We start from the raw sequence: 56725 nt of genomic DNA on the forward strand, positions 1-56725 counted from the left end.
TAACCAGAGCGCAGTTCGAGGGTTCGGTAAAGATGATCGAAGAGGGCGAATTCCTCCGCCTCCGAGAAGTAGTTTGGTCGACTTGTTAGAAGCCCACGCGCTCCACCGCTCGTCAATTCCGCGAGCGTTCGAAGACATTCGCGTCTTTCCCTCTGGTTGAGGTACTGCGCCATTTCATCATAGCCGTCTAGCAGTAGGATCACTCGCCCACTGCGAATCAGCGACCATAAGAAGTCTACCGGCACATGAGACAGTCCATTGTGATCGAGGAAGTGGTGCAGCAGCCCTTGCGCGTCGAACTGTCGAGTGAAGTTGCCCAATTCGATTCGGAGAGGAATGGGCTGCAGCGGATTCTGCTTATATGCGTTGAGCCAGCGCTCCTGAAGCACGCGTGTCAGCGCAGTTTTTCCCGTGCCATACTCGCCGACGACGATGAGCCACGATTCATCTTTGTTGTCACGCTCTAGCCATGCGTCGAGCCAGGGCAGCGCCTCCTGACTCCCGTGCATGTCACTGAATTTAGGCGGCTGATAAACACGAGTCAATTCTTGCAGATCTTTTGCCAGAATCCCGCTGCCAGTGAATTGCTCGACGTAGGGCTCAAAGCGCTCGAATCGCGCGAAGAGCTCGTCGTAGGTCATGGTCATGATTCGTGTAGCAGCAGCGCGCTCCTTCACATTGATCGTGAAGCCCTTCGCACTCACGATCAGGCACCGCGAACTAGCGTCCATCTCGCGCACCATAGAAAGCTTGGTGAGGTCCTTGCCGTACTTCTCGTTGTCTACGTATTCGAGAGTTACCTCGATGTACATCTTCGCCGCGAACGGATCTCCCAATGGCGTCGCGACGAGGTCGATCTCCGCCCCGTTCACCTTCACAGGTCCCTCAACCTGGAAATGGTTGAGTTTCAGCAACTCTGCGACAGCGATGGGCAGGTCTTCGGCAGTGAAAGTCGGCACGTAGTCATCTTGACACCGATGGAGCGAAAACGGGAGTCTCCCTCGACTCTGGTTCCCTCTGGGACGCGTCGATTGGAGGACACAAGGCGATACTGAGGAGGTCGACGAGCTCTGGCCCTCGCTTCCGCTAGTCGTGGCCGAGGGATGCAAGCGTGCTTCGAGTGGTTGCACCAAGTCGCGGAGTTCGACGAGGACGGGCCGTAGACATCATCGAGGAACGGCTAGCGGCAGACTTGGGGAGAGAAGACGTGTCCGACATCGAGCTGAGGTTCGGGAGCAATGACGGCGACATCGATCCCGTCGAACTAGCGCGGTACAAGGCCGCTCTCGACCGGCTTTGGGCGGAGGACACCCATGACGTGCGCGGCGAGACGGATGCCTTCCGGCAACGTCTCAAGCTGACTCACGACGATGCGTTCACAGGTCTCTTCAGGGTGTACATCTCGGCGATCGAAGCGGCCGACTGGGGATCCGAGGCGATGGACAAGGTCATTGGCCGGATGGAAGCGGACAACGAGGATCGGGCCGACATCGACGCGCTCGCCGACTACCACTGGGTCATACGGGGATTTATGGCTCGTGCCCTCACGACATTCGGCGAGATCACCTGGCTCCTGGAAGGGGGCTTCCCGGGTGGGGCGACGGCTCGCGCTCGGACGTTGCAGGAACTCGCCGTCACAGCCGCCGTACTTGCAATCCACGGACACCCGGACGGAGAGCACCCGGAGTTGATCAAGCGTTATGCCCGGCACCACGAAGTGTTCAATCGGGACTCCGCGGTTCAGATCTCTGCGAGCGGCATCCTCGAAGACGACCCGTTCGACGAATCGACGATGGGGTTGCTGAGTACGGCGCACGACGAACTGCTCGCCGAGTTCGGTCGAAAGTTCGCGGAGCCATACGGATGGGCGCAACCGATCTTCAAGGCTCGAGAACGAGTGAGTTTCACAAAGCTGTCGAAGCTCGTCACCCCTCGGCTCGAAGTCATCTACCGGTTGTCTAGCTCCCACGTCCACGCCGACTCCGAGGGTTGGAGCCACGGACTTGTCACGCGCGGTGATGAACAGATGTTTGCCGCGGGCCCGACGAACCTCGGCCTAGGCCTACCGGCCGAGCTGGCCTGCGACCTGCTCAACGTCATGCTGCAACTCGCCGTCCCGTCGTCAATCGCGGACGAGGGCCAGGTCGACTCTGATGGAACCTTGCTGTTGGCAGGCGTGCGGCACCTCACCCAGCAGGCGCTGACTGCTCTTCACAACAGGCAGTCAGAGGTGGAGGCCGCGGAGCAGGACTTCCAGGCAGGCGAGTCGGCGTAGGCGACGTCTATCGGTCCCGAACTATCCCCGAACATACTTAGGTCTGGAATAGAAGCCATCGATACGTGATGCAGCCGTCCCGGCCGAGGTGCCGCAACCATCGGAAGAGTGCGGCTACTTCTGATAGCGGGCTATTCCTAATCCGAGGGTCGTGGGTTCGAGCCCCACGGGGCCCACCACCTTCCTGAACGCCGGCTTCCCGGTCTCGCTTGCACTCTTGTCTAGACTCAATTCGATGGGCCGAGGATCGCAGCGCGAACGGCCGGGCACCCCCAACGACCCGGCGACGATGCCGCGACGCCGCCGCAGACTCGTCCCCGCACTCGCCCTCGGCGCCATGGCACTCGGGGTCTCCGGACTCCTGCTGATCCTGCCGAGCGTGTCGAGCGCCTGCCAGCCCGTCTCCTCGTCGACCTCGGCCTCGGCCGTCGCGGCCCCCGGGGTCTCGGCCGAGCGGATCGCGGCGGCGATCGAGCCCGGATCGCGTGTCCTGATCGTCGGCGACTCGTACACGTCCGGTCGTGGGTCGACCAGCGGGATCCACGGCTGGGCCCAGGACATCAGCGAGGACCGCGGGTGGAAGGCAAAGATCGACGACTACCCGGGCACCGGCTACGTCGACGTCGGCGCCTCCGGTTCGTCGCACTTCACGTTCGGTCCCCGGATCGAACGAGACGCCTCCTTCGACCCGGAACTGGTGATCGTGCAGGGCAGCCAGAACGACTGGCTCGTCGACGCCGACACCCTGCGCGCCGCCGTCGAGCGCACGCTCCGCACGGCGCAGCAGACCTGGCCGGACGCGGTCGTCGTCGCGTTCGGTCCGTCGGCACCCCTGCCGCACGCGAAGACCACGGTCGGTGTCGCCGCCTCGGTCTCGTCGGCTGCAGCCACAGTCGGGGTCCCCTACATCGATGCCCTCGCCGGCCGGTGGTTCACGACCACGAACAGTCCCGGGTACTCGGCGCCCGACGGCGGGCACCCGAACGACGCCGGCCACCAGTACCTGGCTGACCGCGTCAGCGAGGCGCTGGACGCCCTCGCCACCCCCGCCGACAGTGCCCGGTGCGCCTGACGGGTGCCGTCCGCTCCTGAACGGGGTACAACCCGTCCCCAGCGAGCTCATGGGAGATCCCCTGCACAGCACAGTCGGTCCCCAGCGGACTGTTGGGCTCCCGCCGATAGTGTCGTTCCCGGATCCGATCACCGGATCCTGCAGCACCGCACCACCACGAACGAACGGGGTACACCGTGATCGAGCCCATCGAAGCCACGCAGACCAGCACCACAGGTGACGCGCGCCGCATCGTCGAGCTCGCAGCAGCGACCAACACGACGATGAGCAACGAGCTCCTGCTCGACACGCTCCGCCGCAACGCCCAGGTCACGACCCGCCACATCCGCAAGGACTTCATCGAGGTCGCGACCGCCACCGCCGTGCTCGGCTACGTCTGCCGCCAGCGCAAGGACTTCATCGCGCTCCGCGGCGACGACCCGGCCTGGGCACACGAGGTCGGCCGGTACGCGACCGAGTCCCTCGCGGTCGAGGCACTCCGGATGCGCCGCGGCTGACGCCCGGCTTCCGACACGAACGCACAAGGCCCCGCCGGACACCCGGCGGGGCCTTCGTCGTGTCAGCGGTGCGAGCCGACCGGAGTCCTCAGGACCAGACGCGGCGGATCCCCCACGAACCGGTCCAGGTCTCGTCCGGCTCGAGCCAGCGCAGACCTTCGCCGGAGTTCAGGGCGTTCGCGGGTGCCGTCATCGGTTCGACCGCGACGGCCAGGCCCTTCCCGTCGCCGCGCGGGTACTCGCGCGACGTGAAGACCTGCACGTACGGGAACGAGGCGTCCTGCCAGAGCTCCACCCCGTCGCCCTCGGGCCCGTGCATCGTCGTGCGGCGGATCCCCTCGGCGTCGGGGGTGACGTCCGTGTACGCGGTGTCGAGGTCCGAGTCCCCGGCCCGCCGGCCCTGACGGAGGTCGTACGGCGTGCCCTCGACCAGCACCGACCCGTTCGGCACCTTCTGCTCGTCGACGGTGAACGCGGTCGCGGCGTCGAGCGTGACGACCAGGTCGTCGGCGGGGGTGTCACCGGCACGCAGGTACGGGTGCGCGCCGACGGCGAAGGGTGCGCGGACGCCCGAGCGGTTCGTGACCTCGTGCGTGACACGGATGCCGTCGTCGACGAGCTCGTGCAGCACGCGCGTCTCGAGGGTGAAGGGCCACCCGTGCTGCGGGTGGATCGTCGCTTCTTGCTGGATCGAGGTCCCGGTCTGCGACACCACCCGGTACGGGGCGAAGCGGAGCAGCCCGTGCGAGGCGTTGCCGTACTTCGGCTCCGAGATGTCGAGCTGCTGCCGCTTGCCCTCGAGCTCCCACACACCACCGGCGACGCGGTTCGGCCAGGGCGCCAGGACGATGCCGTTCGCGCCCGGCGGCTGCTCGGTGACGGGGAACGGCTCGGTGATGTCGAAGCCGGCGACACGGAGTTCGCGGATGCCCGCGGCGACCTCGGTGACCACGGCTTCGACGACCCCGTCGGGTCCGGCGTGGTGGAGGCGGTACTGGCCACCAGTGGGTGCTGCGGTCATGGGGTGTTCTTCCTTCCGGCTGGTTCGGTGCGCTGCTCGCCGTCGGCGACGATCACCTGGGCCCCGGCCGCCCGGATCGTGGCGACCGCGTCGGCGTCGGCCTCGGCGGTGACGACGACGTCGATGTCCTCGAGCGCGCGGACGACCCCGATGTGGGCCCGGCCGAACTTCGACCCGTCCGCGACCACGACGGTACGCCGGGCCGTCGTGGCGAGCATCCGCTTGGCCTCGGTCTCGGGCAGGTTCACGTTCGTCAGGCCGTGGTCGACGTCGAGGCCGGTGCCGCCGAGGAACACGAGGTCGGCCGCGATCATCGGCAGGACGGCGCCGTTGAAGGGTGCGACGAGCGAGTGCTGCAGGGGCCGGAGGGTGCCGCCGGTGACGATCACGGTGAAGCGCGGGACCGCTCGCTCGAGCGCGAGCGCGGTGGTGAGGGAGTTCGTCACGACGGTGACGCCCGTGAGCTCGGTCCGGGCCACGAGCGCCTCGGCGACGGCGGCCGGCGTGGTGCCGACGTCGAGGACGACGCACTCCCCCGGACGCACCAGCGCCGCGGCCGCACGGCCGATGGCCGCCTTGGCCACCTGGTGCTCGACGGCGGTCTCCTCGAAGGGGCGCTCGGTGGAGCCGGCCCCGAGGCGGACCGCGCCCCCGTGCACCCGGCGGATCCGGGCCTCCTGGTCGAGGACGGCGAGGTCCTGGCGGACGGTCACCTCGCTGGTGCCGAGGGACGCGGCCAACGCGGCCGTCCGGACCATGCCCGGGGCACCGTCGACGATCGCGACGATGCGGTCCTGCCGCAGGGGCGCGGGCAGCGCGCCGGCGAGGAAGGAGAGGTCGGCGTCCGTCATGTGGACAGTTTCGCTTGCTTCCGATGTCCTTCGCAACGCTTCGGATGGGCGCTAGGCTGTTCCGGTGATCACCAAGCGCGTGACGAAGCTCGCGGACGGCCGCGACCTCTTCTACTTCGACGACGCCGACTCGACGCTGCCCGCGGAACGCAGCATCGACGACCGCGTGCTCGACCCGCGGCCCGAGACGGCGCGGATGCGGCAGGACGTCCTGACGGGTGAGTGGGTGTCGATCGCTGCGTCCCGGCAGAACCGTGTGTTCCTGCCACCGGCCGACCAGGACCCGCTCGCGCCCCAGAGCCCGGCCAACCCGTCCGAGATCCCGAGCCGCTACGACGTCGCGGTGTTCGAGAACCGCTCGCCGTCGTTCGGCCCGCTGCTCGAAGCCGACGACGCCCCCGAGTCGCTCGAGTCCCTGAGCGACGTCGGCCTGAACCGCCAGCTCCGCTCGATCGGCCGGTGCGAGGTCGTGTGCTTCTCCCCCGAGACCTCGGGTTCCTTCGCCTCCATCTCCGAGTCGCGTGCCCGCACCGTCGTCGAAGCCTGGGCCGACCGCACCGCCGCGCTCTCCGCGATGCCGGGCATCCAGCAGGTGTTCCCCTTCGAGAACCGGGGCGAGGCGATCGGCGTCACGCTGCACCACCCGCACGGGCAGATCTACTCGTACCCGTACATCACGCCGCGCACCCAGCGCCTGCTCGCGAGCATCGAGCGGTTCGGGCCGGACCTGTTCGAGCAGCACCTCGCGAACGAGCGGGGTTCCGAGCGGGTCGTCCTCGCCGGCGAGCACTTCACCGCCTTCGTCCCGTTCGCCGCGCGCTGGCCCATCGAGATCCACATGCTGCCGCACCGCCACGTGCCCGACTTCGCCGGCCTGACCGACGCCGAGAAGGACGAGCTGGCGCACATGCACCTCCGGCTCACCCGTGGGCTCGACGCGCTCTACGGCGACCCGACGCCGTACATCGCCGCGTGGCACCAGGCGCCGGTGCACACCGCCCGCGACACCGTGCGGCTGATGCTGCAGATCACCTCGCCGCGACGCGCGGCGGACAAGTTGAAGTTCCTGGCCGGCAGCGAAGCCGCCATGGGCGCCTGGATCGGGGACCTCGTGCCCGAGAAGGCGGCCGAGTTCATCCGACAAGGAGTCGAGCGCGCATGACGTTCCAGCAGGTCTTCGGGTACGAGCCGACGGTGCGGTACTCCGCACCGGGTCGCGTCAACCTGATCGGTGAGCACACCGACTACAACGACGGCTACGTGTTGCCCTTCGCGATCGACCGTCGCACCACCGCGTCCATCGCCCAGCGCGACGACCGGATGATCCGCGTGGCATCGGCCTTCGACGCCGCGAGCGAGCCTGTCGCGCTGTCCCTCGACGACCTGTCGCCCGGGGCCATGGACGGCTGGTCGGCCTACGTCTTCGGGATCGCCTGGGCCCTGCGCGAGCAGGCGGGTGCCGATCTGAGCGACAAGACCGGGTTCGACGTCTTCATCGACTCCGAGGTCCCGGTCGGTGCCGGCCTGTCGTCCAGTGCCGCGATCGAGTGCGGTGTCGCGCTGGCGTTCAACGACCTGTGGGCACTCGGCCTCGACCGGAAGTCCCTGGCGCGCGTCGGGCAGTACTCGGAGAACCACGCTGTGGGCGCCCCCACCGGGATCATGGACCAGTCGGCCTCGCTGCTCGGCGAGCAGGACGCCGTCGTGTTCCTCGACTGCCGCACGCTCGACACCGCCGTCGTCGACCTGGCGCTCGAAGCGAACGGGCTCGAGGTCCTGGTGATCGACACCCGTGTCGAGCACGCCCACGCGACCGGTGGCTACGCCGCTCGTCGGGCCTCGTGCGAGAAGGGTGCCGAGGTGCTCGGCGTCGAGGCACTGCGTGACGTCAGCATCGAGGACCTGCCCCGTGCGCAGGAGCTCCTGGACGACGAGACCTTCCGTCGTGTGCGGCACATCGTGACCGAGGACCAGCGTGTCCTGGACACCGTCCGCACCCTGCGCGAACAGGGCCCCCGGGCGATCGGTCCGCTGCTGGTCGCGTCGCACGAGTCGATGCGCGACGACTTCGAGATCTCCGTTCCGGAGCTCGACCTGGCCGTCGCGACGGCGGTCGAGCACGGCGCCGTCGGCGCCCGCATGACCGGCGGGGGGTTCGGCGGTGCGGCGATCGCGCTCGTCGACCAGGCGTCGCGTGACGCGATCGCCGCAGCGGTCACCGCCGCGTTCGCCGACGCCGGGTACCGCGAGCCGAACGTGTTCACGGTGCGCGCCGCGCAGGGCGCTCGGCGCGACTGACCGCTGCGGCGCAGGCCGTCACCCGCGCGCTCGGCCGCTCGGCGCTCGGCGCTCGACGTTTCGCGCTCAGCGACAGGTCACGCGGCGATCAGCCCGTGAGCTGTCGTTCAGCACGAAAGCACGGCGAGGCCGGACGAGCCGTGCCCGCCGTGCGTTCGACGGCTCGGCCGACTCAGCCGAGGTAGTCCGCGTACCGGACGTGCTCCACGACGTTCCCGAGCACGAACGGGTGCGCCCGACCGTGCTCCACGGCCCACTCCACCCACGCGGACTGCGCCGGCATGAGCAGCCACACCAGCGCGGTGGTCCCGAGCACGGCGGCCAGGGTCAGGCCCATCACGGTGTGCTCGTCGAACCGGGCTGCCCCACGGCGGGCGATCGCGACGACGAACCCGACGACTGCGAACCCCACCGTCGCGAGCGTCCACCCGAACCAGGGACCCGACGTGAACGTGTACTCCTGGCCGGCGTGCACGAAGGTCGTCGCCCAGGTCGACCCCGGAGCCTGGAACAGCACGCAGATCGCCACGATGACGATCAGCCACCGGGCGTCCTTGGTCAGTTGCGACGGCTCGGTCCGGGGTCGCATCACCGGCGCCGTCTGCAGTCGTTCGTCCCCCATGCCGCGACCGTAGCACCGGCGGGGTGCACCTCGTGAGCAGCAATGGTCGGGTGCGATGACGCCACCCGACCATTGCTGCTCACGATCGCGACCGCGCCGAGCCCCGCGCGACCGCGCGTGCTACGACAGCTGGCGCTCGGCGGCCTCGACCACGTTCTTCATCAGCATCGCGCGGGTCATCGGCCCGACGCCGCCGGGAGTCGGCGACAGGAAGCCCGCGACCGATGCGACCGCGGGGTCGACGTCGCCGTGCAGCTTCGCCTTGCCGGTCTCCTCGTTGACCACGCGGGTGATGCCCACGTCGATCACGGCGGCACCGGGCTGCACCCAGTCCGGCTTGACGAGCCCGGCGACCCCGGCAGCGGCGACGATGATGTCGGCGCGACGGCACTCCGCGGCGACGTCGGCGGTCAGCGAGTGCGTCAGGGTCGCGGTGGCCTCGAGTCGCGTGAGCAGCAGGCCGAGCGGCCGTCCGACGGTCAGCCCCTGGCCGATGATCGTCACGTGCGCACCACGGATCGGGATCTCGTACGCGTCGAGCATCGCGACGATGCCCCGCGGGGTGCACGGCAGCGGTGCGTCGATCGTGCCGGCACCACCCGGCACGGCGAGCACCAGCTCGCCGAGGTTCGTCGGGTGCAGGCCGTCGGCGTCCTTCGCCGGGTCCATCAGCTCGAGCATCGGCGTCGGGTCGATGCCCTGCGGCAGCGGGAGCTGCACGATGAAGGCGGTGACGCGGGGGTCGTCGTTCATCTGCAGGATCGCGGCCCGGATGTCCGCGGCGCTCGCGGACGACGGCAGGTCGATGCGGTGCGAGTCGAGGCCGATCGACGCCGAGTCGCGGTGCTTGCCCGCGACGTAGGACATCGAGCCGGGGTTCGCGCCGACCATGATCGTGCCGAGGCCCGGACGGATGCCGTGCTCGTGCAGGCGGTCGATCCGGCCCCGCAGTTCGTCGAGCGTCCGGGCGGCGAGGGCCGTGCCGTCGATGCGGACGGCGCTGCCCTCTCCGGCCCAGAGCGTCCGAGGGATCGTGCCGCTCACGCGTAGAGCGGGAACGCGTCGGTCAGGACCTTCACGCGGGCCGAGAGCGCTGCGACGTCCGGGTTCGGCATGAGGGTCAGCGCGATGATGTCGGCCACCTCGGTGAACTCGGCGTCGCCGAAGCCACGAGTCGCCAGCGCCGAGGTGCCGATGCGGACACCCGAGGTGACCATCGGCGGGCGCGGGTCGAACGGCACGGAGTTGCGGTTCACGGTGATGCCGACCTCGTGCAGCAGGTCTTCGGCCTGCTTGCCGTCGACCTCGGACGCGCGCAGGTCGACGAGCACCAGGTGCACGTCGGTGCCACCGGTGAGCACGTCGATGCCCGCGGCCTTGGCGTCGTCCGCGGTCAGGCGGGCGGCAAGGGCCTGGGCGCCGCGGATCGTGCGCTCCTGACGGTCCTTGAACTCGGGGGTGCCGGCGAGCAGGAACGCGGTGGCCTTGGCGGCGATCACGTGCATGAGCGGGCCGCCCTGCTGGCCCGGGAAGACCGCGGAGTTCAGCTTCTTGAACAGGGTCTCGTCGTTCGACAGGATGATGCCCGAGCGGGGGCCGCCGAGGGTCTTGTGGACCGTCGACGAGACGACGTGGGCGTGCGGGACCGGGGACGGGTGCAGCCCGGCGGCGACGAGACCGGCGAAGTGCGCCATGTCGACCCAGAGCTTCGCGCCGACCTCGTCCGCGATCTCGCGGAACTTCGCGAAGTCGAGCTGGCGCGGGTAGGCGGACCAACCGGCGATCAGGACCTTCGGCTGGTGCTCGATGGCCTTGGCGCGGATGTCGTCGTAGTCGACCTCGAACGTCTCGGGGTCGACGCCGTACGCCACGGCGTTGTAGATGCGGCCGGAGAAGTTGAGCTTCATGCCGTGGGTCAGGTGACCGCCGTGCGCGAGCTCGAGGCCGAGGATGGTGTCGCCGGCCGAGGCGATGGCGTGCAGGACAGCGGCGTTGGCCGTGGCCCCGGAGTGCGGCTGCACGTTCGCGTACTCGGCACCGAAGAGCGCCTTGGCACGGTCGATGGCGAGCTGCTCGGCGACGTCGACGTACTCGCAGCCGCCGTAGTAGCGCTTGCCCGGGTAGCCCTCGGCGTACTTGTTGGTGAGCACGGAGCCCTGCGACTCGAGCACGGCACGCGGCACGAAGTTCTCGGACGCGATCATCTCGAGGGTGTCGCGCTGGCGGCCGAGCTCCTGCTGCAGGACGGCGGCGATCTCGGGGTCGACCTCGGTGAGCGGGGCGTTGAACGCGGCGCGGGCGGCGGCCTGCTCGGCCACCTCGGCAGAGTCGGAGACGAACGGGGGCAGATCGGCAATGGACACGGGACTCCTACGGTGTGCGGACGACCAGCTGGTCGCACTCGGACGGTCGGTCGGTGCAGCCCAGGCGTACGGCCGCGCACCGTGTCTATGTCGCTCCCTGATGGTGACCCATCCAACGCCAGTCGCGACGTGACGATCGTACCGAGCGACCCCGCCCTGTGTCACCCTGGATGCATGACGCTGCTCTCGCCCGACGTGGACGAACGGACCACCACGGACGAACGGACCAGTGCACGGGCGGACACCCCGTGGGTCACCGTGGTCTGGGACGACCCGGTCAACCTGATGTCCTACGTCACCTACGTCTTCCAGCAGCACTTCGGGTTCTCGCGCGCGCAGGCCGAGCGGCTCATGCACCAGGTGAACGACGACGGCCGCGCGATCGTGGCAACGGGCCCGCGCGAGTCGATGGAGGCCCACGTCCAGTCGATGCACGGCTACGGCCTGCAGGCGACCGTCGACAAGGCCCCCGAAGCGTGATCCCGTTCGTCCGCCGCGCCGACGGCGTCCACCTCGGCCTGTCCTCCGGCGAGCGCGACCTGCTCGCCTCGCTCACCGAGCAGCTGCGGCAGGTGCTCGGCGGCGACCTGTCCGCCGACCCGATCAGCGAGCGGATGTTCCCGGACGCCTACCCCGGTGACGACGAGGCGAGCGCAGAGTTCCGGAAGTACACGCAGTCCGACCTGCTCACGCAGAAGACGACGAACGCCTCGATCGTGCACGAGTGGCTGACGGGCACCCGCGACGGTTCGCTCGACGCCGAGGACGAGCAGGCGTGGCTCCGCACCCTCACCGACCTGCGGCTGACGATCGCCGACCGGCTGGGCATCGAGGACGCCGACGACGAGGAGCGCTCGGTCGAGGCCGACGCGGGCGTCGGCCTGCGCGACGTCTACGACTGGCTCGGCTTCGTACAGGAACACCTGGTCGTCACGCTCACGTCGCGCTGACGGCCCACGGCCTGGAGGCCCGGATCACCTCCGGCGCGACGGGTCACCCCAGCAGGTCGTCGCGGTGGGCTCGCGCCCAGTCGGCCAGGCTCCGCGGTGCGGTGCCGGTGATGCGCAGGACGTCGGCGCTCATCACGTCGACGCCGTCGAGGCCGCGGCGGACGACCCGGCCGAACTGCTGCCGGAGCCCCTCGGCCTGCCAGGCGGGCAACCCGCTCAGGCGCAGCACAGCGGCGTAGACCCGGCTCGGCAGGTGCAGGGGGCGCACGGGTCGGCCGAGCCCTTCGGCGAGCGCGGCGGCGACACCCCGCGCATCGAGCAGGTCCGGGCCGGTGAGCACCGGTTCGGTGCCGTCGTGGCTGTCCTCGGTCAGCACCCGCGCCGCCGTCCGGGCGATGTCCTCGGTGTCGATCCAGCCGATCACCCCGCGGCCCGTGGTGTGCGGGAACCACCCCCGTCGGATCGCCGGTGCCGAGGGCTGCACGTTCGTCATGAACGACGAGGGGTGCAGGATCGTCCACGCCAGCCCGCTCTCGCGCACCAGCCGGTCGGTGTGCCAGGCGGCGCTCGCCCACGACATCGGGGAGTGCTCGGCGGCGTCTCCGCCCGACAGCTGCACGATCCGTCCGACCCCGGCCCGCTGTGCCGCTCGGACCCCGCTGGCGCCCTGCTCCCGCTGCCGCTGGCTGACCGGCGTCACGAGGAAGAAGCGGTCGGCCCCGTCGAGCGCCGCGGTGAGCGCGTCCTCATCGTCCAGGTCGGCCAGGCGACCGTCGATGCCGCGTGCCCGGAGCGCGTCGACCTGCTCGGGGCGTCGGACCACTGCGCGGACCGTCACCCCTGCCGCCCGCAGCAGCTCCGCGGTCTTGCCCCCGACGTCCCCGGTCACGCCGGTGACCGCCACGATCTCGCCCATGTCTGCTCCTCGTCCCACTGACCCGTTCTGGTATCAGTTTCCTGATACCAGAACGTACGCCGGTACGATCGCCCCGTGCCCCAGGAACTCCCAGCCCCGCGCGACGACGTCGACGGCATCGTGGCGTGGACGGTCATCCGGGCCGCACGGACGCTCTCCCGCCGACTCGCGGCCGAGCTGGCGCCGCTCGGGTTGACGCCCGTCGAGTTCGGCGCGCTCATCCAGCTCGCTGCGGCCGGCGAGCTCAGCCAGGCCGACCTGGCGCGCGCGGTCGGCGTCCGACCGCAGAGCATGACGACGCTCGTCGGGGGGCTCTCGACACGGGGACTCGTGGAGCGGGGCGCCGCACCGGGCCGGGGACGGGCCTCCCGGATGCGACTGACCGACCAGGGCGAGGCGCTGCTGGCACGCGCTCACCCGATCGTCCGGGCGAGCAACGCGTGGTTCGGCGACGGTGCGGAACCGATCTCGGCGGCCCTGCTCCCGCTGCTCGAGCCGGACTCGGGCGACGACGGGTCCGCCGTTCCCTGAACGACATCGGAAGCCTCGCCCGACGCCGAGTGAGCAGAAGACGACGGCTCGCACCCCCGCACCCGACGTCTTCTGCTCAGCGGCGGGTTCAGCAGTGACACCACGGCAGGCGCGATCTGGAACGTGGTGATCTGCGGCATCCTCTGCATCGGCATCCCGATCGCGGCGATCGTCAACGCCGACCGGGGTTCCGCGTCCGTCGGCATCGGCATCGCCGCGACGGTCCTGGCCCTGTGCATGGAGGTCTCCTTCGTCCGCCGCCTGCTCGCGCACCGGCGCTGACGCTTCGTGAGCACGAATGGTCGAGTCGCCGCGGCGCACTCGACCATTCGTGCTCACGAAGCACCTCCCCCGCGGCCGGTACCCTGATCCGGTGACCGACCCGACCCCCACGCACTGGACCCTGACGCTCGTCTGCGACGACCAGCCCGGGATCGTGCACGCCGTCTCCGGAGCGATCGTCGCCGCCCAGGGCAACATCACCGAGTCGCAGCAGTTCTCCAGCGCCGACACCAACACGTTCTTCATGCGCCTGCAGGTGATGGCGCCGGTCGACCGCGCCGCCTTCGAGGCAGCACTCGCCCCCGTCGCCACCCGCTACGACGCCCGCGTCCAGCTCGACGTCGTCGGTCGTCCGCTGCGCACCCTCGTGCTCGTGTCGAAGGCCGGTCACTGCCTCAACGACCTGCTCTACCGGCAGCGCGGCGGACAGCTGCCGATCGAGGTGCCCCTCGTGCTGTCGAACCACGCGGACCTGTCCGAGCTCGCCGCGTTCTACTCCGTGCCGTTCGAGCACCGTCCGGTCACCGACGCCGAGTCGAAGGAGCAGATGGAGCGGCGCGTGCTGCAGGCGGTGGAGGAGCACGACATCGAGCTCGTCGTCCTCGCCCGCTACATGCAGATCCTGTCGCCCGGACTCTGCGCCGCGCTCGAGGGCCGTGCCGTGAACATCCACCACTCGTTCCTGCCCGGCTTCAAGGGCGCGAACCCGTACCGGCAGGCGCACGCCCGCGGGGTGAAGCTCATCGGCGCGACCGCGCACTTCGTCACGAGCGACCTCGACGAGGGCCCGATCATCGAGCAGAACGTCGTCCGCGTCGACCACACCAAGGAACCGGCCGAGCTGGTGTCCATCGGGCAGGACGAGGAGTCCCGCACGCTCACCCAGGCGGTGCGCTGGATCGCCGAGGACCGCGTCCTGCTCGACGGCGCCCGCACCATCATCTTCAAGTAGGCAGCACCATGACCAACGCCCCGCAGTCCCCCGTCGACTGGGAATCGGTCCCCGACCCGGCAGCCGTCCGGCAGCCTCGACCGCGGTTCGAGGCCTGGAAGGTCCTGCGCATCGCCGTGATGGTGTTCGGGCTGTTGTCCCTGGCCTTCTGGGGCTACTGGTCGTGGCAGCTCCCACTCCCCGGCTACCTGTTCATGGTCGGCGCCCCACTGTTCGCCGCGGTCGTCTGGTACTTCTTCCGCTCACCGCGCTCCCCGATCGAGACCGACATCGTCGGCAAGACCATCGTCGAGGTCGCCCTGGTCGTCGCCGCAGGCGCGACCTGGATCTCCATCGGCCATCCGGTCGTCGGGATCGTCTTCATCGTGATCGCCGCCCTGAGCGGCGTGATCGCGTTCCGCAAGGAGACCGCATGACCGCCACGGGCCTCCAGACCGGCCGGGAGGCCCAGCGCACGCTGGTCCGCGCGGCCCGCGTCGTCGACGCGGCCGGCACCACGGCCGACGGCTGGGTCCTGGTCGTCGGTGACACGATCCACGCGACCGGCTCCGGTCCCGAGGCCCCCGCGGCCGACCAGGTCGTCGACCTGGGCGACCGGGTCCTGACGCCCGGGTTCGTGGACCTGCACGGGCACGGTGGGGCGACCGAGGCGTACGAGGACGACTCGTTCGACGGCTCGCTCGCGATGCACCGCGCGCACGGCACGATCCGTTCCGTCCTGTCGCTCGTCGCGAACCCGGTCCCCGCGCTGGTGGCGTCGCTGACCCACGTCCGTGCCGTGATGGCGACCGACCCACTCGTGCTCGGCGTGCACCTGGAGGGGCCGTTCCTGTCCCCGCACAACAAGGGCGCCCACAACGAGTCGTTCCTGATCGACCCGACGCCCGCTGCGGTCGACGCGTTGCTCGAAGCGGGCGAGGGCGTCATCCGCCAGGTCACCATCGCGCCCGAGCTGCCGGGCGCGCTCGACGCCGTCCGTCGGTTCGTCGAAGCCGGTGTCACGGTCGCCGTCGGCCACACGGTCGGCACGTACGACCAGGCCCGGGCCGCCTTCGACGCCGGCGCGACGATCCTGACCCACGCGTGCAACGCGATGCCCGGCCTGCACCACCGCGCACCGGGACCGATCGGCGCTGCCGTGGCGGACGACCGCGTGACGCTCGAACTCATCCTGGACGGCGTGCACGTGCACCCGGTCGTGGCGGACACGCTCTTCCGGGCGACGCCGGGTCGTGTCGCGCTGATCACCGATGCGATGGGTGCTGCCGGCGCCGCGGACGGCTCGTACCGACTCGGGTCGCTCGACGTCACGGTGACCGACGGCGTCGCACACGTCGCGGGGACCGAGACCATCGCGGGATCGACACTGACGCAGGACGTGGCGCTCCGCAACGCGGTCTCGCTCGCCGGGCGGACCCTGCCCGAGGCCGTGGCGGCGCTGACGAGTGTGCCGGCCGGCGCGCTGGGGCTCGGCGACCGCCTGGGTCGGCTGGCGCCGGGGTTCGCCGCGGACCTGGTGGCGCTGTCGCCGTCGCTCGAGGTCGAGCGCGTCTGGGGCGGCGGGCGCGAGCTGCGCTGAAGCGAACACGGCGTAGACGGCTCGCTCGAACCCGTCACGGCAGGTCGGTCGGGCGGGGGTTGAGGGGCTCACCGAACCTCGGGGCCCGGCCCGGGACGCAGTGCCCGTAGATGGTCACGTCCGCGTGGGACTCGTACGCCTGGAACAGGACGGCGAAACCGTCCCCTGCCGTGCCGCCGAGGTACCCCTTCGGGTAGCTGATGACCGTCCGCTCCGGCGTGAGTTCCGTGTCGTGCTGAACACGCGCACCTTCGTACCCGATCGCTGCGAGGGCCCGGGTGACCCGCTCGGCGACCTGATCGGCTGTACCAGGAAGCGGGAGCCGCCGAGTGCTCGCGTAGGTGTACTGCGCAGCGTCCTCGCCATCACTTCCGCAGAGGTTCCACCCGGGGTCCTCGTCACCCCAACCGTCCTGCCCGACGACCGAGCGCACGGCGGCGAAGATGTCCAGGACGTCCTGGTGCGACTGTTCGACGTTCATCGACGTGTCCTTCTGGATCGGGGAGTCCGGGGCGGGGCCGGTGCACCCGGTCAGGAGTGCGGTGACCACCAGGGCTCCGGCGAGTGCGGCGCCCCGCGGTTCAGAGCGTGGGGTCACCGGTGCCCCCGGTCTGCCAGCCGTACATGAGCCAGTCGTCCTTGGTCTGCTGCCGCATCCGGTCGAAGGGGCCGCCCCGCTCGGGGATCTCGTCCCCGTGTCCCATCGCCGCTCGTGCAGCGTTGTGCTGGGCGGTGGTCCCGTCGTCGAAGTACGAGTACCGGCCGTCGTCGTCATCGCCGTCGTACGGCCCGTGGCGGGTGACGCCGTGCCGGGTGTCCGACCCACGACCCTCGGTCTCGGAGCTGAACTCGTGCGCGTCCCACGTGGACTCGGTCGGGTCACGGCGACCGGACAGGTTCTGCCCGGTGACGGCCCAGCCGTCCTTCGCGCCCTGGGTGGCGAAGACCTGCCCCTCGGGCACGTGCAGCGCGGACGCGTTCGGTACGGCGTCCGTCACGCCGGCCGAGCCGAGCAGCACCACGTGGTCGGCGTGCGTCTTCGTCAGGGCGATCGTCGCCACGGTCGTGCCGTAGGAGTGCCCCATGACGGTCAGGTCGGCGTCCCGCCCGGCAGCCGCTCGCGCCGCGTGGAACCCGTCGAGGTCGGCGACGAGTCGCTCGGCGCCCGCTCGCGCTCGGTCGTCCGCCAGGACGGTCCGGAACGACGGGTCGTCGGCCATCGGCGGGTGGTAGCCGATCCAGGACACGACGGCGATGTCACTGCGGCGGATCCCAGCCACACGGGCCTCCTCACGACGCATCCCGCGGGCGATCGCGCTGTAGTCCTGCACCGTGCCGTCCTGGTACGTCGCGGTGTTCATGCCCGGCACGATGACGCTGACGTGCGTGGCACGGTCGAGGTCACCCGCGACGATCTGCGCGAGCGGTGGACGGTCGTCGACGAGTGCCACCAGTGAGACCGGCGTCGTCGCGAGGGTGTCCTGGATGTTCCGGTAGGCGTCACGCTGCCGTTCCCAGACGAGCAGCTGCTCGCGCGCCGCGGCCGCGTCGGCGGGGTTCCGGGCGGCGTCGTGCAGCTCGCGCCAGTGGCGCACCTGCCGCCGTGCGTGTGCGAGCCGGTCGGCCAAGACCGTCGTGTTCGCCCGTGCCCGCGCCCAGGAGGCGACACCGTTCAGGTTGCCGATGACCGCCGGCATCGCCGCGACGAACGCCCGCTGGGCCGCGGACGGCGCACCGTCGACGCCCGACATCGCCTGCCACCACCCGGCGACCTGCGCCGCGTCGATGCCGGCGAGCCGCTTCGCGACCCGCGAGTCGCCACCGAGCGCAGCGATGCTCTCCGGATCGAGGGTGGCGAGCCACGTGAGGAACTGCCCGTCGCTCATCGCGGACACGACCGCGGCGGAGACCAGCTTGCCGAGCACCGAGCGGTCCTCGAGCGCAGCGGCCGCCGCTCGGTCAGCTGCGGCCCGGCGGGCGACGAGCTCGTCCCACTGCGCCGACAGCCGAGCGTCCAGCCCGGCCAGCCACTCGCCGCTGTGCTGCAGCTGTTGCAGGAGTGCCCGATCCGACTCGACCGCGTCCGGTCCGGATGCCACCGCGGTCGCGTCGCGGATTGCTCGGTCGTTGGCCGCGATGTCGTCCGCGGTGTTCCGCCGCGTCGTCTGCAGGCTCGCGGCGTCGTCCTGGATCTCCCGCACCTGGCGCGCGTAGGTGGCGAGTGCAGCCGACGCCGCGTCCAGCCTCGCCGCGACGCGATGCGCACTCGCCGGCATCGCCGCTGCCGCCACGAGGAACTGTTGTTGTGCCCGCCCCGCCCAGCCCGAGGCGGCGTGCTCGGCAGCGACGAGCACGTGCCGGGCGCCGTCACGGACCGCGTCCGAGCGGTCTTCGTGCCTTCGGGCGATCCGCTGGATGCCGTCCGGATCGCCCGCGACGGGGTCCGCGCTCACCGGACCCGCCGGGCAAGGTCGGCGTCCGCCCGCAGGACTGCTTCGGCGGCGGTGGTCACGTACGCACGGAGTGTGTCCGCGTCGTCGCCGAGCGAACGGATCATCGCATCGTGGGCCGAGGACGATGCGATGAACGCGGATGCGACCGCCCCTGAGCCGAACGCACCGCCGTCCGAACCGGACAACGGTCGCTCGGGATGCAGGTCAGTGACCGCTCGCCCCGCCGCTCGCGCGACCGCTTGCATGGTCGGCAGATCGACCGTCAGATCCCCCATGGTTCCCCCTCGTGTTCCCCGAGGAGGTCAACATATCACCGCTGAAGTACGGTGTGTCAAGGGGTGTTCAGTGATCGATCGGGCGCCCCCGCTCGCCGCTCGCCCAGCCCGTGTCCGCCGAGTTGCCCACCCGCAGTGACAGGGTGCCGCCACGCGTCACGAACGACGCCGGCACCCACGACCGCTCGTGCGTCCACCCGTTCAACCGCGCCCCCTGCACGTACGGCTCGGTCCCCGAGGACCGGATGACGAGCCGCTCGCCGCTGGAGCGTCGGATGTCGACCGTGCTGAACGTCGGGCTGCCGATGAGCATCTCCGCTCGCCCGGGCGTCTGCGGGAACAGCCCGATCGAGGCGAAGACGTACCAGGCGCTCATCGTGCCGAGGTCGTCGTTGCCCGGCAGCCCGCCGGGGCCGGTCGAGTAGGCGTCGTCCACGACCCGGCGCACGGTCTCCTGCGTCTTCCAGGGCGTGCCGAGTGCGTTGTACATCCAGGGTGTGTGGATGTCGGGTTCGTTCGTCGGGTCGAACTTCGTGGCGTCCCCGCCCGTGACGGCCCAGTTGCCCGAGGCGTCGTGGAAGAAGTCGTCGAGCCGTGCGACGGCGGCGTCGTCACCACCGAGCGCGCTCGACAGCCCCCGCACGTCCTGCGGCACGAGCCAGGTGTACTGCGCACTGGTGCCCTGCGCGAACCCGGTGCCGGTCGAGGGCGACCAGTCCGTCGTCCACGATCCGTCGGCCTGCCGAGCGGCTTGGTGGCCGACCGCCGCGTTGAAGGTGTTCTTCCAGTACCCACCACGAGCGGCGAACATCCGGGCATCGGAGTGCAGTCCGAGTGCGCCTGCCCAGTACCCGAGCGCGCTGTCGGAGATCGAGTCCTCGAGGGTCTCGGCCGCACCACCCCAACAGGCGCAGTCGTCGTTCGCGGCGTACTGCCGATCCAGGTACTCGTCGAGCGCGGGCCGCTGCGACAGGCACTGTCCGGGGCACCCGACGTCGCTCTCGGCGTCCGCGTTCTCGACCGTCGCCTGGCGCTTGAGGGAGGCGTACGCGGCCCGGACGTCGAAGTTCCGGACGCCCATGGCGTACCAGGTGGCGAGCGTCGCGGCCGAGGGGTCGCCGGTCATCACGTGCGTCGGCGCTCCGAGGTGCAGCCACCGGTCCCACACCCCGCCGTTCTGCTCGGCGAACCGCAGCATCGACTGCGCCATGTCCCCGGCGACGTCCGGCCGCAGCAGGGCGAGCAGCTGGATCTGCGCCCGGTACTGGTCCCACCCGGAGTACGTGCCGTAGACGGCCCGGTGTCCGCGGTCCATCCGGTGCACCCGCAGGTCCGGCCCGAGGTAGCGCCCGTCGCGGTCGTTCAGCGTGTTCGGCTGCATGAGTGCGTGGTAGACGGACGTGTAGAGCTGGGTGGTGCGGTCCGCCGTGCCGCCACCGACGCGCAGGCGCGACAGTTCACGGTTCCAGGAGGCCCGTGTGCCGGCCGCGACGCTGGCGACGGTCGAGCGCCCGGTCACCTCGCCGTCACGGTTCGCGACCGCCCCGGCCGCGCTCACGTACGAGATGCCGATCTTCGCCTGCACCGTCGCTCCGCGACGCGCATCGAACCCGACCCACGCGCCGGAGCCGCGTCCGGCGCGGTCGGCGCCGGTCAGGTAGCCCTCCCCACCGGAGGAGGACGTGCCTCCAGGCTGGACCGTGCCGTCCTTCCAGGTGCCGGTGCTCGCGAACGCAGTGTCGAAGGTCGCGGTGAAGTAGAGGCGGTAGTAGCTGCGACGGTCCGGGTTGGTGGCGCCGCCGCCGTTCGCGCGGCGGCTGCAGAAGCCGCCGGTCAGGACGCTACCGCTGACGGTGCGGGTGCGGGGGTCGACGCGGGTGACCGCGGCCTCGCTGCCGTTGATCGAGTTCGAGGTGCGGAACAGCAGGTTCGCGTCCTTGCCCGCCGGGAACGTGAACGCACCGACGCCGGCACGCGTGGTCACGGCGAGGTCGGTGCGGACGCCGTTGTCGAGCGTCACGCCGTAGCGGCCGGGGCTCGCCGACTCCTGGTCGTGCGAGTACCCGGCGGCGTAGACGGCGTCCTTCGAGTCTGCCGACGGCGAGGTCGTGACCGGGGTGGTGACCGGCATGATCGGCACGTCGCCGGCTGCACCCGGAGCGCACCCGGCGCCGTTCAGGTGCGTCAGACTGAAGCCACGCAGGCGGTTCACGTCGTACGAGTACCCGTTCGCGACCGGGGTCGACGTCTGGTCACCCGCGGTGCCCGTGGGACTCCACTGCATCATCCCGAACGGCGCCGTGGCACCCGGCCAGGTGTTGCCGTTGTTGCTCGTGCCGATGAAGGGGTCGACGTACCGCGCAGGATCGCTGACGGTCCGCCCGGCCTGTGCCGAGGGCGAGCCCACAGCGGGCGCGGCGACGATCGCTGTTCCCACCAGGGCGGCGATCGCGGCCACCGCGGCGAGCGGGAACGGACGGACGAGCGGGCGACGGTGCACGCGAGATCGGTTCACATCGGCGACGCTAGCCCCCTCGGACGGGGGACGCCGCCCGCGTCACCGATCGCTCTCCCGCTGTTCACGTCGGGTCCGGCGTCGGACGCGGCGCCGCCCAGGCCCGACCCTCGCGCCCCGCGGGGGTCGCTGTCAGGATGGGCGCATGAGCGTCATGGTGTCCGTCTTCGATGCGTACCGGTCCCGCACGAGCGAGAAGTACACGGCCTACCCGCCGGACGTGCTCCCCATGTTCGTCGCCGAGATGGACAGCATGCTCGCCGAACCGATCCGCGACGCCCTGGTCACGGCGGTGACGAACGGCGACACCGGGTACGTCGGGCACGGACGGGCCCTGCCCGAGGCGTTCGCCGACTTCGCCGAGAGCCGGTGGGCATGGCGGGTCGACCCCGACCTGGTCCGCACCACCACGGACGTGTCGGTCGCTGCGGTCGAGGTGCTGCGCCGGGTCATCGAGCCGGGTGACCAGGTGGTCATCATGCCGCCCGTGTACCCGCCGTTCTGGGAGTACGTGTCCGAGGCCGGCGGCACCGTCACCGAGGTCCCGCTGCTCGCCCCCGCGGGCCCGGCCGACCCCTTCGACACCACGGCCGGCTGGCGGATGGACCTCGACGGCCTCGCGCAGGCGTTCGCCGACGGAGCCCGCACGGTGCTGCTCTGCAACCCGCACAACCCCCTCGGGCTGGTGCACGACCGCGAGTCGCTCGTCGCACTCGCGAAGCTGGCCGCCGAGTGGGACGCCGTCGTGGTGTCCGACGAGATCCACGCGCCGCTCGTGCACGCCGACGCGGTCTTCACGCCGTTCCTGGAGTCCTGCCCCGAGGCCGTGTCGCTCGGCGTCGCCCTGACGAGTGCGAGCAAGGCCTGGAACCTCGCCGGCACGAAGTGCGCGATGATGATCGGCGCCTCGGAGCGGGCCCGCGCGTGGTTCGACGGCCTGCCGACCGAGGTCGTCGAGCGCACCGGCATCCTCGGCTACACGGCGAGCGTCGCGGCCTTCAGCGAGGGCGGACCGTGGCTGGCGTCACTGCTCACCGAGCTCGCGGCGAACCGGCGCACCCTGGCCGAGCGGATCGGCGACGTGCTGCCCGGCGCCGAGTACCGGCAGCCGCAGGCGTCGTACCTGGCGTGGCTCGACCTGCGGGCGCTGCCGTGGGGCGACGATCCCGCAGCGGAGCTCGTCGACCGGGCGAAGGTGGCGCTCGGCTCCGGCCCGGCGTTCGGACGGCAGGGCCGGGGCTTCGCGCGACTGAACTTCGGCTGCTCGGCGGAGACCCTCGACGAGGGACTCAGCCGCCTGGCCGCAGCCGCCCGCGCCTGAACCCGAGCTGCGTCGACCGGCGTGTGGCTGCCGCGAGACGCCGGCGTGTGCGTTCGACGCCCTGCAATCGTCGAGACGCCGCGGGATTCGGCGGCGTCTCGACGCTTCGGCGGCGCCGGGGCAAGACGCCGGCGTGTGAGTGGAGAGAAGGGCGCAGCGCCTACTCGAACCGCTGCCAGGCCGGCTTGTTCGCGTACGTGTAGCGGTAGTAGTCGGCGAGCTGCAGCCCAGCGGCGGCTTCCTCGTCGACGACGACGGTCGCGTGCTCGTGCAGCTGCAGGGCCGAACCGGGCACGAAGGAGCTGAGCGGCCCCTCGACCGCGGCGGCGACGGCCGCTGCCTTCGACGGCCCCTGGGCGACGAGGACGAGCTCGCGGGCCTCGAGGATGGTGCCGAGCCCCTGCGTCATGCAGTGCGTCGGGACCTGTTCGGGCGAGTCGAAGAAGCGCGCGTTGGCGTCACGGGTCGACGGCGCGAGGGTCTTGATGCGGGTGCGCGAGGCGAACGACGAGGTCGGCTCGTTGAACCCGATGTGGCCGTTGGCCCCGATGCCGAGGATCTGCACGTCGATCCCGCCCGCGGCACGGATCGCGGCGTCGTACTCCTTGGCGGCGAACTCCAGGTCGGCGGCACGGCCGTCCGGCACACGCACACGCGACGCGTCGAAGCCGAGCGGTGCCACGACGTCGCGGGCGATCACGGCCGCGTAGGACTCAGGGTGCTCGAGCGGGATGCCGACGTACTCGTCGAGGGCGAACCCACGGGCCTCGGCGAACGAGATCTCGCCCGCCTGCACCCGGCGCCGCAGGTCGGCGTAGATGCCCTGCGGGCTGGATCCGGTGGCGAGACCGATGACGGCGGACGGCTTCTTGGCGACGACGGACGCGATCTTGGCCGCGGCGACGCGACCGACCTCGTCCGGCGTGGGCAGGATGATGATCTCCACACCACCAGCCTACTGGTCATGACCAGTCTGCGACAGGGGTCGGGTGGGTAGCGTGGAGGCATGCCGACCCCCGACTTCGTCCTGTCCCTGCGCGAGAAGATCGGCACGGCACCGCTCTGGCTGTCGGGCGTGAGCGCCATCGTGACCCGCGGCTCCGGCGCCGATCGCGAACTGCTCGTGGTTCGGCGGGCCGACACCGGCGCGTACACCCCGGTCACCGGGATCGTCGACCCGGGCGAGGAACCCGCCGTCGCCGCCGAACGCGAGGTCCTGGAAGAAGCGGACGTCGTCGCCGCCGCCGAACGCCTGGCGTGGGTCCAGGTGCTGCCCGAGATGACCTACCCGAACGGCGACCGCTCGCAGTACCTCGACCTGGTCTTCGCCTGCCGGTACGTCTCCGGCACGCCGAACCCCGCCGACGGCGAGAACACCGAGGCGTTCTGGGCCCGGCTCGACGCACTGCCCGACATGTCCGAGAACATGCGCGCACGCGTCGAGGCCGGGCTTGCCGACGAGCGCGAGGCGCGCTTCCAGCGCTGACCTCACCGGCCTGGAGGCGCGGTGCCAGGCCGCCACGGGCCTCCCGTCCGCCCGTCGGTCGCGCCCACCCCGCCGAAGCGACAGTGTGCCGCGAACGTTCCGCAGCGAACTGTCGCTTCCGCAGAGGACACCGGCAGGCCCGGCGGGAACTGTCGCCTTCGCGACTACGCGAGCGGCGCGACGGCGACGGGTGCGCCGAGCAGGCGCACGGCGACGGAGTCGCCGGTGGCCCGGCGGTCACCGACCTCGTGCTGGACGGTCACGACGGTGTCGTCGTCCAGGCGGACGGTGGTGCGGCGGATCGACCCGAGGAAGCTCGAGCTCACGACGGTGCCGGTGACGCCCTCGGCGGCGAAGGCGATGTCCTCCGGTCGGACGTAGGCGAGCACCGGTCCGTCCGCGATCGACGAGTCGAGCGCCGGCACGCGGAACCCGTAGACGAACACGTCCGCGCCGCGCAGGTCGCCCTGCAGCCGGTTCGACTGCCCGACGAAGTCCGCGGTGAACGCCGACGACGGGGTGCGGTAGAGCTCCTCGGGCGTGCCGATCTGCTCGATGTCACCCGCCTGCATCACGGCGATCCGGTCGGAGACGGCGAGCGCTTCCTCTTGGTCGTGCGTGACGAACACGGTGGTGATGCCGAGGTCGCTCTGGATCCGGCGGATCTCGTCGCGCAGTGAGACCCGGACCTTCGCGTCGAGCGCCGACAGCGGCTCGTCGAGCAGGAGTACACGGGGCCGGGTGACGAGCGCTCGGGCCAGGGCGACACGCTGCTGCTGCCCACCCGAGAGCTGGTGCGGGTACCGCTCGGCGAACTCGCCGAGGCGGACCATGTCGAGGGCCTCGACGACGCGGGTCTTGCGCTCGGCGGCGGGGACCCGGCGCATCTCGAGGCCGAAGGCGACGTTCTGCCGGACCGTCATGTGCGGGAACAGCGAGTACTGCTGGAACACCATGCCGATGTCGCGCTTGTTGACCGGGGTGTCCGCGACGTCTTTGCCGTCGATGCGGATGGAGCCGGCGTCGATGACCTCGAGGCCCGCGAGTGCTCGGAGCGCGGTCGTCTTGCCGCAGCCGGACGGACCGAGGAGCGAGACGAACTCCCCCGGCTCGACCCGGAGCGACAGTCCGGCGAGGGCCCGGTGCGGGCCGTAGTGCTTCTCGACGGCGTGCAGTTCGACGACCGCACCGGTGGTGGCGAGGGACGCCGGGGCTGCCGGGGCGGTGACGGTCATGCGGACTCCTCGAGGCGGGGACGACGGGTGGTGCGGGTGCGGCGGACGCGGGTGGTGCGGCGGGTCCCGATCCGGCCGATGAGGACGAGCAGCACGAAGCCGAACAGGAGCGCGGCGACCGAGAAGATGGCGGCGACGTACGGGTCGGTCCCCTGCACGAGGACGAGCCCGGTCTGGAACGTGGAGCGGGAGAGGAACGAGGCGAGGGTGTACTCGCCGAGGACCACGGTGATCGTCAGGAAGCACGCGGCGGTGATGCCCCGGCGCAGGTTCGGCAGGAGCACGCGCCAGGTGACGGTCCACCACGAGGCGCCGAGCGACCGGGCCGCCTCGGACAGGACGATCAGGTCCGTCGCCGTGATGGCGGCCGCGATCGGGCGGAACGCGAACGGCAGCGTGATGATGCCGATCGCGAACGCCAGCGTCCACGAGCCGGACCCGAAGACCTGCGAGACGACCTGGTACACGGGGATGAACCCGACGACGAGCACCACGACCGGCACGGTGATCGGCACGATGCAGACGAACTCCAGGACGCTCCGGAGCCTGGGGTAGCGGAGCGCGGTGATGATCTGGGCGGGCAGCAGCACGAACAGCACGATCCCGACGGTGATCACGGCGATGAGCAACGACGCCCCGAGCCCGTCGAACACCGGCTGGTACGTGAAGGCGTTGGCCGGGTCACCGATCGCCGCCCAGTGCGCGAGGGTGAGCCCGCCGTCGGTGCCCTGCCGGAAGGTGAACTGCAGCAGCGCGACCAGCGGGACGGCGAACAGGAGCCCGATCACGGTGAGCACGATGGCTGCCGCGCCACGGGACGGGGCGGTGCCGAACCGGCGGACGCGGGACGAGCCTCCAGACCGGACGGGACGTACCGGCCGCACCGGCCGCACCGGAGCCGCGGCGCTCATCGCTGCCACCTGGCGGCCCGGCGCTGCAGCAGCGAGTAGGCGCCCATCACGACCGCCATCACGACGACCATGCCGAAGGCGAGCACCCCGGCGACGTTCTGCAGGCCGACGATCGTCTCGCTGGTGAGCTGCGTGCGGATGGTGAGCGGCACGATGCCGCCCTGGGAGATGAGGGCCGCGGCGGTGGCGTACGACGAGAAGCCGTTCGCGAAGAGCAGCAGGAGCGACCCCCAGAACGCCGGCGCCAGCACGGGCAACGCGATGCGGCGCCAGTACGTCAGGCGCGAGGCGCCGAGCGTCGCCGCGGCCTCACCCCACTGCGCTTTGACGCCCTCGAGTGCGGGCATGAACGTGAGGACCATGAGCGGCACCTGGAAGTAGACGTAGGGGATCACGAGCCCGGGCACCGTGTACAGGAAGGCCCCGTCGGCGTTGAGGTCGACGTGGAAGACCGTGACCAGCCAGGTCGTGACGAGTCCCTGCACGCCGATCGTGGCGATGAACGCGAACGCGAGCATGACGCCGCCGAACTGGGCGAGGACGCTGGCCGCCGAGTCGATCATCGACCGGACCAGTCCGTCCGGCCGCAGCGCCGAGAGCGCCCAGCAGACGACCGCGCCGATGACCGCGCCGATGACCGCGGAGGCGGCGGACAGGCCGAAGGACCCGGCGAACGCCTGCAGCACCGAGGGGTCGGCGAAGGCTGCGAGGTTCGCGAGCGTGAACGCGCCGGAGCCGTCGAAGAACCCGCTGCCGATCGCGATCACGGCGGGGACGGCGAGGAAGAGCAGGACGTAGGCGGCGAAGGGGGTCAGCCCCAGCCAGGCGAGGCCGACGCGGCGCCGGACACGGGGTCCGGCGCCGCGTCGGACGGCATCGGCGGGCGCCGCCGCGGACGCCGTGCGCGCAGTGCTCGGGGCGCTCGTCGCCGTCGCGGGCGCGTCTGCCGATGCGGTGGTCATGCTGCTCAGGACCCCATCGTCGAGGACCACTTGGCCTTGAGCACCTTCGCGGCGGCGGCGACCTGCGCGTCGGTCAGCTCGACGTAGTCCTTCGGCGCACCACCGGCAGCGTCGAGGGCGTCCTGGTCGACCTTGCCCGACTTCGTCAGCGCGGCGAGGGTGGACGGGAAGGCACCGGCCTGCAGGTACAGGTTCTGGACCTCGGGGCTGGCGATGTACTCCTCCCACAGGCGGGCGGCCGCGGGGTGCGGGGCGTCCTTGTTGATGGCCTGCGAGTAGTACGAGCCGAGCGCCTGCCCCTTCGGGACGACGGTCTTCCAGTCCTTGTTGCCCGAGCCGCCGGCGGCGGGACCCCAGGCCAGGTTGTTGTACGACCACTGGACGACGACCGGGGTCTCACCCGAGGCGACGGTGGCCTGCGTCGGCAGCACGTTCTGGAAGTTGCCGGCCTGCTTGAGCTTGCCGAAGAAGTCGACGCCCTTGGTGATGTCGTCGGCCGAGCCGCCGTTCTCCAGCGCCGCCAGGTACACCGCGGACGCGGCCTGGTTGGCCTGCGTCGGGTCGCCGCCGATCGAGACCTTGCCCTTGTACTCGGAGCCGAGCAGGTCCGTCATGTCCTTCGGGGCGTCGGAGATCTTCGACGAGTCGTACCCGATCGACATCAGGCCGGTGTAGTCGCGCGTCCAGGCGCCGTCCTTGTCCTTCAGGTTGGTGGGGATGTCGTCCCAGTTCGCGACCTTGTAGTCGGCGAACAGGTCGAGGTTCTCCTGCAGCACGGCGTTGCCGAGGTCGAGCACGTCGGGGGCGGTGGACTGGCCCTTCTGCGACTTGACCGCTGCCACCTCGTCGGCGCTCGAGCCGTTCGGGTTCGCGGAGTTGATCTTGATGCCGTACTTCTTGGTGAAGCCGTCGATGATCTTGCCGTAGTTGGCCCACGTCGGCGGGAGCGTGATGACGTTGAGCTGGCCCTCGGCCTTGGCGGCCTTGACCAGGGCGTCCATACCGCCGGCGGACTGGGCGCTGGTGGTGGTCTTCCAGTCGGCGTCGCCCTTGCTCGTGCTGGCGGAGCTCGTCGAGGAGCATCCGGCGAGGGTGACGACTGCGGCGGCGGCCAGGGCGATGCCGGCCAGGGTGCGCTTGTGCTGCACGGGTGGGCCTTTCGGGTGGGAGAGGGTGCTGCGCCAGACCGGGTGTCCGGGTTCTGGTCGATCGTGGACGCAGCCGGTTTCCGGCCCGTGCTCCGGTGGTGAACGACGGCGGAACAGCGGGTGCGGCTGTACGCATTGCTCGTTCTGGGCGCAGGGTCGCGCCCGTACCAGGCCTGGAGGCGCGGATGCGGTTCACGACGACGGTCCCGCGGGTCGTTCCGGGCGCGCTCAGGCTCCGAGTTCGACGAGGACCCGCGGGATCTCGGTCACGAGTTCGCTCGCCAGGTAGCCGAGTGGTCCGACCTGCACCGCGAGCCGGTCACCGGCGGCAGCGTGCACGTACGACGCCCACGCCACGGCCTGTGCCGGATCGGCACCGCGGGCGAGCAGCCCGGTGACCGCGCCGGACAGCACGTCCCCGCTCCCGCTGGTGCCGAGGCCACCCGAGCCGGTGCCCTTGAGCCACGCACGACCGTGCGGTGTCGCGATGGCGTCACCGAGGGCGACGACCGCACCGAACCGGTTCGCGATCGCGACGGCGTCGGCCACGTCGTCGTCGCTGCACTCCCGACCGAGCAGGCGTTCTGCCTCGCCGGAGTTCGGCGTCATCACGAGCCGTCCACGCAGCGGTTCGAGGCGGTCCCGTACGTCGGCGGCGACACCGAGGGCGAAGGCGTCGAGCACGACGGTGGTCCGCGGACCGACGACGTCGGCGAGTCCGGCCACGAGGTCACGGGAACCGTCCGGTTCGTCGAGTCCCGGGCCGACCAACACGGCATCGGCGCTCGAGGCGCTGTCCGCGATGCCCTCGATCGCGCCGACGGCGATGTGCCCGTCCTCGTCCTCGTCGAGGGGCTCGACCCCGGACTCGGGCACGGCGACCGCGACCTCGTTCGCGACGCTCCGGCCGACGGCCAGGGTGAGGCGACCGGCGCCGACGCGGAGCGCGGCGAGCGCCGAGAGCAGCGCGGCTCCCGGGGTGCGAGCCGCACCCCCGATGACGAGCACCTGCCCGCGGCCGTACTTGCCGGCACCGGGTTCGGGCAGCGGCCAGTCACGCAGGAAGTTCGGGGTGACGGGTTCAGTGGACATGTTCGTCGTCCTTCCGGCCGGTGTGCTGGGTGACCTCGTCGTCGTCCAGGTGTCCGACCGAGGAGAACTCCTCGAGGACCCACGGCGACCCGGCGCCGTCGCGTCGGAGTCGGGTGAGGGAGGCATTGGCGACCGCGTGGGTGTGGGCGAACTCCATGAGTGCCGGCTCGTCGAGGTCGAGGCACACCGCGACGGCGAGCATCACCACGGCGTCGTGTGCGGCGATCACCAGGCGCTCGACACCGTCGACCCGCTCGAGGTCACCCAGGAGCGTCCGGAGCCGGAGCATCACGTCCGCCCACGACTCCCCGCCCGCGGGCCGGTGGTAGTACTTGCCGAGCCACTGCCGGCGGCGTTCCTCGTCGGGGTACCGGTTGCGGACGCCCTGCAGGGTCAACAGGTCGAGGACGCCGAGTTCGCGGTCGCGCAGGCGCTCGTCCACACGCTTGCGGGGTTCGGCGAGCCCGGCTGCCTCGAGCGCGATGGCGATGGTCTGCTGTGCGCGGAGGTACGGCGACACCCAGAGCGCGACGGGGACGTCGTCCATCCCGCGGTCGGCGAGCTCCTGCCCGAGAGCACGTGACTGGGCGGCGCCGAGCGGGCTGAGCGGGACGTCGGCGTCGCGGAACTCGACGTCGATGACGTCGTCCCCCGCTGCCTCGGCCCGAGCCGCTGCGACGTTCGCGACCGATTCGCCGTGACGGACGAGCCAGATCTCCTGCACTGCCATGCCGCCACGCTAGCCAGAGCGTGCTGTGCCGGTTCACCGGTGCGACGAGGTCACCCCACGCGAGGTCGCCGACGTCGAACCCACCTCGCAACGCCGCGTCCGCAATGCCGGACCGGCCACCCGCCCAGCGGGCCGATGTCGCGAACTGTGGACGGGCCTCCAGGCCTGGGCGGTTGTGGAGGAATGACGTTCCTTCCCAGAACGGGCGCGATGCCAAGCGGGATCGGGCGTACCTGGCCGGAAGTTCCGACCAGGGACGCCCGATTCGACCAGCCACGCCCGATTCCACCCGGCCAGCCCCGCCACCCGGCCAGCCCCGATTCCGCCCAGCCGCCCCGCGCACAACACGGCGCCGAACGGAACGCACCCGTGTCCCGTCCGGCGCCGCGGTCCCTCCCAGCAGTGCGCCGGGCCCGCTGCCTCAGGCCCGACGCACGCGCAGCGTCACGATCTCGAACGGACGCAGGGTCAACGCGACTGCTTGACCGGCCGACCACGAGCGCTCCAGCGGCCGCTCGAGCAGGTCGACCTGCGACACCGACTCGACGTCGAACCCGAAGGCCACCCCGACGTCCGTCGCCCGGCCCCCGAGCCCCTCGTACAGCCGCACGACGACGTCGCCGGAGCGGTCCTCGGCGAGCTTGACGGCCTCGACGAACACCTGCGGCGACGACACCGTGACGAGCGGCTCGATCGGGGTCGACCCGGGGACGCTCCGCACCGGCAGGTTCAGCCGGTACCCGGAGTCTGCGGCGTCGAGCACCGAGGCCCCGATCCGCAGCACCGTCCGGAACACGTGGTGCCCCTGGTCGGCGTTCGGGTCCGGGAACGTCGGTCCGCGCAGCAGCGACTCCCGTACGAGCGTGGTGGTCCCGCCGTCCGCCCGGGTCTCACGCGTGATGTCGTGGCCGTAGGTCGAGTCGTTGGCCACGGCCACCCCGAACCCCGGCTCCGCGACGTGCACCCAGCGGTGCGCCGACGTCTCGAACCGGGCGTGGTCCCACGAGGTGTTCTGGTGCGTCGGCCGGTCGATGTGCCCGAACTGGATCTCGCTCGAGGCCGACGACGCGAGCACGTCGATCGGGAACGCGAGCTTCAGCAGCTTCTGGTGCTCGTGCCAGTCGACCTCGGTCTCGACGGTCAGCTCGGGTTCGCCCTGCACCGCCGAGTAGCGCGTGGTGAGCGTCGACGATCCGAAGGACCGCTCGACCACGAGCGCGTCGCCTGCGATCGCGACCGACGACGCCGACAGCACCGTGCCGTTGCGCTGGTACGCGCGGTCGATGTCCCAGGCCTCCCACTGGTTCGGGGTGTCGCGGAACACCGTGTACTCGGCCGCCGTGGCGCCTGGCGCGATCGCGTCGCGTCCGGTCGCGGAGTCGACGAACGACACGACGTGGCCGGCAGCGTCGATGGTCGCGGTGACGACGCCGGTGTCGAAGACGAAGCGGTCGCCTGCCCGGACGGGAGGCACGGGTCGCGGCGCGTGGACGACCGAACCTGCAAGGGCGGTCACCTCTCCCGCCGCGACCGGCGAGGCGTTGAAGCGCACGACCGACGCGGTGTCGTCGGCTGCGCCGGCAGCGGCACCGCTCCCGCCTGCGGCGAGCGCCGTCGTCGCGCTCCCGATCAGCCCCTCGAGCACCTCGGCGACCCGGGCGTACTGCTCCTCGGCGTTCTCGTACACCCACGCGATCGACGACCCCGGCAGGATGTCGTGGAACTGCTGCAGCAGGACGGTGTGCCAGGCGTCCTCGAGTTCGGCGTACGGGTACTCGCTGCCGAGCCGGACGGCCGCCGTCGCTGCCCAGAGCTCGGCTTCGCGCAGCAGGTGCTCGGAGCGGCGGTTGCCCTGCTTCGTGCGGATCTGCGACGTGTAGGTGCCGCGGTGGAACTCCAGGTACATCTCCCCCGACCAGACCCCGGGCGTCGGCAGCTCGGCTTCGAGCTGCTCGAACACCTCGGCGGGCGTGCCGAGGGTCACGTGCGGCGACCCGTCGAGGTCGTGCTGGCGGTGTGCGGCACCGACCATCTCGCGGGTGGGACCGCCACCACCGTCGCCGAAGCCGTACAGCAGCATCGACGTGTTGGCGGTGCCGCGCTCCTTGTTGTTCCGTTCGCCGCGGCGCAGGTCGGCAGGTGAGACGTCGGAGTTGTAGGTGTCGGCCGGGGGCAGGTGCGTCAGGACGCGTGAGCCGTCGATGCCCTCCCAGTGGAACGAGGTGTGCGGGATGACGTTCGTCTCGTTCCACGACGGCTTCTGGGTGACGAACCACTTCGAGCCGGCGGCGCGGACGATCTGGGGCAGGGCGCCCGAGTAGCCGAACGAGTCGGGGAGCCAGGCCTCGGGGGTGTCGATGCCGAACTCCTCGAGGAAGAAGCGCTTGCCGGCGACGAACTGGCGGGCCAGGGCCTCACCGCCGGGCAGGTTGGTGTCCGACTCGACCCACATGCCGCCGACGGGGATCCACCGGCCCTCGGCGACGCGCTGCTTGATGCGCGCGAAGACCTCGGGGTACTCGTCGCGGATCCACGCGTACTGCTGGGCGGACGAGCAGGCGAAGGTGAAGTCGGGGTCGCGGTCCATCAGGTCGAGCACGTTCGAGAACGTCCTGGCGCACTTGCGCTTCGTCTCGCGCACGGGCCACAGCCAGGCGGAGTCGATGTGGGCGTGCCCGACGGCGATGGCACGGTGGGCGGCGGGGCTGGCGGGGACGGCGAGCACGGGCGCCAGGACCTGCCGGGCGTCCGCGGCGGTACCGGCGACGTCGTCCGGGTCCAGGGCGTCGGCGGCCCGTTCGAGCGCGCGCAGGATGTCGGCGCCGCGGGTGCCGTCGGTGGGGAGCTCGGCCATCAGCCCGCGCAGCACCCAGAGGTCCTGCTGCAGTTCCCACACGGTGTCGTCCCGCTCGACGACCTCCAGGGCCTTCAGGCGGTAGATGGGGTCGTCGCCGGCGGTGGAGCGCGAGCCGAGCGGCGTCGCCCCCTGGAACGAGTCGCCGCCGATGTCGGGGTTCGCCCCGGCCTCGATCCAGAGCTCGAAGGACTCCCCCGGGCCGACCTCGAGCGGCACGGTGTCGTTCCGCGGCTCGATCGCCTTGATCGTGGAGCCGTCGGCGCGGAACGCGAGTCCCTCGGCCTGGAACCCGGGCTGCCGCTTGGTGAACCCCAGGTCGACGAGGAGCTCGGCTGTGGTCCCCTGCGCGGTGCCGAAGTCCGCCGGCACGGTGCCGGTCACCCGGAACCACGTCGTGCCCCACGGGCGCCCGCCCCAGTGCGACCCCACCGTGAACGGTGTGTACGTCTCGCCCACGGCGGCGTCGAACGGCACCGGTTCGCCCGGCACCTCCCACGCCTCGATCGTCACCGGCGCCGAGCGACGGAGGACGGCGGGGTCGACACGGTCGCGCACGAGGCGGGCGATCCGGGCCTCGACGAGCGGTTCGTCCTGGTGCATGTGCTTCCTTTCTGGTTCGCGGAACACCGGTGTTCGCGGATCGAACCGCGGTTCGCGGGTGTTCGACGCGCGAACACCGGTGTCTTGCGGGGGTGGGGGCCGGCGTCAGCCCTTGATGCCGCCGGCGAGGGCGTTGCCGCCGCCGAGGCCTCGGGACACGATCACGTAGAGGGCGATGACGGGCACGGAGTAGACGATCGAGAACGCGGCGAGCTGGCCGTACGCCACCGCCCCGTTCTGTCCGAAGAAGTTGAAGATGCTCACCGCGGCGGGCACCTTCTCGGGCGAGAGCAGCAGGACGAACGGGACGAAGAAGTTCCCCCACGCCTGGATGAACACGAAGATGAACACGACCGCGATGCCCGGACGCATGAGCGGGATCACGATGCGGGTCAGGGTGGTGAGCATCGAGGCGCCGTCGGTCCATGCCGCCTCTTCGAGCGAGATCGGCACCGAGTCCATGAAGTTCTTCGCCATCCAGATCGCCATCGGCAAGCTGGTGGCGGCGAGGAAGAAGATGCAGCCCCACACGTTGTCGATCAGGTTGAGCGACACGAACAGCGCGTAGACGGGCACCATCATCGCGGTGATCGGCAGGCCGGTGCCGAACAGGATGCTGTACAGGAACGGCTTGTTGACGCGCATCTTGTAGCGGGACAGCGGGTACGCGGCCAGCAGGGCGAACACCACGGTGACGACCGCGGTGCCGCCGGAGAGCAGCAGACTGTTCGCGAGCGGGATGAACGACAGCTCGGGGGTGAGCACCTTGGCGAAGTTGTCGAGCGTGAACTGCGACGGCAGCTTCACCGACAGCGACGCCTGGGTGTCGAACGAGGCGAGCACGAGCCAGAGCAGCGGCACCGCGAAGCACACCGCGATGACGAGCAGCACGACGTTCGACACCCACCGCATGGTGCGGCCGCGCGGCGAGGTCATGTGCATCGACCCCGGTGCGGTCACCGATCGGGTCGTGGTCTGGTCGAGGGACGGGGCTGTCATGGCCATCAGTCCACCTCCGGCTTGAGAGCTCGGATGTAGATGATCGAGAAGACCGCCCCCACCACGAGCAGGATGGTCGCGATCGCGGTCCCGAAGCCGAGCTGCGAGAACTTGAACGCCTCCTGGTACGCCAGGATCGGCAGGGTCGACGAGTTCGTGCCCGGGCCGCCGCCGGTCATCACGAAGATCAGCGTGAAGACCGACAGGGTCTGCAGCGTCGTGAGCATGAGGTTCGTCGAGATGCTCCGGCGGATCACCGGGAGCGTGATGTAGACGAGCCGCTGCCAGCCGGTGGCGCCGTCGACCTCGGCGGACTCGGTGATCTCCTCGGGGACCTCCTGCACGGCGGCCGAGTAGACGAGCATCGAGAACGCGGTGCCGCGCCAGATGTTCGCCAGGATCACGGCGAGCATCGGGTACGTGTAGAGCCAGTTCGCGCCGGTGATCCCGATGGACGCGAGGAACGTGTTGAGCGTCCCCTCGTCGTTGAAGAACGCATACGCCGCGAAGGACGCCACGATCTCGGGCAGGACCCACGCCGCCACCACGAAGGTGCCGACGATCGCCCGCATGGCCTTGTTCGCCGAGCGCATCAGCAGCGCCAGGCCGAGCCCGAGCACGTTCTGCCCCACCACGGCCGAGGCCAGCAGGAAGACGATGGTCAGGATCACGGACTTCGGGAAGTCCGGGTCCTGGAACAGCTCGACGTAGTTCTGGAAGCCGACGAACTGCTGGTCGGCCGCACTCGCACCGGTCAGGGCCGAGTTGGTGAACGACCCGTAGAACGACGAGATGACCGGGCCGAGCAGGAAGATGACGAGCAGGACCAGGGCGGGCAGGAGCGGGACGGCTCGTCCGACGTTCCGCAGTGGTCGCCGCTTGCGCGGCACGGGTGGATCGGTGCGCTTCGGCGCACCGGGCGCCGACAGCGTCGGCGCGAGGGGGGTGCTGGACACGATGGGTGCCTTCCGGGTGCGGAGGGGTTCCGAAGGTGGGGAAGGACGGATGGGAGGCGCGGTGCGGGACCGCCCCGCGCCTCCAGTCCGTCAGTGGGTGACGGACCGTCAACCAGCGGAGACGGTGTTCTCCTTGCCGACCACCTGCGTGACGGCCTTGTCGTAGGCGGCAGCCGCGTCCTTCGGCGACTGCTGACCGGTCATGACCGCTTCCATCGCGACCTGGATCGCGTTGGACACCTGCGAGTAGTCACTCGTCGCCGGGCGGAAGTTGGTGTTCTCCACCAGTCCCGAGAAGAACTTGAACGTCGGGTTCGCCGCCGTGTACTCCGGGTCGTCCGCGACGTCCTTCCGGACGGCGATCTGGCTGTTCTCGGTGTCGTACTTGAGCGAGCCGTCCTTGTCGAGGAAGCTCGTGATGAAGTCGAACGCCGCCTGCGGGTTCTTCGACTTCGCGCCGACCGCCAGGGTCCAGCCGCCGGACATCGAGTTGTAGCCGGGAGCCTGCCCGTTCTGGGTCGGCATGGGTGCCTGGCCCATCACGTCGTTCCACTCGGGCCACGGCGCGGTGCCGGACTTCAGCCACGTGCCGGACTGCCACGAACCGTCCAGGTCGATCGCGAGCTTGCCCTTCGGCAGCCACGTCTGGGCGATGGTCGTGCCGACGTTCGTGTCGAGCGCCTGCTGTGGTGTCGGGCCGAGGCCGCCCTGGTAGACGTCCTTCACGAACTTGAGCGAGTCCTCGAACTGCTTCGAGCCGGTGACCCACTTCTTGTCCTTGTACAGGGTGTTGCCGGAGCCGTCGGCGCCGTACAGGAGCATCTCGAAGCCCTGCATGGTCGAGGCCTCGCCCTGCGCCTTGCCCGAGTAGATGTTGAACGGGATGACGTCGGGCTGCTTCTCCTTGATGGTCTTCGCCGCCGCGAGCACGTCGTCCCACGTCTTCGGCTTCCACGGGACGTCGAGCCCGGCCTTCTTGAAGATGTCCTTGTTGTACCAGAGGGCTCGGGTGTCGGTGCCCATGGGGACGCCGTAGATCTTGCCGTCGTCACCCTGCCCGGCCTGCTTGGCGTTGTCGAAGAACTGGTCCCACTCGTCCCACTTGTCCGTGTACTTGTCGAGTGGCAGCAGGTAGCCCGCCTCGGCATCGGCCTTGACGAGGAACGTGTCCTCGTACATGACGTCCGGGGCGGTGGCCGGCGCCTTGTTCATGAGAGCGAGCTTGGTGTAGTAGTCGTTGCCCTGCGCCTGGATGGGCACGAGGGTGACCTTCTTGCCCGGGTTGTCCTTCTCGTACTGCTTCTTGACGACCTTCATCTGGGCGTCGAGCTGCTGGAAGGCGCCGAACTTCTGGTACGCGATCTTGATCGTGTCGCTCGAGGCGGACCCCGAGCTCGAGCAGCCAGCCAGACCGACTGCGGCCACGGCCACAGCTGCGAGTCCGGCGATGATGCGGGTGCGTTTCATCGGTGCTCCTTTGCACGGGTGATGTCCGCGGGCACCATCGCCCGCGCGCAGGATTAGTCCACCGTATTGACTTAACCGTGTCAAGGGGTTGCCTGGCGGATTCGGGCGTGCCGGGTCGAATCGGGCGTACCGGGTCGGAAGTTTCGACCAGGTACGCCCGATTCCGCTTCCCATCGCGTGCGTCCCGGGAAGGAACGTCCGTCAGGAGATCGGGGTCGCGCTCCCCGTCACCGTGATCCCGCCGGCCTCGGGCACGTCCACGAGCAGCAGACTCGGACGCCCGACGTGTCGCCCCTGCCGGATCGTGACGCGGTCGCCCGGATGCGCTGCACCGATCTGCCGCAGGTACGCCCCGGTCGACGCTGCTGCCGATCCCGTCGCCGGGTCCTCGGTGATGCGTCCGGCGGGGAACAGGTTGCGCGCCTCGTACTCCCGCTCGCCGGTGCGGTGCAGCACCGTGACGGTCCCCGCCCAGCCGGCCTCGCGCTTGAGCTCGGCCAGGGGCCCCGGCGCGAACCGGAACTGGTGGAACAGCTCGTAGTCGTGCAGCACGAGCACCGGGTGCCAGTTGCCGGCGAAGGACTCCAGCACCGGGAACCCCGGAGCGATGTCCGCGGCCGAGAGCCCGAGCAGGTCGAACAGCCGCACCAGCAGAGCCGGGTCGATGTCCCGTGTCGCCGGCTCGACGCTCGTCATCGCGACCAGCACCGAGCCGTCCGCACCGACGGTGGCATCGAGCGTGACCTCGCCGGCCAGGGTCGTGAACACCCGGCGGCCCGGCCCGTCGCGCTCGGCCAGCGCGACGGCCAGTGCGACGGTGGCGTGCCCGCAGAACGGCACCTCGGCGCTCGGCGAGAAGTAGCGGACCCGCGGCCCGGTCGACGTCGCACCCACGACGAAGGCGGTCTCGGGGTACCCGACCTGCCGGGCGACCGCGAGCATCTGGTCGTCGGACAGTCCGGCCGCGTCGAGCGCGAGCCCGGCTGGGTTGCCGCCGCCCGGCTCGGCGGCGAACGCGGTGTACCGGAGGATCTCCTGCTGCATGCCCCGACGCTACTGCGGCGTCACGACGGGGTGCGCGGGCCGATCACCGACGGGTGGTCCGGCGTGGCGGGTGGGGGTAACCCCCGACAACTTCCGGGTGCGCACGTGATGTTTCAGCGCCGCGTCCGTCGCGAGACTGGATCCATGAGCACCGACACGCGCCCCACCACCGCCCGCCGCACCCTCCGGATCGCCCTCGCCTCCACCGCCGCGGTGTCCGCCCTGCTGCTGACCGCCGGCTGCAGCGCGATCCAGGACATGGTGCCGAACAAGACCCCGCAGAAGCACTTCGACACGTACTCGGACGCCCCGCGCTCCGGGGAGTCCGAGGACCTGGCCTTCTTCATGCCGAAGTGGGTGCCGAAGGACGCGAAGGACATCGACGTCCGCCTCCACGTCTCGCAGCCCGGGTACGTCATCGGGTTCGCCTCGAAGGACGGCGTCGACGTGGACGCCTGCACCCCGCTCGATACGTCCTACGGCGGCACGGCGATGACCGCCGACTTCCTGCCGGAGCGTCTTCCGACCAAGGGCCTCGTCACCTGCGGCGACGGTCGCGCGGTCACCGAGATCGACGGCCGCTGGTACGGCTGGACCACGAAGGACGCCATCCCCGGTCAGGACGACACCCAGACCATGCACGGCACCGAGCACTGAACGCGGCCACCCACCGGCCTGGAGGCGCGGGGCGGCCCCGCACCGCGCCTCCCGTCCGCCGCGCGGTCGCGCCCACCGCGCATGGGTGAGCAGAAGACGTCGGGTCCGCACCGCGAACCCGACGTCTTCTGCACACTTATCGCCCCGACGTGGGGCGTGGGGACTACTCGGCAGCCGCAGCCCGACGTCGGCGACGCACGATCAGCACACCCGCACCCGCCGCGAGCAGCAGGAACGCCACCAGCGCTCCGGCACCGAGCCCGGAAGCGCCCGTGAACGCGAGCTGCACGTCCGCGGTGATCGTGATCGGGGTCCACCCGATCAGCGTGCCGTCCGCAGCCGTCACCGCCAACCGGTGCGCACCAGCCACCGTGTCGGCAGGGATCGTCACCCGGACCGTCCCGTCAGCAGCGACCACAGCCGTGCCGATCAGCGTCGGCTCCGAGAACAACCACACGTTCACCGTGTCACCGGCAGACGCAGTACCCACCGTCACCGTGATGGTCTCCCCCGCACGAGCCGACGCCGGCGCCGAGACCCCACCACGGTTCGCCTCCGTCAACACCGACTCCGACGGCGCCACCGGGGCGACCGGCGCAGCCGACGGACCAGGGGTCGGGACCGCGGTGGGCGTCCCACCCGGAGTCGGCGTCGTGCCGCCGGCACCCGGAGACGGGATCGGCGTCGGCGTCGGCGTCGGCTCAGTGCCCGGGTCGGTGTCGCCGCCCTCGCACGGGTACGTCCCCGTCCGCAGCGAGAACCCGTCCGTGTCGTTGTCGTCGGCGGAGAAGGTCGCGCGCTCCCCGTCGGTGCAGACGCCCGAGATCGCGAAGCCCTCGTTGGCGAGCGTGCGGTCGGCGGCCGAGGGTGCCTCGTACAGCGTCGAGGCGCTGAAGGCCCCGTCGGTCACCTCGTACAGCGCGGTCCGGCCGGAGCACACGTCGTCGCAGACCACCCAGAGCGCGTCGAGCGTCGGGTCGAACTGCACGTCGGCGACGACAGCGAGCGAGGTCGCGATCGTGGCGATGCGCGCCGAGGACCCGTCGTCCATCAGGGCGTAGGCGTACACGCTCGCGGTGCCCTCGACCCCGACGAAGAACAGCCCCTCGCCGTGTCCGGCGTAGCGCGACGGTGCGTAGGCGGCGCCGGTGCGCTCGTCGGTGAAGCCGTGCGCGGTGAGCCAGGTGTCCGGGATCCAGGTGACGCCCTCGAGCCCGGCGTTCGCGCCGAGCCCGGGGAAGTCCGCGGCGAGGTTCCACTCGTCGGTGGCCCGCAGGGTGGCCTCGGAGCCGTCGGTCGTGGCGTAGCGCAGGACCGACGGGCGGCTCGTGCTCGACACGTCGTTGTTGCGCTCGGTCGACACGTAGACGGCGCCGGGGTCGTCGCTCGTGACGGTCACGCCCTCGGCGTCCGGGGTGCCCGTGCCGTCGGCGTAGCGCAGGTCGGTGCCCGCGGCGTTCGACGGTGCCCAGCCGCCCGCGCCGTCCGAGGTCAGGTGGTAGAGCAGGCCGTCGCCGTTCTGCACGGCCCAGAGCTGCCCGTCCCGCGAGGTCGTCGAGGTCGTCCAGTCGAGGCCGCTCAGGTCACCGGTGAAGGTGTCCTCGTCGTCGAGCACGGTCTCGTCCGGGCCGCCGGGCCAGGCCTCGGCGGTGACGACGCCGGCGAACCGGTTCGCCGCGCCCTTCGTGGGTGCTGCCGTCTCGGCGAAGTCCCCGGTGCCGTCGGGGTTGCGGCCGTACGTCGTGGTCGCGTGCGCCGTCCACGAGGTCGAGTCGACGACCGCGCCGCGGGCGTCGAACAGCCGCGCGGAGTCCGCCTTGCCGAGTCCGAAGCCGAACGCCGCCTCGTCGAGGACGGTGAAGCCCCCGGCCGCGACGGTCGTACCCGCGGGGATCGTGTACGCGTGGTCGTCGTCGCTGTCGCGCAGCACGTACCCGCCCAGGTCGACGGTGGTGCTGCCGGTGTTGGTCAGCTCCACCCAGTCGCCGGGGGTGCCGTCCTGCGACTCGACCTCGTTGATCCGCACGGGTGAGGAGCAGTCGTTCGCAGCCCCCTTGGTCGACGCCGTGGTGTCCACGAGCGGCCCGACACCGTCGGCGCAGCGGCCGTAGGTGACACCCGCGTGGGTCGTCCAGGCGTACCGGAGCACCAGGTCGCCGGCAGGGTCGTAGAGGCGCGCAGTGTCGGCACCACCGAGCCCGAAGTCGAAGCCGGGGGCGGTCGCGGACAGCTGGTCGACGACGAAGTACCCGCCGGCGGCGATCGTCGAGCCGCTGGGGAGCACGTACGCGTCGTGCGAGTTGTCGGAGTCGAGGAACGCGTACCCGGTCAGGTCGATCGCGGCGTCCGAGGTGTTCTCGAGCTCCACCCAATCGGTGTCGTCGGCGTTCGACTCGACCTCGTTGACGACGAGGCCGTTCGCGGCGACGGCACCGACGGACGGGTCGTCGTCACCGACGGCGGCGAGGGCCGGGCTGGCGGTGACGACACCGGCGGCGACGACCAGGGCAGTCGCGACGGCCGCGCCGATGCGGAGTGTGGGTGGGCGCAGGGCAGGAGCGCGCATGCAGGGTCCTTCTCGGGGCGATCGGGCTGAAGACCTGCACGACTGTTCAGCATCCACGCGACCGGCCGGTGGCCGCCCGGTGAACGGGCGGTGTCCCAGGTCGCGCCCGGCGCGCTGGACGCGCGACGTGTCGGCCTGGAGGCTCGGGGCGGGCCCGCACCGCGCCTCCCGTCCGCCGTGGGCACAGCCCACCGCACCCGGTGCGCAGAAGACGCCGGGTCCGCACGGCGAACCCGACGTCTTCTGCACACTCGTTGCCCGGGGTGTCAGCGCTCGGTGACCTCCGAGAAGTCGGGCGTCCCGTCGGGCAGCGCGGGCAGGGGCGTGCCGTCGACGTAGCGGGGCCAGGCCAGCGCGCGGGAGGCCGTCGGACGGGCCGCATACCGACGGCCGTCGGACGCGACGACCGTGCCGGGCTCGGGCGTCGGTGCCGGTGCCGGTGCCGGGGTGGGCTCAGGGTGCAGTGCAGGTGCGGGCGCGGGCGGCGCGGGCGGCGAGGGCGCTTCGGGCACGGCAGCCTCGGGCTCCGGAGCGGCGGGCGTCGGCGTCGCACCCCACGCCGGCTGCTGGTCGGGCACCGGCCACGTCGCCGATGACCGGGGCGCTCGGGGCCGGAACAGCGCGTTGCTGAGGGGCACCACGACGGTGCCGAGCAGGTCGAGGATCACCACCACCCAGACGAGCCGCCAGTAGCCCCGCGCGTAGTCGACGTCCGGCGCGAGCAGCGGGATCGAGAGCAGCAGCGCGAGCAGGGCGATGACGCCGACGGTGGTCTTCGCGACGACCTGCAGGACGGGCGTCGGGTAGCGGCGGTGGATCACGAGCAGCAGGTGGACGTGCAGGAGCGCCACCCGGGCGACGCCGACGAGCCAGATCCAGTGCCAGAAGTGCTCCAGGACGTACCAGATGCCGTCACCGTCCGGCCCCGTCGGCACGATCCACACCTTGTACAGGCCGGCGACGAGCAGGTACATCGACGTGGCGATGCTCGCGAACGCGAAGATCCCCGACCGCCGGGACGACACGTCGGCGTCGTACCAGGACAGCAACGCGAAGACGACCACCACGACGATCGTCAGGAGCAGCTGGACCGCGACCATGCCGAAGTCGCCGAGGAGCACCGCGGCGATCCCGACGAGCCCGGCGGCGACGACCGCGCCGATGATCGTGCGGAAGACGAGCGGGCGCACCCTCGCCCACCGCGGGTCCATCGTGCCGTCGGTGCTGTCCGTACTGTCCGTGCCGCTGTCCGTCATGTGTCCCCCGTCGTCCCCGCACCCACGGCGGGTGCGTCGGACCGCAGCGTAGCGGGCCGGGGCGGGCCCGTCTCGTAGCCGGGGTCGTCAGCGCCGGATCAGCAGGGTGCTGGCCCGCGGCGAGAGCGCGGCGTCGAGCACCAGGCAGGCGGCACCCACAGCGGCGACGTCGGCACCGCGGTCACTCTCGACCACCTGCACCGGGTGCTTCGGCACGAGCAGCGGCGACCCGACGATGGCTGCACGCGCCGCGGGCAGCGCCGCACTCGCGATGCGCGACCAGAACGGGCCGCCGAACACCACGCGGTCGATGTCGAGCAGGTTGACGATGAGGACGACGGCGTTGCCCATGACGGTGCCGGCATCGGCCGCGAGCGTGACGGCGGTGTCGTCCCCGCCAGCGATCGCCGTTGCGAGTTCGTCCCACGCGGCGTCCACGGCGTCGACGTCGGTGGCGCCGCTGTCCGTGGCGTCGGTGGCGCCGGCCTCGGTGCCGTCGGCATCGTCGGCCTCGGCGCTCACGCCGCCGCCGGACAACGCCAGGCCCCGCGACCGCGCGACCCGCACCAGCCGGTCGGGCGCGACGGCAGCGCCGACCTCGCCACGCGTGCCCGAGCCGTCCGGGGTGCCCGCGAGCGCCCCCTGGTCGACCATGATGTGTCCGGCGTCGCCCGCGTTCGACCCCACCCCGCGCACGGGTTCGTGGTCGACGACGAGCCCGACGCCGAACCCGGTGCCGAAGTACACGAACGCGAAGTTGCGGGCCGAGGACTCCCCCGCCAGGAACATCTCACCGACCGCGGCGGCCGTGACGTCCTTCTCGAGCAGGACCGGGTAGCCCGTGGCCTCGGCGAGCGCGTCGCGCAGGGGCACGTCCCGCCACCGCGGCAGGAACGGCGGGTCGACCACGATGCCCGCCTCGACGTCGATGGGTCCGGGGCTCGCGATCCCGACGCCGAGCACGCTGTCGACGGCCACCCCGGCGTCGGCGACGAGCCCGTCGACGGCCGAGGCGATGGTGCGCACCACCTGGGACGGGTCGTCGGCGGTGGGGGTCGAGGTCGTGGACGCAGCGACGACCGTGCCGGCGAGGTCGAGCAGCACGTAGGTGACGACGGCCGGGTCGACGTGCACGCCGACCGCGTACCGGCTGCCGGGCTCGAGCCGCAGGATGGTGCGGGGCTTGCCGCGGCCCGAGACGACGGTGCCGGACTCGACGATCATCCCGGCATCGATCAGGAACCGGGTGACGTTCGACACGGTCTGCGCACTCAGGCCGGTGCGGGCGGCGAGTTCGACGCGGCTCAGGCCGTCGGGCGAGCGGCGGACGGCGTCGAGGACCACGGTGCGGTTGAACCCGCCGATCGACGGGAGGTTCGCTCCGCGTCGATGCTCTGCCATGCCGCGACGATACCGCGACCCCGCCCGGGTACCCGGCGGGTGGGCCAGCGTCCGCCGCTCTGGCGCCCGCTCGCGTGGTCCGGTCCGGGTGCCCTGTGCCGGGTCAGCCCGCCGGATGCCCCGTCGACGACCGCACGACGAGCGAGACCGGGAGCGTCGCACCCTGCAGTGTCCCGTCGCCGATCGCCGCGAGCAGTCGCTCCACCGCCACGGTGCCCATCAGGGCGGTCGGTGAGTGCACGGTCGTCATGGGTGTGGGCAGCTGCGCCACGACGGAGATGTCGTTGTAGCCGACGATCGACAGGTCGTCGGGCACGCGGAGGCCGCGTTGCCGTGCAGCGCCCATCACGCCGATCGCCGCGGTGTCGTTGACGGCGAAGATCGCGGTCGGCGGGTCCGACAGCGAGAGCAGCGTGTGCGCGCCGACGACGCCTCCCTCGACCTCGAAGTCGCTGTGGACGACGAGCGCGTCGTCGACGACGAGGTCCCGTCGCTCGTGTGCCAGACGGAACCCGGCCACCCGCTCCACGGCGGTGCTGGCGTGGCGCGGACCGGCGATGACGCCGATGCGGCGGTGCCCCAACGCGAGCAGGTGTTCCGTGGCCATCCGGCCGCCCTCGACGTCGTCACCGACCACCGCGGGCATCCAGTCCCCGGGGTGGCGGTTCGTCGCGATGACCGGCACGGGGAGGTCCGTCAGCCGCGGGTTCGGGGACGACAGGTGGAGCGAGCTGACGATGAGGCCGTCGACCTGTCGGGAGAGCAGGAAGTCGACCGCGTCCAGCTGCGCGCCCATGTCGTCCGGGGGCGTCGTGAGCAGGAGCTGGTACCCGGCGGAGCGGGCAGCCGACTCGACGGACTGGCAGATCGTCGCGATGACCGTGTCGGCGAGCCGCGGCATCACGACGCCGATGGTGTTCGACCGCCGGGTCCGGAGCGACGCTGCGATCCGGTTGGGGCGGTACCCGAGCTCGGCCGCCGCCGCGATCACCCGCTGCGCCGAGTCGCTCCACCCCTTGGTCGGCTCCGCCTGTCGGAGCACGCGCGACGCCGTCGAGACGTGCACGCCGGCGAGCGCGGCGATGGCCTGGAGGTTCACGTCACCACGACGATCCTGCTGACCGTGTCCGGCCGGGTCGTCGCCTGCACTGCCCATCCGTCGAGTCTAGGTGACGGATCGTCGTGACACCGTGCGGCGCGAACGTTTGCGAGCACCTCGACCGACGACGGCCCGGAGGATCCGAAACACACTGGTTACACGGCTGGACGTCGGTCGAAACAGTCGGGTGTCAGGATTCCGGGCAATGCAAACGATTGCACGAATTGCAGCAACGATGAGAGACGGTGTCCCATGGTGAAAGAGATCTTCGTGTCCTTCGGCGTCGACATCGACGCGGTCGCGGGCTGGCTCGGCTCCTACGGCGGGGCGGATTCCCCCTCGGACATCCAGCGCGGGATCTTCGCGGGGCGCACCGGTGTGCCGCGTCTGCAGAAGGTGTTCGACCGCGCCGACATCGCAGCGACCTGGTTCATCCCCGGCCACTCGCTCGAGACCTTCCCGGACGAGTGCAAGGCCCTGTTCGACGCCGGCCACGAGATCGGTGCGCACGGGTACAGCCACGAGAACCCGGTGGCGATGACCGAGGCGCAGGAGGACGCGGTGATGGAGCGCTCGGTCGAGCTGATCACCCGGCTCACGGGTCGGCAGCCGACGGGCTACGTCGCTCCGTGGTGGGAACTGAGCAGCTACACGCCCACACTCCTGGAGAAGTTCGGGTTCAGCTACGACCACAGTCAGCAGCACAAGGACTTCGTCCCCTACTACTCGATCGTCGGCGACCAGTGGACACCGATCGACTACTCGCAGGACCCGCACACGTGGATGACGCCGCTCGTCCACGGGAGCGAGATCGACCTCGTCGAGATCGCGGCGAACTGGTACGTCGACGACCTGCCCCCGATGATGTTCATCAAGTCGAGCCCGAACAGCCACGGCTTCGTCAACCCGCGCGACGTCGAGCAGATGTGGAAGGACCAGTTCGACTGGGTGTACCGCGAACTCGACTACGCCGTCTTCCCGATCACGATCCACCCCGACGTCTCCGGGCGCCCGCAGGTCCTGCTCATGATCGAGCGGCTCATCGAGTACATCAGGGGCCACGAGGGCGTCCGGTTCGTCACGATGAACGAGATCGCCGACGACTTCCGCGTCCGCTTCCCGTTCGCGCAGCCCGAGCGTCCACGCGAGTCCTGATGTGCGGCGGATGTGGCGGCAACGGCGGGAACCGTGACTGGTACGCCGCCGGTGTCGAGGACTCCCCGGCCGCGCGCAAGCGGGCGCAGCTCCGGCTGGCCGCCTGGGCGACCCGGCTCTTCGCGGACGACCGGATCCGTGTCCACGAGGTCCCGGGCACCGTCCGGCTCGTGATCGTCGGGCCGACCGGCAAGCGCGTCGTGGCGCAGGGCGTCGACGGCGTCCTGGACGCGGTCGAACAGGTCGGAGCCGGGCGCACCGACTGGTCGGCCGTCGCGACCCGCGTCCGCAGGGCCGACCCGCGGGACGACACCGACTGGGAACACCGCAGCCTCGCCCGCGCGGTCGATCGACGAAGGGACACCCGGCCGTGACGGACCCCACGCTCCCGCGGATCGTGTACCTCGCCCTCGGCGGGACCATCGCGAGCGTCACCTCGGGCGATCCGCGCGGTTCCGGCGATCCGCGCGGTTCCGGCGATCCGCGCGGTTCCGGCGCCGTCCCGCGGATCGCAGCCCGTGACCTCCTCGCCGGTGTGCCGGCCATCGCGCAGGTCGCACGGGTCGAGGCCCGCCAGCTCGGCATGGTGCCCTCTCCCTCGCTCGACTTCGACGACGTGCAGCGCGCGCTCGACGCCGCGCGGGACGCCGTCGGCTCCGGAGCCTCGGGCGTCGTGCTGTCGCAGGGCACGGACACCATCGAGGAGACCGCGTACCTGCTCGACCTCGCGTGGGACCGCTCAGAGCCCCTCGTCGTCACCGGAGCGATGCGCCACGCCTCCTCGCCCGGTGCGGACGGTCCGGCGAACCTGCTGGCGGCCGTGAACGTGGCCGCGGCACCGGCAGCAGCGGGACGCGGTGTCCTCGTCGTGCTCGACGACGAGGTGCACGCCGCCAGGGCGGTCCGCAAGACGCACACCTCGTCGACCGGCGCCTTCACCTCTCCGGATTCCGGTCCGCTCGGACGGGTCACCGAGGGCTCGCCCGTCTTCCACGCTCCGGCGGCCCGAGTACCCGCGCTCACCACACGCGTCGCCCCGCTGCCCCCGGTGGCCCTGCAGCGGGTCACCCTCGCTGACGACGGCCGGGTCCTGTCGACCCTGGACGGACTCGGGTACCGCGGCGCGGTCATCGAGGGCTTCGGTGGCGGGCACGTCGCCGAGCGCACGGTCGATGCCGTCCGCGCACTCGCCGCGCAGATGCCGGTCGTGCTGGCGTCGCGGACCGGCGCCGGCGCGACGCTCACGACGACGTACGGCTTCGCGGGCGGCGAGATCGACCTGCTCGGCGCCGGACTCGTCCCCGCCGGCACCCTCGACGGCCTCAAGGCGCGCCTCCTGCTGGCCGCGCTGCTCGCCCTCGACGCCCCGGACGACCGCATCCACGCGGCGTTCGACGCCCACGGCCGGGGCTCATCCCCGACCGGACAACCCTGACCGCACCGACGCTCCGCCTCCGCCCGTCAGCCCGCGCCGCGACACCGTCGCAGCGCCGCACCGCCGTACCGAGAGGAAGACCATGTCCACCACGACCATCCACGAGCCCGAGGACCTCGAGCTCGCCACCGGGACGTTCCCGACGATCGGGCCGAAGGAGACCAAGCGCGGCGCGACGCTGGCGTTCTTCGCCTGGACCCTCGCCGTCTACGACTTCATCATGTTCGGCACGCTCCTCCCCCGCATCGCCGAGGACTTCGGGTGGAACGAGCAGACCGCCCTGCTGGCGAACACCCTCGTGAGCGTCGGGGTCTTCGTCGTCGTCGTCCTCGTCGGTCTGTTCGTGGACCGACTCGGTCGGCGCCGGGGCATGATGATCACGATCGGCGGCGCGGCCCTGTCCTCGCTGCTGACGGCGGCGTCGACGGGGGTCGCCTCGCTCGTCGGTTTCCGGGCCCTGAGCGGCTTCGGGATGGCCGAGCAGTCCGTCAACTCCACCTACCTCAACGAGGTCTTCGCGCTCACCGAGCTCGAGGGCGTCAAGAAGCGTCGCGGCTTCTTCTACAGCCTCGTCCAGACCGGGTGGCCGATCGGCGCGCTCCTCGCGGCCGCGTTCATCGCCGGGATCAACGGGCTGTTCGGACAGGAGTCCTGGCGGCTCGCGTTCCTCATCGCCACCGTCCCGGCGCTGTTCGTGCTGTTCCTGCGCAAGGGCATCAAGGAGACGCCGCAGCACCGTCTGAACACGTACCTGCGGCAGCTGCGGAAGTCCGGTCGCACCGAGGAGGCCACCGAGGTCGCCGCCCGCTTCGGCATCGTCGACGAGGGTCCGAACCCGCTGCGGGCGATCTTCGGCCGACGGTACGCACGCAACACCGTCGTGCTCTCGATCGCCTGGATCGTGAACTACTTCGGCATCACCACCACGAGCGTGCTCGGGACGACGATGCTCGAGGGCGTCAAGGGTGTCGACCCGAGCATGTCGCTGCTCATCATCGTGCTGTCCAACGTGGTCGGCGCCGCCGGCTACCTGTTCCACGGCTGGCTCGGCGACATCATCGGCCGCAAGACCACGATCGTCGTGGGCTGGGTGCTCGCCGGTGTGTGCTGGACCCTCTTCGTGCTCGGGCCGGACGACTTCGGCTACGTCCTGGTCACCTACATGCTGACGCTGTTCTTCCTGCTCGGACCGTACGCGTCGCTGCTCTTCCTGCAGGCGGAGTGCTTCGACTCGAGCTGCCGCGCGACCGGGTCCGCGTTCGTCACCGCGATGGGACAGCCCGGCACCATCATCGGCTCGGCGGTGCTGACGGCCCTCGTCGCCGGGAGCATCGGGCTCGGCCCGGCAGCCCTCATCGTCGGTGCGGGCGGCATGGTCCTCTCCGGCCTGATCATGCTCGCGACGAAGCGCGTGGCGGTGATCGAGCATTGAGCGCCACGACACCGGCAGGCGTGTACTCCGAGTTCTCGGGGAGCGTGGTCGTCATCACCGGCGCCGCGAGCGGGATCGGCGCGGCCCTCGCCGTGCAGCTCGCCGAGTACGGCGCGAACATCGTCATCCCCGTCTTCGCGGGTGACCCGCACGATCCCGCACCCGTCGTCGACGCCGTCGAGGCGGCCGGTGGCAGCGCGCTGACGGTCACCGCGGACGTCCGCAGCACCGAGGACGTCGACGCCGTGTTCCAGGCGGCCGTCGACCGCTGGGGGCGCGTCGACCACGTCGTGGCGGGAGCGGGGGTGCTCCGTCGGCAGCCGCTCGACACCATGACCGACGCGGCGTGGGACGACATCCTGCAGGTGGACCTGCACGGTGTGATGCGCACGCTCCGGGCCGGCGCCCGACACCTCGACCGGGGCGGGTCGATGGTGGCCGTCTCGTCGATCGCGGGCGGGGTGTACGGCTGGGTCGCGCACAGCCACTACGCCGCGTGCAAGGCGGCGGTGATCGGCCTCGCCCGGAGTGCGGCAGCCGAACTCGCACCGCGTGGGATCCGGGTGAACACCATCATCCCGGGGCTCATCGAGACGCCGCAGTCCTCGGACGCCCAGAACTCGCTCGGTCCGGCGGGCCTCGCCGCCGCGGGTGCTCGGATCCCGTGGGGTCGTGTCGGCCACGCCGACGAAGCCGCCGCGGCCATCCGGTTCCTGCTCAGCCACGAGGCGCGCTACGTCACCGGGCAGGAACTCGTCGTCGACGGCGGCCTGACGATCCTGATGGCCGACTGATGCCAGACCGGACGGTGTTCGACCTCACCGGGACGACCGCGCTCGTGACGGGCGGTGCGAGCGGCATCGGGCTCGCGATCGTGGAGACCTTCGTCGCCGCAGGAGCGCGGGTCGTCGCCGCCGACCTCGACGCCGACGGCCTGGCGGACCTCGCCGAGCGGCTGGGCGTCCGGACCATCGTGCTCGACGTCACCGACGAGGACCAGGTGGAGGCCGCCGTGGCGTCGGTCGACGAGGAGTCCGGCGGGATCCAGGTCCTGGTGAACGCCGCCGGCGTGCTCTCGCAGGCGCCGCTCGAGGAACTCACCACGGAGGACTGGGCGCGTGTCATCGCGATCGACCTGACCGGGGTCTTCCTGGTGATGCGAGCAGTCGGTCGGCGGATGCTCCGCGACGGGCACGGGCGCATCATCAACCTCGCCTCGCAGCTGGCGATCAAGGGCGGTTCCGAGGTCGCGCACTACGCGGCAGCGAAGGCCGGCGTCATCGCGCTGACGAAGAGCGCCGCGATCGAGTGGAGCGGGCGGGGTGTGCTCGTCAACGCGATCGCACCCGGCCCGATCGTCTCCCCGATGACGGACCGGATGACCCAGCAGTGGCGGACGGACAAGGCCGCCGAGCTCCCGATCGGACGCTTCGGGGTCTCCGCCGAGGTCGCGCCGACCGCACTGCTCCTCGCGTCGTCCCCGGCGGGTGACCTGTACACCGGGCAGACGCTCGGCCCGAACTCGGGTGACGTCATGCCGTGAGCAGCACCCGCCGGTCGGCCGCCCGGTTCCGCCGCGACAACGGTGCGGTCTCGGTCTGCCGTCGCCACTGGCTTCCGCAGGGTCAGCACCGTTACCCTGGCCGCATGTCCGACCTGCGCCTGGAAGAACTCTCCGCGAAGACCGCTGCCGCGGCCAACTCCCTGACGCTCAAGCCGGGCCAGGAACAGTTCGTGCAGCCGACCACCTACGGGGTCGCCGAGACCGACGTCAAGCCGAGCTCCGCGTGGACCCGTGTCGTCCTCGACGACGACGAGGTCCTCGGCCTGATCATCGGTTCGTTCGACGCCGACAACGCGCAGGAAGAACTGCGCAGCTGCATCTGGCGCGTCAACGTGGCAGCCAGCGCGCAGGGCCGTGGCGTCGGTCGCTTCGCCGTGCACGGTCTGGCGGACGAAGCGCGCAGCCGCGGGTTCGAGCGACTGACGGTCGTGTACGAGCCCGGCGGCGACGACAGCCCCGAGGCGTTCTTCCGCGCCGTGGGCTTCGAGGTCGTGCGCGAGACCCAGTACGGCGACCACTTCGCGGTCCTGACGCTCTAGCACGCTCCGACGACGTGCCCACCGACGACCCATCGGTCGACTTCGGCGCCGCCGTCGCCGAGGTGGTGCGGATGATCCCGCCCGGTCACGTCATGACGTACGGCGACGTCGCCGCAGTCCTCGGATCGCGGGCCTCTCGTGCCGTCGGCAAGGTGATGGCGCACGAGGGCGCCGACCTGCCGTGGTGGCGTGTGGTGCGCGCGGGTGGGCACCCGCCGCTCCGCCACGAGGCCCGGGCGCTCGAGCACTACCGGGCCGAGGGGACCCCGCTCGTGCAGGGGACGACGGCCTGGAGGCTCGACATGCGTCGTGCGCGCTGGTCACCGGCAACGGACGCGGACGACCCGTTCTGACCCCGCGCCGCGCGGGTCGACCTCAGCGGTCGAAGCGCGCACCCTTCGGGTTCGCGGGCAGCAGGCACAGGACGTACACGATCAGCGAGCCGAGGCCCGGCAGCACGTGCAGGAACTGCCAGAAGCCGGACAGGTTCGCGTCGTGCAGTCGTCGGGCGCCGAGGCCGAGGGAGCCGACGAGCGTCGCGAGCACCCACAGCATGAACAGGTACGAGCCGACGGGGTTCTCGAGCACCGGGGTGTCCGGCGTGAACACCTGCGGCACGAGCTGCAGCACGAGCCCGATCGCGAGCGACGTCAGCCACCACCACCAGAACTCGGCGCGCGATGCCCGTCCGGTGAACACGGTGTACTTCCGCCAGAACCGGCGAACGGCCTCGGTGAAGGGGGCACCGTAGAAGGGGTCGTGCAGGGCGACGCCGCCGGGCTGCACCACGCTGTCGTTGCTCATGGAGCAAGCCAACCACGTGGTGCAGCCCGACCGGGGCCTAGACGAGCGAGTCGCGCCAGGCTGCGTGCAGCTGGGCGAAGCGCCCGGTGCCGGCGATGAGGTCGGCGGGGGTACCGTCCTCGACGATCCGGCCGTGCTCCATCACGAGCACCCGGTGGGCGATCGCGACGGTGGACAGCCGGTGCGCGATGATCACCGCGGTGCGGTCGGCGAGCAGGGTCTCCAGGCCCTCCTGCACGAGTCGCTCCGAGGGGATGTCGAGCGACGCTGTGGCCTCGTCGAGGATGAGCACCTTCGGGTCCGCGATGAACGCCCGCGCGAACGAGAGCAGCTGCCGCTGGCCCGCCGAGACACGGCCACCGCGCTTGTTCACGTCGGTGTCGTACCCGTCGGGCAGCGCCATGATGAACTCGTGCGCGCCGACCGCCTTGGCCGACGCCTCGATCTCCTGGCGGGACGCCCCGGGCTTGCCGAGCGCGATGTTGTCCGCGACGGTTCCGGAGAACAGGTAGGCCTCTTGCGTGACCATGACGATCGCGCGGCGCATGTCCTTCGTGTCGAGGTCACGCAGGTCCACACCGTCGAGCTTGACGGAGCCCTGACTCGGGTCGTAGAAGCGCGCCATGAGCTTGGCGAGCGTCGACTTGCCGGCGCCGGTGGAACCGACGAGGGCGATGGTCTGCCCCGACAGGATGTGCAGGTCGAACTCCGGCAGCACGACCTTGCCCTTGTTGTAGGCGAACACGACGTCGTCGAAGTCCATCTTCCCGGTGGCGTCCGCCAGACGGGTCGGCTTCACGGGGTCCGGCACGCTCGGCCGTTCCTCGAGGACGCCGGAGATCTTCTCCATCGCCGCTGAGGCGGACTGGTACCCGTTGTAGAACATCGCGAGTTCCTGCGCCGGGTCGAAGAAGCGCTTGGCGTACAGCGCGACCGCGAGCAGCGCACCGACCTCGAGCGTCCCGCCGACGATCCGGAAGCCACCGACGATGACGACCGCGGCGAGCGTCGCGTTGCCGATGAGCACGAGCACCGGGTCGAAGGTCCCGAACAGGTTGAACACCTTCGTGTTCGCCACCCGGTAGTCCTCGACGTAGCCGCCGTACTCGTCACGGTTGCGGGACTCCTTGCGGAACGCCTGCACCGCGCGGATGCCCGTCATCGTCTCGACGAAGTGCACGATCACGCGCGCCGAGGTGACACGGGTGGAGCGGAACAGCGTCTGCGAGTTCGTCTGGAACCAGCGGATCAGGAACCAGAGCGGCACGAGCGACACCGCGAGCACGAGCCCGGACGTCGGGTCGAGCAGCACCAGGGCCACGGCGGTGAACGCCATGTACAGCACGCCCTGGATGAGCTGGTTCAGCCCCGAGTCGAGCAGCTCGCGGATCGAGTCGAGGTCACTCGTCTGGCGCGAGATGATCCGGCCCGACGTGTAGGTCTCGTGGAACTCCAGCGAGAGCCGCTGCGTGTGCAGGAACACCCGCTTGCGCAGGTCGAACAGGATCGCCTGGCTGATCCGCGCCGCGAGCACCGTGTACCAGGCGGTGAGCACCGCACCGAGGACGGCCACGACGATGTACGTCGAGACGACGCCGAACGCCGGCACCCAGTCGTTCTGGTCCATCACCGCGGGCAGGGCGTTGTCGATGCCCCACGCGATGAGCGCCGGACCCGCGACGGTGCCGGCGGTCGAGACCACGACCACGATGCCGAGCAGCACCAGCCGGAGCTTCAGCGGTGCGGCGAGGGACCCGAGCAGGGCGAGGGACCGGCGCCGCAGGCGCTTGCTCTCGGCCTTCGTGAAGTCCTCACGCTCCTCGCCGCGCACGCCCATGGTGGTGATCGAGGCGGTGACGGGGGCGGCAGCCTGCGCGTCGGCGATGTCGTCGACGACGGGATCCGCGCCTCCCGGCCCGGCCGACGTGTCGAGCGGCAGGTTCTTCTCTTGCTGGCTCATGCCATCGCCTCCTGTCGTGCGGTCGCGTCGTCGTCGTCGAGCGACGAGATGACGTAGCGGTAGTGCTCGTTGGTGGCCATCAGGTCGTGGTGGGTCCCGACGGCCGTGACGACGCCGTTCTCCATCAGGGCGACCCGGTCGGCCAGCGTCACCGTCGACGGACGGTGCGCCACGATGAGCGACGTGGTGTCGGCGAGCACGCGACGTAGGCCCGCCTCGACCCGCGCCTCGGTGTCGACGTCGAGCGCCGACAGCGGGTCGTCGAGCACGAGCACCGACGGCCGCGCGGCGATCGCGCGGGCGAGTGCCAGGCGCTGTCGCTGCCCACCGGACAGCGACAGCCCCTCTTCACCGACCCGGGTGTCGACGCCGTCGGGCAGGTCGTCCACGAAGGACGCCTGCGCGATGTCGAGCGCCTCGCGCATGAGCGCCTCGGCCTCGGCACCCTGCACGTCCGGTCGACCGAGCAGCACGTTCTCACGCACGGTCGACGAGAACAGGGTGGCGTCCTCGAAGGCGACGCCGACGTGCCGGCGGAGCTCTTCGCGGGTGAGGTCGCGGATGTCGACCCCGTCGATCGTCACCGAACCGCCGGTCACGTCGTACAGGCGCGGCACCAGCGAGAGCAGCGTGGTCTTGCCGCAGCCGGTCAGCCCGACGAGCGCCATGGTCTCGCCCGGCTGCAGCTGCAGTTCGACGCCGTTGATCAGGTCCGGGTACTGCGGTGCGGAGTCCTGGTACCGGAAGTGCACGCCGTTGAACGACAGCGCACCGTGCGGCTCGGCGATCGTCTTCGGGTGTTCCGGGTCCGTGATGGTGTTCTCGGAGTCCATGACCTCGAAGAAGCGGTCGACCGCCGTGCGGGTGTCGAACGTCATCGAGAGCAGGAAGCCGATCGACTCGATCGGGAACCGCAGCACCGTCGCCGTCGCGAAGAACGCGAACAGCTGGCCGACGGTGAGCTGCCCCTGCGATGCGAGCCAGATGCCGGCGAGCAGGCACAGCGCGAACGCGACGTCCGGCACGAGCAGCAGCCACAGCCAGATGCCGGCGATGGCCTTCGCCTTCTTGATCTCGGTGCCGCGCAGGGCCTCGGCCTGCTCGCTGAACTCCTCGAGCTTCGCGCCGCCGCGACCGAACGCCTTGAGCACGCGGATGCCGTGCACCGACTGCTCGACGCTCGTGGCGAGGTCGCCCACCTGGTCCTGGCTGCGGCGTGCGACGGCGGAGTACCGGCGCTCGAACAGCAGGCCGTTGATCCACAGCGGGATCGACGCGATCAGGAAGATCAGCCCGAGGATCCACCCGAAGGTGAACAGCACGACGAAGCCGACGACGATCGTCACGATGTTGACGACGAGCAGGACGACGCCGAAGGCCAGCCAGCGCCGGATCAGCGACAGGTCGGACACGGAACGGGACAGCAGCTGCCCGGACTCCCAGCGGTCGTGGAACGCGACCGGCAGGTCCTGCAGCTTCGCGTAGAGCGAGTTGCGCATGCTCGTCTCGATGCGGGTCGAGGGACGCATCACCAGCCGACGGCGCGAGGCGATGAAGAACGCCTCGAGCACACCGAGGGCGAGCACCCCGAGCCCGGCGGGCCAGATCTGTGCCGAGTCGCGCGACGACAGCGGACCGTCGACGAGCCACTGCAGCACGTAGGGGATTGCGAGCGCCACCAGGGAGGCTCCCATCGCTGCGGCCATGCCGCCGATGAGGCGCCCCTGGTAGGGCTTCACGTAGGGGTAGATCCGCGCGATCGCGCGGAAGGTGGACGGGCGCGCCGTGGTGGGCGACTTGGACATGGTTGCGTCCTCATGCGTCTGCCGGGTCCCCGGGTCGCGCTGCGCGGTGCGTGCTTGCTTGCTGCTTGCTTGCTTGCTTGCTGCTTGCTTGCTTGCTGCTTGCTTGCTCGCGTCGCGCGGCTTCGGCCTGGAGGCTCGGTGTGGCGTTGCGTGGTGATCATCGGCCGGGCGCGTGGTCGCGTCTCCGCCGTCACTCGCGTGACGTCGGTCGGGCCGGAGGCACCGGGGGAGCGTCGTCCCCCGGGTTCAGGCGGGTGGTTCGCGGACGCCGGTGGTGCTGCGTCGCGGGGCCGTGGGAACGGCCCGACTAGACGGCGGCCGCGACGCGGGGTCGCGGTGCGATCGGGGATCGCCGTGCGGGAGTGGTCCCCACGACGGACACGAGACCTGCGCGGGCGGCCGTCGCCACGGTTCCGGTCATGTTGTCCATCGTCACTCCAGTCGTCGTCTTCGTCACCGTTGTGTCCGCGGTGCCGCCGGTCCCGAGGGATCGTCGGCTGCCTGCCGCGGAGCCTTACAGACTATTCACAGTGACTGTCGCCGCGCAATGGTCTGCCACCGATTGTTCACATCGGTGGACGAAGTGGCAGTGCACATCAGTGGAAGAAGTGGCGCTCGCTCGTGAAGTACATCGTCACGCCAGCAGCCTTCGCCGCAGCGATGACCTCGTCGTCACGGACGCTGCCACCGGGCTGCGCCACCGCACGGACACCGGCGTCGAGCAGCACCTGCAAGCCGTCGGCGAACGGGAAGAACGCATCCGACGCCGCGACGCTGCCGGCAGCCCGGTCA

Annotated in this window: 53 protein-coding genes and 1 riboswitch (2 of these 54 running past the window's edge); of the genes, 23 read left to right on the forward strand and 30 right to left on the reverse strand. The window is 70.9% G+C overall.

From position 1 onward, the window contains the following. On the reverse strand, positions 1-959 hold the beginning of the coding sequence (locus BOSE127_RS09675) for an NACHT domain-containing protein (protein WP_159557026.1). The gene continues 1600 nt to the left of window position 1, outside the view; only the first 959 of its 2559 coding nucleotides appear in the window; it begins with the start codon at positions 957-959; its stop codon lies off the left edge, out of view. A 248-nt stretch (positions 960-1207) separates the two neighbouring features. Here BOSE127_RS09675 and BOSE127_RS09680 point away from each other — a divergent pair, with 248 nt between their 5' ends. The 3 genes from BOSE127_RS09680 (at position 1208) to BOSE127_RS09690 (ending at position 3844) form a co-directional block, all read left to right on the forward strand. Next, positions 1208-2275: a DUF5677 domain-containing protein gene (locus BOSE127_RS09680; protein WP_159557028.1), complete on the forward strand. Its 1068-nt coding sequence runs from the start codon at positions 1208-1210 to the stop codon at positions 2273-2275. A 235-nt stretch (positions 2276-2510) separates the two neighbouring features. Then, positions 2511-3347 (forward strand): SGNH/GDSL hydrolase family protein, encoded by an 837-nt coding sequence (locus BOSE127_RS09685; protein WP_081612335.1) that lies wholly within the window; start codon positions 2511-2513, stop codon positions 3345-3347. A gap of 176 nt (positions 3348-3523) precedes the next feature. After that, positions 3524-3844: a hypothetical protein gene (locus tag BOSE127_RS09690; RefSeq protein ID WP_027466636.1), complete on the forward strand. Its 321-nt coding sequence runs from the start codon at positions 3524-3526 to the stop codon at positions 3842-3844. Positions 3845-3932: 88 nt separating this feature from the next. On the opposite strand, the gene BOSE127_RS09695 is transcribed toward BOSE127_RS09690, so the two are convergent. Together BOSE127_RS09695 and BOSE127_RS09700 are read right to left on the reverse strand one after the other, a co-directional pair. After that, positions 3933-4865 (reverse strand): aldose 1-epimerase family protein, encoded by a 933-nt coding sequence (locus tag BOSE127_RS09695; protein WP_159557030.1) that lies wholly within the window; start codon positions 4863-4865, stop codon positions 3933-3935. Then, complete coding sequence (locus BOSE127_RS09700) at positions 4862-5716, reverse strand: DeoR/GlpR family DNA-binding transcription regulator (protein WP_017888102.1); 855 nt, start codon at positions 5714-5716, stop codon at positions 4862-4864. The genes BOSE127_RS09695 and BOSE127_RS09700 overlap by 4 nt, the downstream gene beginning before the upstream one ends. Positions 5717-5780: 64 nt before the next feature. On the opposite strand from BOSE127_RS09700, the gene galT reads away from it, so the two are divergent. Continuing rightward, the gene (gene galT, locus BOSE127_RS09705; protein WP_017888103.1) at positions 5781-6878 is read left to right on the forward strand and encodes a galactose-1-phosphate uridylyltransferase; all 1098 of its coding nucleotides are present in this window, start codon (positions 5781-5783) and stop codon (positions 6876-6878) included. Then, on the forward strand, positions 6875-8014 hold the full coding sequence (gene galK, locus BOSE127_RS09710) for a galactokinase (protein ID WP_042539255.1): 1140 nt from the start codon (positions 6875-6877) through the stop codon (positions 8012-8014). The genes galT and galK overlap by 4 nt, the downstream gene beginning before the upstream one ends. 172 nt (positions 8015-8186) lie before the next feature. On the opposite strand, the gene BOSE127_RS09715 is transcribed toward galK, so the two are convergent. From BOSE127_RS09715 to glyA, 3 genes are all read right to left on the reverse strand, one after another. Further along, positions 8187-8636: a hypothetical protein gene (locus tag BOSE127_RS09715; RefSeq protein WP_042539253.1), complete on the reverse strand. Its 450-nt coding sequence runs from the start codon at positions 8634-8636 to the stop codon at positions 8187-8189. A 120-nt stretch (positions 8637-8756) separates the two neighbouring features. Continuing rightward, positions 8757-9680, reverse strand: a complete 924-nt coding sequence (locus BOSE127_RS09720) for a tetrahydrofolate dehydrogenase/cyclohydrolase catalytic domain-containing protein (protein ID WP_017888106.1) — start codon at positions 9678-9680, stop codon at positions 8757-8759. Beyond that, positions 9677-10954, reverse strand: coding sequence for a serine hydroxymethyltransferase (gene glyA / locus BOSE127_RS09725; protein WP_017888107.1), 1278 nt, complete (start codon positions 10952-10954; stop codon positions 9677-9679). The genes BOSE127_RS09720 and glyA overlap by 4 nt, the downstream gene beginning before the upstream one ends. 96 nt (positions 10955-11050) lie before the next feature. Continuing rightward, a riboswitch (ZMP/ZTP riboswitch) is annotated at positions 11051-11135 on the reverse strand. A 38-nt stretch (positions 11136-11173) separates the two neighbouring features. Here glyA and clpS point away from each other — a divergent pair. Beyond that, the gene (gene clpS / locus BOSE127_RS09730) at positions 11174-11479 is read left to right on the forward strand and encodes an ATP-dependent Clp protease adapter ClpS (protein WP_042539252.1); all 306 of its coding nucleotides are present in this window, start codon (positions 11174-11176) and stop codon (positions 11477-11479) included. Next, positions 11476-11949 carry a DUF2017 family protein gene (locus BOSE127_RS09735; protein WP_017888109.1) on the forward strand — a complete coding sequence of 158 codons (474 nt, stop codon included), beginning with the start codon at positions 11476-11478 and terminating at the stop codon, positions 11947-11949. Before clpS ends, BOSE127_RS09735 begins: the two co-directional genes overlap by 4 nt. 43 nt (positions 11950-11992) lie before the next feature. Here the strand turns inward: BOSE127_RS09735 and BOSE127_RS09740 are convergent, their stop codons facing one another. Next, positions 11993-12865 carry an NAD(P)H-binding protein gene (locus BOSE127_RS09740; RefSeq protein ID WP_083389187.1) on the reverse strand — a complete coding sequence of 291 codons (873 nt, stop codon included), beginning with the start codon at positions 12863-12865 and terminating at the stop codon, positions 11993-11995. 75 nt (positions 12866-12940) lie between these two features. Here BOSE127_RS09740 and BOSE127_RS09745 point away from each other — a divergent pair, with 75 nt between their 5' ends. The 5 genes from BOSE127_RS09745 (at position 12941) to nagA (ending at position 16209) form a co-directional block, all read left to right on the forward strand. Further along, positions 12941-13396 (forward strand): MarR family winged helix-turn-helix transcriptional regulator, encoded by a 456-nt coding sequence (locus tag BOSE127_RS09745; RefSeq protein WP_159557032.1) that lies wholly within the window; start codon positions 12941-12943, stop codon positions 13394-13396. A 126-nt stretch (positions 13397-13522) separates the two neighbouring features. Next, on the forward strand, positions 13523-13678 hold the full coding sequence (locus BOSE127_RS09750; RefSeq protein WP_159557034.1) for a hypothetical protein: 156 nt from the start codon (positions 13523-13525) through the stop codon (positions 13676-13678). A gap of 91 nt (positions 13679-13769) precedes the next feature. After that, positions 13770-14630: a formyltetrahydrofolate deformylase gene (gene purU / locus BOSE127_RS09755; protein WP_031260247.1), complete on the forward strand. Its 861-nt coding sequence runs from the start codon at positions 13770-13772 to the stop codon at positions 14628-14630. 8 nt (positions 14631-14638) lie between these two features. Then, positions 14639-15046, forward strand: coding sequence for a YrdB family protein (locus BOSE127_RS09760; protein ID WP_052481808.1), 408 nt, complete (start codon positions 14639-14641; stop codon positions 15044-15046). Next, entirely contained in the window at positions 15043-16209 is a 1167-nt protein-coding gene (gene nagA / locus BOSE127_RS09765) for an N-acetylglucosamine-6-phosphate deacetylase (RefSeq protein ID WP_159557036.1), read from the forward strand. Before BOSE127_RS09760 ends, nagA begins: the two co-directional genes overlap by 4 nt. 34 nt (positions 16210-16243) lie before the next feature. Here the strand turns inward: nagA and BOSE127_RS09770 are convergent, their stop codons facing one another. From BOSE127_RS09770 to BOSE127_RS09780, 3 genes are all read right to left on the reverse strand, one after another. After that, positions 16244-16807, reverse strand: coding sequence for a hypothetical protein (locus BOSE127_RS09770; RefSeq protein WP_235045692.1), 564 nt, complete (start codon positions 16805-16807; stop codon positions 16244-16246). After that, entirely contained in the window at positions 16791-18662 is a 1872-nt protein-coding gene (locus BOSE127_RS09775; protein ID WP_159557038.1) for an alpha/beta hydrolase, read from the reverse strand. The genes BOSE127_RS09770 and BOSE127_RS09775 overlap by 17 nt, the downstream gene beginning before the upstream one ends. 342 nt (positions 18663-19004) lie before the next feature. Further along, a complete protein-coding gene (locus BOSE127_RS09780; protein ID WP_236559530.1) occupies positions 19005-21452 on the reverse strand; it encodes a GH92 family glycosyl hydrolase in 2448 nt (815 codons plus the stop codon). 145 nt (positions 21453-21597) lie between these two features. On the opposite strand from BOSE127_RS09780, the gene BOSE127_RS09785 reads away from it, so the two are divergent. Continuing rightward, positions 21598-22773, forward strand: a complete 1176-nt coding sequence (locus BOSE127_RS09785; protein WP_140448516.1) for a MalY/PatB family protein — start codon at positions 21598-21600, stop codon at positions 22771-22773. Positions 22774-22933: 160 nt separating this feature from the next. Here BOSE127_RS09785 and nagB read toward each other — a convergent pair whose 3' ends face one another. Further along, positions 22934-23719, reverse strand: coding sequence for a glucosamine-6-phosphate deaminase (nagB, locus tag BOSE127_RS09790; protein ID WP_140448517.1), 786 nt, complete (start codon positions 23717-23719; stop codon positions 22934-22936). A gap of 60 nt (positions 23720-23779) precedes the next feature. Between nagB and BOSE127_RS09795 the strand changes: the two genes are divergently transcribed. After that, the gene (locus BOSE127_RS09795; protein WP_159145893.1) at positions 23780-24259 is read left to right on the forward strand and encodes an NUDIX hydrolase; all 480 of its coding nucleotides are present in this window, start codon (positions 23780-23782) and stop codon (positions 24257-24259) included. Between the two features lie 164 nt (positions 24260-24423). Here the strand turns inward: BOSE127_RS09795 and BOSE127_RS09800 are convergent, their stop codons facing one another. The 11 genes from BOSE127_RS09800 to BOSE127_RS09850 form a co-directional block, all read right to left on the reverse strand. Continuing rightward, positions 24424-25494 carry an ABC transporter ATP-binding protein gene (locus BOSE127_RS09800; RefSeq protein ID WP_159557040.1) on the reverse strand — a complete coding sequence of 357 codons (1071 nt, stop codon included), beginning with the start codon at positions 25492-25494 and terminating at the stop codon, positions 24424-24426. Then, entirely contained in the window at positions 25491-26405 is a 915-nt protein-coding gene (locus BOSE127_RS09805) for an ABC transporter permease (protein ID WP_082509733.1), read from the reverse strand. Before BOSE127_RS09805 ends, BOSE127_RS09800 begins: the two co-directional genes overlap by 4 nt. After that, on the reverse strand, positions 26402-27367 hold the full coding sequence (locus BOSE127_RS09810; RefSeq protein ID WP_071250408.1) for an ABC transporter permease: 966 nt from the start codon (positions 27365-27367) through the stop codon (positions 26402-26404). The genes BOSE127_RS09805 and BOSE127_RS09810 overlap by 4 nt, the downstream gene beginning before the upstream one ends. A gap of 5 nt (positions 27368-27372) precedes the next feature. After that, positions 27373-28515, reverse strand: coding sequence for an ABC transporter substrate-binding protein (locus BOSE127_RS09815; RefSeq protein WP_017888126.1), 1143 nt, complete (start codon positions 28513-28515; stop codon positions 27373-27375). Positions 28516-28743: 228 nt separating this feature from the next. Continuing rightward, positions 28744-29607 carry an NAD(P)H-hydrate dehydratase gene (locus BOSE127_RS09820; protein ID WP_017888127.1) on the reverse strand — a complete coding sequence of 288 codons (864 nt, stop codon included), beginning with the start codon at positions 29605-29607 and terminating at the stop codon, positions 28744-28746. Next, entirely contained in the window at positions 29597-30337 is a 741-nt protein-coding gene (locus BOSE127_RS09825) for a histidine phosphatase family protein (RefSeq protein WP_056071900.1), read from the reverse strand. The genes BOSE127_RS09820 and BOSE127_RS09825 overlap by 11 nt, the downstream gene beginning before the upstream one ends. A 421-nt stretch (positions 30338-30758) precedes the next feature. Beyond that, on the reverse strand, positions 30759-33794 hold the full coding sequence (locus BOSE127_RS09830; RefSeq protein WP_042539820.1) for an alpha-mannosidase: 3036 nt from the start codon (positions 33792-33794) through the stop codon (positions 30759-30761). A gap of 105 nt (positions 33795-33899) precedes the next feature. After that, on the reverse strand, positions 33900-34793 hold the full coding sequence (locus BOSE127_RS09835; protein ID WP_371830315.1) for a carbohydrate ABC transporter permease: 894 nt from the start codon (positions 34791-34793) through the stop codon (positions 33900-33902). A gap of 5 nt (positions 34794-34798) precedes the next feature. Further along, complete coding sequence (locus BOSE127_RS09840; protein ID WP_083389185.1) at positions 34799-35749, reverse strand: carbohydrate ABC transporter permease; 951 nt, start codon at positions 35747-35749, stop codon at positions 34799-34801. A gap of 108 nt (positions 35750-35857) precedes the next feature. Then, positions 35858-37216, reverse strand: a complete 1359-nt coding sequence (locus tag BOSE127_RS09845) for an extracellular solute-binding protein (RefSeq protein ID WP_017888132.1) — start codon at positions 37214-37216, stop codon at positions 35858-35860. 201 nt (positions 37217-37417) lie between these two features. After that, positions 37418-38260 carry a PhzF family phenazine biosynthesis protein gene (locus BOSE127_RS09850; RefSeq protein ID WP_159557042.1) on the reverse strand — a complete coding sequence of 281 codons (843 nt, stop codon included), beginning with the start codon at positions 38258-38260 and terminating at the stop codon, positions 37418-37420. 144 nt (positions 38261-38404) lie between these two features. On the opposite strand from BOSE127_RS09850, the gene BOSE127_RS09855 reads away from it, so the two are divergent. Continuing rightward, positions 38405-38917 carry a hypothetical protein gene (locus BOSE127_RS09855; protein ID WP_140448522.1) on the forward strand — a complete coding sequence of 171 codons (513 nt, stop codon included), beginning with the start codon at positions 38405-38407 and terminating at the stop codon, positions 38915-38917. Between the two features lie 163 nt (positions 38918-39080). Here BOSE127_RS09855 and BOSE127_RS09860 read toward each other — a convergent pair whose 3' ends face one another. From BOSE127_RS09860 to BOSE127_RS09875, 4 genes are all read right to left on the reverse strand, one after another. Next, positions 39081-41483 carry a lamin tail domain-containing protein gene (locus BOSE127_RS09860; protein WP_159557044.1) on the reverse strand — a complete coding sequence of 801 codons (2403 nt, stop codon included), beginning with the start codon at positions 41481-41483 and terminating at the stop codon, positions 39081-39083. A 266-nt stretch (positions 41484-41749) separates the two neighbouring features. After that, positions 41750-42739: a hypothetical protein gene (locus BOSE127_RS09865; protein WP_159557046.1), complete on the reverse strand. Its 990-nt coding sequence runs from the start codon at positions 42737-42739 to the stop codon at positions 41750-41752. An 87-nt stretch (positions 42740-42826) separates the two neighbouring features. Beyond that, the gene (locus tag BOSE127_RS09870; RefSeq protein WP_017888136.1) at positions 42827-44140 is read right to left on the reverse strand and encodes an ROK family transcriptional regulator; all 1314 of its coding nucleotides are present in this window, start codon (positions 44138-44140) and stop codon (positions 42827-42829) included. Positions 44141-44243: 103 nt separating this feature from the next. Continuing rightward, a complete protein-coding gene (locus BOSE127_RS09875) occupies positions 44244-45296 on the reverse strand; it encodes a LacI family DNA-binding transcriptional regulator (protein ID WP_082046968.1) in 1053 nt (350 codons plus the stop codon). A 195-nt stretch (positions 45297-45491) separates the two neighbouring features. Here BOSE127_RS09875 and BOSE127_RS09880 point away from each other — a divergent pair, with 195 nt between their 5' ends. The 8 genes from BOSE127_RS09880 (at position 45492) to BOSE127_RS09915 (ending at position 51717) form a co-directional block, all read left to right on the forward strand. Further along, entirely contained in the window at positions 45492-46394 is a 903-nt protein-coding gene (locus tag BOSE127_RS09880; protein ID WP_017888138.1) for a polysaccharide deacetylase family protein, read from the forward strand. Beyond that, positions 46394-46768: a hypothetical protein gene (locus BOSE127_RS09885; RefSeq protein WP_017888139.1), complete on the forward strand. Its 375-nt coding sequence runs from the start codon at positions 46394-46396 to the stop codon at positions 46766-46768. Before BOSE127_RS09880 ends, BOSE127_RS09885 begins: the two co-directional genes overlap by 1 nt. Next, entirely contained in the window at positions 46765-47829 is a 1065-nt protein-coding gene (locus BOSE127_RS09890; protein ID WP_042539812.1) for an asparaginase, read from the forward strand. Before BOSE127_RS09885 ends, BOSE127_RS09890 begins: the two co-directional genes overlap by 4 nt. 82 nt (positions 47830-47911) lie before the next feature. Continuing rightward, complete coding sequence (locus BOSE127_RS09895; protein ID WP_082046967.1) at positions 47912-49261, forward strand: MFS transporter; 1350 nt, start codon at positions 47912-47914, stop codon at positions 49259-49261. Further along, complete coding sequence (locus BOSE127_RS09900) at positions 49258-50055, forward strand: SDR family NAD(P)-dependent oxidoreductase (protein ID WP_231564095.1); 798 nt, start codon at positions 49258-49260, stop codon at positions 50053-50055. Before BOSE127_RS09895 ends, BOSE127_RS09900 begins: the two co-directional genes overlap by 4 nt. Beyond that, positions 50055-50804, forward strand: a complete 750-nt coding sequence (locus BOSE127_RS09905; RefSeq protein ID WP_042539809.1) for an SDR family NAD(P)-dependent oxidoreductase — start codon at positions 50055-50057, stop codon at positions 50802-50804. Before BOSE127_RS09900 ends, BOSE127_RS09905 begins: the two co-directional genes overlap by 1 nt. Before the next feature lie 104 nt (positions 50805-50908). Continuing rightward, positions 50909-51364, forward strand: a complete 456-nt coding sequence (locus tag BOSE127_RS09910) for a GNAT family N-acetyltransferase (RefSeq protein ID WP_017888144.1) — start codon at positions 50909-50911, stop codon at positions 51362-51364. 14 nt (positions 51365-51378) lie between these two features. Then, positions 51379-51717 carry an MGMT family protein gene (locus tag BOSE127_RS09915; protein ID WP_042539807.1) on the forward strand — a complete coding sequence of 113 codons (339 nt, stop codon included), beginning with the start codon at positions 51379-51381 and terminating at the stop codon, positions 51715-51717. Positions 51718-51739: 22 nt separating this feature from the next. Here BOSE127_RS09915 and BOSE127_RS09920 read toward each other — a convergent pair whose 3' ends face one another. From BOSE127_RS09920 to purH, 4 genes are all read right to left on the reverse strand, one after another. Next, entirely contained in the window at positions 51740-52168 is a 429-nt protein-coding gene (locus BOSE127_RS09920) for a DUF805 domain-containing protein (protein WP_017888146.1), read from the reverse strand. A 37-nt stretch (positions 52169-52205) separates the two neighbouring features. Further along, positions 52206-54005, reverse strand: a complete 1800-nt coding sequence (locus BOSE127_RS09925) for an ABC transporter ATP-binding protein (protein ID WP_159558143.1) — start codon at positions 54003-54005, stop codon at positions 52206-52208. A gap of 119 nt (positions 54006-54124) precedes the next feature. After that, positions 54125-55933: an ABC transporter ATP-binding protein gene (locus tag BOSE127_RS09930; protein WP_042539805.1), complete on the reverse strand. Its 1809-nt coding sequence runs from the start codon at positions 55931-55933 to the stop codon at positions 54125-54127. 596 nt (positions 55934-56529) lie between these two features. Then, a protein-coding gene (gene purH / locus BOSE127_RS09935; protein ID WP_159557048.1) for a bifunctional phosphoribosylaminoimidazolecarboxamide formyltransferase/IMP cyclohydrolase crosses the window boundary here: on the reverse strand, positions 56530-56725 show its 3' end. Its footprint extends 1439 nt past the window's final position; only the last 196 of its 1635 coding nucleotides appear in the window; the start codon falls outside the window, past its right edge — the gene reads right to left on this strand; it ends in the stop codon at positions 56530-56532.

It is taken from the genome of Curtobacterium sp. 8I-2 (assembly GCF_902506155.1).
GTDB lineage: Bacteria > Actinomycetota > Actinomycetes > Actinomycetales > Microbacteriaceae > Curtobacterium > Curtobacterium poinsettiae.

Excerpts from the sequence above, each read along its gene's own strand:
- BOSE127_RS09870 (WP_017888136.1), bottom strand. The coding sequence starts at position 44,140 with ATGGCAGAGCATCGACGCGGAGCGAACCTCCCGTCGATCGGCGGGTTC.
- BOSE127_RS09860 (WP_159557044.1), bottom strand. The coding sequence starts at position 41,483 with ATGCGCGCTCCTGCCCTGCGCCCACCCACACTCCGCATCGGCGCGGCC.
- BOSE127_RS09795 (WP_159145893.1), top strand. The coding sequence starts at position 23,780 with ATGCCGACCCCCGACTTCGTCCTGTCCCTGCGCGAGAAGATCGGCACG.
- BOSE127_RS09880 (WP_017888138.1), top strand. The coding sequence starts at position 45,492 with ATGGTGAAAGAGATCTTCGTGTCCTTCGGCGTCGACATCGACGCGGTC.
- BOSE127_RS09925 (WP_159558143.1), bottom strand. The coding sequence starts at position 54,005 with ATGGGCGTGCGCGGCGAGGAGCGTGAGGACTTCACGAAGGCCGAGAGC.
- BOSE127_RS09895 (WP_082046967.1), top strand. The coding sequence starts at position 47,912 with ATGTCCACCACGACCATCCACGAGCCCGAGGACCTCGAGCTCGCCACC.
- BOSE127_RS09760 (WP_052481808.1), top strand. The coding sequence starts at position 14,639 with ATGACCAACGCCCCGCAGTCCCCCGTCGACTGGGAATCGGTCCCCGAC.
- BOSE127_RS09695 (WP_159557030.1), bottom strand. The coding sequence starts at position 4,865 with ATGACCGCAGCACCCACTGGTGGCCAGTACCGCCTCCACCACGCCGGA.
- BOSE127_RS09805 (WP_082509733.1), bottom strand. The coding sequence starts at position 26,405 with ATGAGCGCCGCGGCTCCGGTGCGGCCGGTGCGGCCGGTACGTCCCGTC.
- BOSE127_RS09700 (WP_017888102.1), bottom strand. The coding sequence starts at position 5,716 with ATGACGGACGCCGACCTCTCCTTCCTCGCCGGCGCGCTGCCCGCGCCC.
- BOSE127_RS09800 (WP_159557040.1), bottom strand. The coding sequence starts at position 25,494 with ATGACCGTCACCGCCCCGGCAGCCCCGGCGTCCCTCGCCACCACCGGT.
- BOSE127_RS09875 (WP_082046968.1), bottom strand. The coding sequence starts at position 45,296 with ATGGGCAGTGCAGGCGACGACCCGGCCGGACACGGTCAGCAGGATCGT.
- BOSE127_RS09835 (WP_371830315.1), bottom strand. The coding sequence starts at position 34,793 with ATGACAGCCCCGTCCCTCGACCAGACCACGACCCGATCGGTGACCGCA.
- BOSE127_RS09920 (WP_017888146.1), bottom strand. The coding sequence starts at position 52,168 with ATGAGCAACGACAGCGTGGTGCAGCCCGGCGGCGTCGCCCTGCACGAC.
- BOSE127_RS09715 (WP_042539253.1), bottom strand. The coding sequence starts at position 8,636 with ATGGGGGACGAACGACTGCAGACGGCGCCGGTGATGCGACCCCGGACC.
- BOSE127_RS09830 (WP_042539820.1), bottom strand. The coding sequence starts at position 33,794 with ATGCACCAGGACGAACCGCTCGTCGAGGCCCGGATCGCCCGCCTCGTG.
- BOSE127_RS09905 (WP_042539809.1), top strand. The coding sequence starts at position 50,055 with ATGCCAGACCGGACGGTGTTCGACCTCACCGGGACGACCGCGCTCGTG.
- BOSE127_RS09865 (WP_159557046.1), bottom strand. The coding sequence starts at position 42,739 with ATGACGGACAGCGGCACGGACAGTACGGACAGCACCGACGGCACGATG.
- BOSE127_RS09825 (WP_056071900.1), bottom strand. The coding sequence starts at position 30,337 with ATGGCAGTGCAGGAGATCTGGCTCGTCCGTCACGGCGAATCGGTCGCG.
- BOSE127_RS09785 (WP_140448516.1), top strand. The coding sequence starts at position 21,598 with ATGAGCGTCATGGTGTCCGTCTTCGATGCGTACCGGTCCCGCACGAGC.
- BOSE127_RS09850 (WP_159557042.1), bottom strand. The coding sequence starts at position 38,260 with ATGCAGCAGGAGATCCTCCGGTACACCGCGTTCGCCGCCGAGCCGGGC.
- BOSE127_RS09740 (WP_083389187.1), bottom strand. The coding sequence starts at position 12,865 with ATGGGCGAGATCGTGGCGGTCACCGGCGTGACCGGGGACGTCGGGGGC.
- BOSE127_RS09810 (WP_071250408.1), bottom strand. The coding sequence starts at position 27,367 with ATGACCACCGCATCGGCAGACGCGCCCGCGACGGCGACGAGCGCCCCG.
- BOSE127_RS09930 (WP_042539805.1), bottom strand. The coding sequence starts at position 55,933 with ATGTCCAAGTCGCCCACCACGGCGCGCCCGTCCACCTTCCGCGCGATC.
- clpS (WP_042539252.1), top strand. The coding sequence starts at position 11,174 with ATGACGCTGCTCTCGCCCGACGTGGACGAACGGACCACCACGGACGAA.
- BOSE127_RS09910 (WP_017888144.1), top strand. The coding sequence starts at position 50,909 with ATGTCCGACCTGCGCCTGGAAGAACTCTCCGCGAAGACCGCTGCCGCG.
- galK (WP_042539255.1), top strand. The coding sequence starts at position 6,875 with ATGACGTTCCAGCAGGTCTTCGGGTACGAGCCGACGGTGCGGTACTCC.
- BOSE127_RS09855 (WP_140448522.1), top strand. The coding sequence starts at position 38,405 with ATGAGCACCGACACGCGCCCCACCACCGCCCGCCGCACCCTCCGGATC.
- BOSE127_RS09845 (WP_017888132.1), bottom strand. The coding sequence starts at position 37,216 with ATGAAACGCACCCGCATCATCGCCGGACTCGCAGCTGTGGCCGTGGCC.
- BOSE127_RS09685 (WP_081612335.1), top strand. The coding sequence starts at position 2,511 with ATGGGCCGAGGATCGCAGCGCGAACGGCCGGGCACCCCCAACGACCCG.
- nagA (WP_159557036.1), top strand. The coding sequence starts at position 15,043 with ATGACCGCCACGGGCCTCCAGACCGGCCGGGAGGCCCAGCGCACGCTG.
- BOSE127_RS09820 (WP_017888127.1), bottom strand. The coding sequence starts at position 29,607 with ATGTCCACTGAACCCGTCACCCCGAACTTCCTGCGTGACTGGCCGCTG.
- BOSE127_RS09885 (WP_017888139.1), top strand. The coding sequence starts at position 46,394 with ATGTGCGGCGGATGTGGCGGCAACGGCGGGAACCGTGACTGGTACGCC.